The 57,671-nt window shown below is 36.5% G+C and carries 62 protein-coding genes, 1 rRNA gene, 3 pseudogenes and 1 riboswitch (1 of these 67 running past the window's edge); of the genes and pseudogenes, 27 read left to right on the top strand and 39 right to left on the bottom strand.

The annotated features are described in order from the left end of the window. The 3 genes from BAZO_RS09800 to BAZO_RS09790 form a co-directional block, all read right to left on the bottom strand. Positions 1 to 134: the 5' end (the start) of an ABC transporter permease gene (locus tag BAZO_RS09800; protein ID WP_003331297.1), read on the bottom strand. Its footprint begins 769 nt before the window's first position; the window shows 134 of its 903 coding nt (coding positions 1–134); the start codon lies at positions 132 to 134; its stop codon lies beyond the left edge, outside the window. Positions 135 to 197: 63 nt separating this feature from the next. Then, positions 198 to 1,277, bottom strand: a complete 1,080-nt coding sequence (locus BAZO_RS09795) for an ABC transporter substrate-binding protein (RefSeq protein WP_003331296.1) — start codon at positions 1,275 to 1,277, stop codon at positions 198 to 200. 73 nt (positions 1,278 to 1,350) lie between these two features. Continuing rightward, the gene (locus tag BAZO_RS09790; RefSeq protein ID WP_003331295.1) at positions 1,351 to 2,445 is read right to left on the bottom strand and encodes an ABC transporter ATP-binding protein; all 1,095 of its coding nucleotides are present in this window, start codon (positions 2,443 to 2,445) and stop codon (positions 1,351 to 1,353) included. Between the two features lie 440 nt (positions 2,446 to 2,885). Here BAZO_RS09790 and deoD point away from each other — a divergent pair, with 440 nt between their 5' ends. Next, complete coding sequence (gene deoD, locus BAZO_RS09785) at positions 2,886 to 3,593, top strand: purine-nucleoside phosphorylase (protein ID WP_003331294.1); 708 nt, start codon at positions 2,886 to 2,888, stop codon at positions 3,591 to 3,593. Positions 3,594 to 3,790: 197 nt separating this feature from the next. Continuing rightward, positions 3,791 to 4,366, top strand: a complete 576-nt coding sequence (locus BAZO_RS09780) for a hypothetical protein (protein ID WP_157382110.1) — start codon at positions 3,791 to 3,793, stop codon at positions 4,364 to 4,366. 58 nt (positions 4,367 to 4,424) lie between these two features. On the opposite strand, the gene BAZO_RS09775 is transcribed toward BAZO_RS09780, so the two are convergent. Together BAZO_RS09775 and BAZO_RS09770 are read right to left on the bottom strand one after the other, a co-directional pair. Beyond that, entirely contained in the window at positions 4,425 to 4,607 is a 183-nt protein-coding gene (locus tag BAZO_RS09775) for a hypothetical protein (protein WP_003331292.1), read from the bottom strand. A gap of 262 nt (positions 4,608 to 4,869) precedes the next feature. Then, positions 4,870 to 5,199 (bottom strand): hypothetical protein, encoded by a 330-nt coding sequence (locus BAZO_RS09770; RefSeq protein ID WP_035195525.1) that lies wholly within the window; start codon positions 5,197 to 5,199, stop codon positions 4,870 to 4,872. Positions 5,200 to 5,442: 243 nt separating this feature from the next. On the opposite strand from BAZO_RS09770, the gene BAZO_RS09765 reads away from it, so the two are divergent. Further along, complete coding sequence (locus BAZO_RS09765; RefSeq protein ID WP_003331290.1) at positions 5,443 to 6,063, top strand: VanZ family protein; 621 nt, start codon at positions 5,443 to 5,445, stop codon at positions 6,061 to 6,063. 194 nt (positions 6,064 to 6,257) lie between these two features. Here the strand turns inward: BAZO_RS09765 and BAZO_RS09760 are convergent, their stop codons facing one another. Beyond that, the gene (locus tag BAZO_RS09760) at positions 6,258 to 6,881 is read right to left on the bottom strand and encodes an HAD-IA family hydrolase (protein ID WP_003331289.1); all 624 of its coding nucleotides are present in this window, start codon (positions 6,879 to 6,881) and stop codon (positions 6,258 to 6,260) included. Between the two features lie 828 nt (positions 6,882 to 7,709). Here BAZO_RS09760 and BAZO_RS09750 point away from each other — a divergent pair. Then, positions 7,710 to 8,648, top strand: a complete 939-nt coding sequence (locus BAZO_RS09750; protein WP_003331286.1) for a magnesium transporter CorA family protein — start codon at positions 7,710 to 7,712, stop codon at positions 8,646 to 8,648. A 113-nt stretch (positions 8,649 to 8,761) separates the two neighbouring features. Then, entirely contained in the window at positions 8,762 to 9,700 is a 939-nt protein-coding gene (locus BAZO_RS21180) for a hypothetical protein (protein WP_003331285.1), read from the top strand. Between the two features lie 45 nt (positions 9,701 to 9,745). On the opposite strand, the gene BAZO_RS09740 is transcribed toward BAZO_RS21180, so the two are convergent. Together BAZO_RS09740 and BAZO_RS09735 are read right to left on the bottom strand one after the other, a co-directional pair. Next, a complete protein-coding gene (locus tag BAZO_RS09740) occupies positions 9,746 to 10,186 on the bottom strand; it encodes a cell wall hydrolase (protein ID WP_003331284.1) in 441 nt (146 codons plus the stop codon). Between the two features lie 122 nt (positions 10,187 to 10,308). Then, on the bottom strand, positions 10,309 to 10,500 hold the full coding sequence (locus BAZO_RS09735; protein ID WP_003331283.1) for a hypothetical protein: 192 nt from the start codon (positions 10,498 to 10,500) through the stop codon (positions 10,309 to 10,311). Positions 10,501 to 10,628: 128 nt separating this feature from the next. Here BAZO_RS09735 and BAZO_RS23200 point away from each other — a divergent pair, with 128 nt between their 5' ends. From BAZO_RS23200 to BAZO_RS09720, 4 genes are all read left to right on the top strand, one after another. Beyond that, positions 10,629 to 10,751, top strand: coding sequence for a hypothetical protein (locus tag BAZO_RS23200; RefSeq protein ID WP_267880041.1), 123 nt, complete (start codon positions 10,629 to 10,631; stop codon positions 10,749 to 10,751). A 58-nt stretch (positions 10,752 to 10,809) separates the two neighbouring features. Continuing rightward, a complete protein-coding gene (locus BAZO_RS09730; protein ID WP_003331282.1) occupies positions 10,810 to 12,495 on the top strand; it encodes a methyl-accepting chemotaxis protein in 1,686 nt (561 codons plus the stop codon). 254 nt (positions 12,496 to 12,749) lie between these two features. Continuing rightward, positions 12,750 to 13,631, top strand: coding sequence for a LysR family transcriptional regulator (locus BAZO_RS09725; RefSeq protein WP_003331281.1), 882 nt, complete (start codon positions 12,750 to 12,752; stop codon positions 13,629 to 13,631). 17 nt (positions 13,632 to 13,648) lie between these two features. Next, on the top strand, positions 13,649 to 14,860 hold the full coding sequence (locus BAZO_RS09720; RefSeq protein ID WP_003331280.1) for an MFS transporter: 1,212 nt from the start codon (positions 13,649 to 13,651) through the stop codon (positions 14,858 to 14,860). Positions 14,861 to 14,926: 66 nt separating this feature from the next. Here the strand turns inward: BAZO_RS09720 and eutH are convergent, their stop codons facing one another. Then, positions 14,927 to 16,012, bottom strand: coding sequence for an ethanolamine utilization protein EutH (gene eutH / locus BAZO_RS09715; protein WP_003331279.1), 1,086 nt, complete (start codon positions 16,010 to 16,012; stop codon positions 14,927 to 14,929). A gap of 72 nt (positions 16,013 to 16,084) precedes the next feature. After that, positions 16,085 to 17,872: an oligoendopeptidase F gene (gene pepF, locus BAZO_RS09710; RefSeq protein WP_003331278.1), complete on the bottom strand. Its 1,788-nt coding sequence runs from the start codon at positions 17,870 to 17,872 to the stop codon at positions 16,085 to 16,087. Positions 17,873 to 17,992: 120 nt separating this feature from the next. On the opposite strand from pepF, the gene BAZO_RS09705 reads away from it, so the two are divergent. Both BAZO_RS09705 and BAZO_RS09700 read left to right on the top strand, forming a co-directional pair. Further along, positions 17,993 to 18,253 (top strand): hypothetical protein, encoded by a 261-nt coding sequence (locus BAZO_RS09705; protein WP_003331277.1) that lies wholly within the window; start codon positions 17,993 to 17,995, stop codon positions 18,251 to 18,253. A gap of 155 nt (positions 18,254 to 18,408) precedes the next feature. Continuing rightward, positions 18,409 to 20,172, top strand: coding sequence for a putative bifunctional diguanylate cyclase/phosphodiesterase (locus tag BAZO_RS09700; protein WP_003331276.1), 1,764 nt, complete (start codon positions 18,409 to 18,411; stop codon positions 20,170 to 20,172). Positions 20,173 to 20,202: 30 nt separating this feature from the next. Here BAZO_RS09700 and BAZO_RS09695 read toward each other — a convergent pair whose 3' ends face one another. Further along, complete coding sequence (locus BAZO_RS09695; RefSeq protein ID WP_003331275.1) at positions 20,203 to 21,018, bottom strand: metallophosphoesterase; 816 nt, start codon at positions 21,016 to 21,018, stop codon at positions 20,203 to 20,205. 120 nt (positions 21,019 to 21,138) lie between these two features. Further along, positions 21,139 to 22,590 (bottom strand): amino acid permease, encoded by a 1,452-nt coding sequence (locus tag BAZO_RS09690; RefSeq protein WP_003331274.1) that lies wholly within the window; start codon positions 22,588 to 22,590, stop codon positions 21,139 to 21,141. Positions 22,591 to 22,879: 289 nt separating this feature from the next. Here BAZO_RS09690 and BAZO_RS09685 point away from each other — a divergent pair, with 289 nt between their 5' ends. Further along, positions 22,880 to 24,214 (top strand): arsenic transporter, encoded by a 1,335-nt coding sequence (locus tag BAZO_RS09685; RefSeq protein ID WP_003331273.1) that lies wholly within the window; start codon positions 22,880 to 22,882, stop codon positions 24,212 to 24,214. Between the two features lie 140 nt (positions 24,215 to 24,354). On the opposite strand, the gene ystJ is transcribed toward BAZO_RS09685, so the two are convergent. Together ystJ and BAZO_RS09675 are read right to left on the bottom strand one after the other, a co-directional pair. Continuing rightward, a complete protein-coding gene (gene ystJ / locus BAZO_RS09680; protein ID WP_003331272.1) occupies positions 24,355 to 25,608 on the bottom strand; it encodes an NADP-dependent malic enzyme in 1,254 nt (417 codons plus the stop codon). Positions 25,609 to 25,860: 252 nt separating this feature from the next. Next, positions 25,861 to 26,199: a zinc ribbon domain-containing protein YjdM gene (locus BAZO_RS09675; protein ID WP_003331271.1), complete on the bottom strand. Its 339-nt coding sequence runs from the start codon at positions 26,197 to 26,199 to the stop codon at positions 25,861 to 25,863. A gap of 178 nt (positions 26,200 to 26,377) precedes the next feature. Between BAZO_RS09675 and BAZO_RS09670 the strand changes: the two genes are divergently transcribed. Continuing rightward, positions 26,378 to 26,791 carry a CHRD domain-containing protein gene (locus BAZO_RS09670; protein ID WP_003331270.1) on the top strand — a complete coding sequence of 138 codons (414 nt, stop codon included), beginning with the start codon at positions 26,378 to 26,380 and terminating at the stop codon, positions 26,789 to 26,791. A 155-nt stretch (positions 26,792 to 26,946) separates the two neighbouring features. Here BAZO_RS09670 and BAZO_RS09665 read toward each other — a convergent pair whose 3' ends face one another. The 4 genes from BAZO_RS09665 to BAZO_RS22675 form a co-directional block, all read right to left on the bottom strand. Continuing rightward, complete coding sequence (locus BAZO_RS09665; protein ID WP_003331268.1) at positions 26,947 to 28,605, bottom strand: b(o/a)3-type cytochrome-c oxidase subunit 1; 1,659 nt, start codon at positions 28,603 to 28,605, stop codon at positions 26,947 to 26,949. Further along, positions 28,605 to 29,084 (bottom strand): cytochrome c oxidase subunit II, encoded by a 480-nt coding sequence (locus BAZO_RS09660; protein ID WP_003331267.1) that lies wholly within the window; start codon positions 29,082 to 29,084, stop codon positions 28,605 to 28,607. The genes BAZO_RS09665 and BAZO_RS09660 overlap by 1 nt, the downstream gene beginning before the upstream one ends. Positions 29,085 to 29,112: 28 nt before the next feature. Next, entirely contained in the window at positions 29,113 to 29,253 is a 141-nt protein-coding gene (locus tag BAZO_RS22045; RefSeq protein ID WP_087946157.1) for a cytochrome c oxidase subunit 2A, read from the bottom strand. Between the two features lie 215 nt (positions 29,254 to 29,468). Continuing rightward, positions 29,469 to 29,642 carry a hypothetical protein gene (locus BAZO_RS22675; protein ID WP_169315875.1) on the bottom strand — a complete coding sequence of 58 codons (174 nt, stop codon included), beginning with the start codon at positions 29,640 to 29,642 and terminating at the stop codon, positions 29,469 to 29,471. 145 nt (positions 29,643 to 29,787) lie between these two features. On the opposite strand from BAZO_RS22675, the gene BAZO_RS09655 reads away from it, so the two are divergent. Next, the gene (locus BAZO_RS09655) at positions 29,788 to 30,711 is read left to right on the top strand and encodes an SDR family oxidoreductase (RefSeq protein WP_003331266.1); all 924 of its coding nucleotides are present in this window, start codon (positions 29,788 to 29,790) and stop codon (positions 30,709 to 30,711) included. A gap of 46 nt (positions 30,712 to 30,757) precedes the next feature. Here BAZO_RS09655 and BAZO_RS09650 read toward each other — a convergent pair whose 3' ends face one another. Together BAZO_RS09650 and BAZO_RS09645 are read right to left on the bottom strand one after the other, a co-directional pair. After that, complete coding sequence (locus BAZO_RS09650; protein WP_003331265.1) at positions 30,758 to 32,587, bottom strand: TolB family protein; 1,830 nt, start codon at positions 32,585 to 32,587, stop codon at positions 30,758 to 30,760. 1 nt (position 32,588) lies between these two features. Continuing rightward, positions 32,589 to 33,086: an RNA polymerase sigma factor gene (locus tag BAZO_RS09645; protein WP_003331264.1), complete on the bottom strand. Its 498-nt coding sequence runs from the start codon at positions 33,084 to 33,086 to the stop codon at positions 32,589 to 32,591. Positions 33,087 to 33,221: 135 nt separating this feature from the next. Here BAZO_RS09645 and BAZO_RS09640 point away from each other — a divergent pair, with 135 nt between their 5' ends. Next, positions 33,222 to 33,632 (top strand): thiol-disulfide oxidoreductase DCC family protein, encoded by a 411-nt coding sequence (locus BAZO_RS09640; RefSeq protein ID WP_003331263.1) that lies wholly within the window; start codon positions 33,222 to 33,224, stop codon positions 33,630 to 33,632. A 20-nt stretch (positions 33,633 to 33,652) separates the two neighbouring features. Next, entirely contained in the window at positions 33,653 to 34,459 is an 807-nt protein-coding gene (locus tag BAZO_RS09635; RefSeq protein ID WP_003331262.1) for a VOC family protein, read from the top strand. Between the two features lie 33 nt (positions 34,460 to 34,492). Here the strand turns inward: BAZO_RS09635 and BAZO_RS09630 are convergent, their stop codons facing one another. Then, the gene (locus BAZO_RS09630) at positions 34,493 to 34,969 is read right to left on the bottom strand and encodes a MarR family winged helix-turn-helix transcriptional regulator (protein ID WP_003331261.1); all 477 of its coding nucleotides are present in this window, start codon (positions 34,967 to 34,969) and stop codon (positions 34,493 to 34,495) included. Between the two features lie 146 nt (positions 34,970 to 35,115). Between BAZO_RS09630 and BAZO_RS09625 the strand changes: the two genes are divergently transcribed. Together BAZO_RS09625 and BAZO_RS09620 are read left to right on the top strand one after the other, a co-directional pair. Beyond that, complete coding sequence (locus BAZO_RS09625; protein WP_003331259.1) at positions 35,116 to 35,613, top strand: CarD family transcriptional regulator; 498 nt, start codon at positions 35,116 to 35,118, stop codon at positions 35,611 to 35,613. Between the two features lie 42 nt (positions 35,614 to 35,655). Beyond that, positions 35,656 to 36,054, top strand: a complete 399-nt coding sequence (locus BAZO_RS09620; RefSeq protein ID WP_003331258.1) for a hypothetical protein — start codon at positions 35,656 to 35,658, stop codon at positions 36,052 to 36,054. Positions 36,055 to 36,173: 119 nt separating this feature from the next. On the opposite strand, the gene BAZO_RS09615 is transcribed toward BAZO_RS09620, so the two are convergent. From BAZO_RS09615 to BAZO_RS09585, 7 genes and pseudogenes are all read right to left on the bottom strand, one after another. After that, the gene (locus BAZO_RS09615; protein WP_003331257.1) at positions 36,174 to 36,671 is read right to left on the bottom strand and encodes a hypothetical protein; all 498 of its coding nucleotides are present in this window, start codon (positions 36,669 to 36,671) and stop codon (positions 36,174 to 36,176) included. A 31-nt stretch (positions 36,672 to 36,702) separates the two neighbouring features. Beyond that, positions 36,703 to 37,047 (bottom strand): hypothetical protein, encoded by a 345-nt coding sequence (locus BAZO_RS09610; RefSeq protein ID WP_003331256.1) that lies wholly within the window; start codon positions 37,045 to 37,047, stop codon positions 36,703 to 36,705. 14 nt (positions 37,048 to 37,061) lie between these two features. Further along, positions 37,062 to 37,514, bottom strand: coding sequence for a helix-turn-helix transcriptional regulator (locus tag BAZO_RS09605; protein ID WP_003331255.1), 453 nt, complete (start codon positions 37,512 to 37,514; stop codon positions 37,062 to 37,064). 144 nt (positions 37,515 to 37,658) lie between these two features. Next, positions 37,659 to 37,829: pseudogene (locus BAZO_RS21705) on the bottom strand (DUF1259 domain-containing protein); the annotation flags it as partial. Further along, positions 37,802 to 38,329: a DinB family protein gene (locus BAZO_RS09600; protein WP_003331254.1), complete on the bottom strand. Its 528-nt coding sequence runs from the start codon at positions 38,327 to 38,329 to the stop codon at positions 37,802 to 37,804. The gene BAZO_RS09600 and the pseudogene BAZO_RS21705, both read right to left, overlap by 28 nt. A 427-nt stretch (positions 38,330 to 38,756) precedes the next feature. Beyond that, positions 38,757 to 39,314 (bottom strand): glycoside hydrolase family 18 protein, encoded by a 558-nt coding sequence (locus BAZO_RS09590; protein ID WP_211208555.1) that lies wholly within the window; start codon positions 39,312 to 39,314, stop codon positions 38,757 to 38,759. A gap of 206 nt (positions 39,315 to 39,520) precedes the next feature. Then, the gene (locus BAZO_RS09585) at positions 39,521 to 40,414 is read right to left on the bottom strand and encodes a DMT family transporter (RefSeq protein ID WP_003331251.1); all 894 of its coding nucleotides are present in this window, start codon (positions 40,412 to 40,414) and stop codon (positions 39,521 to 39,523) included. Positions 40,415 to 40,809: 395 nt separating this feature from the next. Between BAZO_RS09585 and BAZO_RS09580 the strand changes: the two genes are divergently transcribed. The 3 genes and pseudogenes from BAZO_RS09580 to BAZO_RS09570 all read left to right on the top strand — a co-directional run. Beyond that, the gene (locus BAZO_RS09580) at positions 40,810 to 41,676 is read left to right on the top strand and encodes an SPFH domain-containing protein (protein ID WP_003331250.1); all 867 of its coding nucleotides are present in this window, start codon (positions 40,810 to 40,812) and stop codon (positions 41,674 to 41,676) included. Between the two features lie 14 nt (positions 41,677 to 41,690). Continuing rightward, entirely contained in the window at positions 41,691 to 41,843 is a 153-nt protein-coding gene (locus tag BAZO_RS21700) for a type II toxin-antitoxin system antitoxin (RefSeq protein ID WP_003331249.1), read from the top strand. Positions 41,844 to 42,016: 173 nt separating this feature from the next. Further along, positions 42,017 to 42,516, top strand: a pseudogene (locus tag BAZO_RS09570) (DUF2087 domain-containing protein); the annotation flags it as partial. A gap of 53 nt (positions 42,517 to 42,569) precedes the next feature. On the opposite strand, the gene BAZO_RS09565 reads toward BAZO_RS09570, so the two are convergent. Further along, entirely contained in the window at positions 42,570 to 43,007 is a 438-nt protein-coding gene (locus BAZO_RS09565) for an SRPBCC family protein (protein WP_003331247.1), read from the bottom strand. Between the two features lie 51 nt (positions 43,008 to 43,058). Beyond that, positions 43,059 to 43,838: a Cof-type HAD-IIB family hydrolase gene (locus BAZO_RS09560; protein ID WP_003331246.1), complete on the bottom strand. Its 780-nt coding sequence runs from the start codon at positions 43,836 to 43,838 to the stop codon at positions 43,059 to 43,061. 162 nt (positions 43,839 to 44,000) lie between these two features. Here BAZO_RS09560 and BAZO_RS09555 point away from each other — a divergent pair, with 162 nt between their 5' ends. From BAZO_RS09555 to BAZO_RS21685, 5 genes are all read left to right on the top strand, one after another. After that, positions 44,001 to 44,948 carry a hypothetical protein gene (locus BAZO_RS09555; RefSeq protein WP_003331244.1) on the top strand — a complete coding sequence of 316 codons (948 nt, stop codon included), beginning with the start codon at positions 44,001 to 44,003 and terminating at the stop codon, positions 44,946 to 44,948. Continuing rightward, on the top strand, positions 44,941 to 45,504 hold the full coding sequence (locus BAZO_RS09550; protein WP_003331243.1) for a hypothetical protein: 564 nt from the start codon (positions 44,941 to 44,943) through the stop codon (positions 45,502 to 45,504). The genes BAZO_RS09555 and BAZO_RS09550 overlap by 8 nt, the downstream gene beginning before the upstream one ends. Positions 45,505 to 45,979: 475 nt before the next feature. Next, positions 45,980 to 46,063: a YjcZ family sporulation protein gene (locus BAZO_RS21695; RefSeq protein ID WP_233276060.1), complete on the top strand. Its 84-nt coding sequence runs from the start codon at positions 45,980 to 45,982 to the stop codon at positions 46,061 to 46,063. A gap of 545 nt (positions 46,064 to 46,608) precedes the next feature. After that, entirely contained in the window at positions 46,609 to 47,400 is a 792-nt protein-coding gene (locus tag BAZO_RS09545) for a protein-glutamine gamma-glutamyltransferase (protein WP_003331242.1), read from the top strand. Between the two features lie 163 nt (positions 47,401 to 47,563). Then, positions 47,564 to 47,785, top strand: coding sequence for a YjcZ family sporulation protein (locus tag BAZO_RS21685; RefSeq protein ID WP_081585675.1), 222 nt, complete (start codon positions 47,564 to 47,566; stop codon positions 47,783 to 47,785). 202 nt (positions 47,786 to 47,987) lie between these two features. Here BAZO_RS21685 and BAZO_RS23005 read toward each other — a convergent pair. Both BAZO_RS23005 and BAZO_RS09540 read right to left on the bottom strand, forming a co-directional pair. Further along, positions 47,988 to 48,146 (bottom strand): annotated as a pseudogene (locus tag BAZO_RS23005) (transposase); the annotation flags it as partial. A gap of 116 nt (positions 48,147 to 48,262) precedes the next feature. Beyond that, positions 48,263 to 48,769 carry a DUF4367 domain-containing protein gene (locus BAZO_RS09540; protein ID WP_039957306.1) on the bottom strand — a complete coding sequence of 169 codons (507 nt, stop codon included), beginning with the start codon at positions 48,767 to 48,769 and terminating at the stop codon, positions 48,263 to 48,265. 453 nt (positions 48,770 to 49,222) lie between these two features. On the opposite strand from BAZO_RS09540, the gene BAZO_RS09535 reads away from it, so the two are divergent. Further along, positions 49,223 to 50,266 (top strand): FUSC family protein, encoded by a 1,044-nt coding sequence (locus BAZO_RS09535; protein WP_003331240.1) that lies wholly within the window; start codon positions 49,223 to 49,225, stop codon positions 50,264 to 50,266. Positions 50,267 to 50,302: 36 nt separating this feature from the next. Here the strand turns inward: BAZO_RS09535 and BAZO_RS09530 are convergent, their stop codons facing one another. The 7 genes from BAZO_RS09530 to rrf form a co-directional block, all read right to left on the bottom strand. Further along, positions 50,303 to 51,469: a TraB/GumN family protein gene (locus BAZO_RS09530; RefSeq protein ID WP_003331239.1), complete on the bottom strand. Its 1,167-nt coding sequence runs from the start codon at positions 51,467 to 51,469 to the stop codon at positions 50,303 to 50,305. 130 nt (positions 51,470 to 51,599) lie between these two features. After that, a complete protein-coding gene (locus BAZO_RS09525) occupies positions 51,600 to 52,262 on the bottom strand; it encodes a GNAT family N-acetyltransferase (RefSeq protein WP_039957302.1) in 663 nt (220 codons plus the stop codon). A gap of 7 nt (positions 52,263 to 52,269) precedes the next feature. Further along, complete coding sequence (locus BAZO_RS09520) at positions 52,270 to 53,142, bottom strand: carbon-nitrogen hydrolase family protein (protein WP_003331237.1); 873 nt, start codon at positions 53,140 to 53,142, stop codon at positions 52,270 to 52,272. A 99-nt stretch (positions 53,143 to 53,241) separates the two neighbouring features. Further along, a complete protein-coding gene (gene thiC, locus BAZO_RS09515; RefSeq protein ID WP_003331236.1) occupies positions 53,242 to 55,026 on the bottom strand; it encodes a phosphomethylpyrimidine synthase ThiC in 1,785 nt (594 codons plus the stop codon). Between the two features lie 337 nt (positions 55,027 to 55,363). Continuing rightward, positions 55,364 to 55,480: riboswitch (TPP riboswitch) on the bottom strand. A gap of 63 nt (positions 55,481 to 55,543) precedes the next feature. Further along, positions 55,544 to 56,797 (bottom strand): copper amine oxidase N-terminal domain-containing protein, encoded by a 1,254-nt coding sequence (locus tag BAZO_RS09510; RefSeq protein ID WP_003331234.1) that lies wholly within the window; start codon positions 56,795 to 56,797, stop codon positions 55,544 to 55,546. Positions 56,798 to 56,939: 142 nt separating this feature from the next. Further along, positions 56,940 to 57,455 (bottom strand): hypothetical protein, encoded by a 516-nt coding sequence (locus BAZO_RS09505; protein ID WP_003331233.1) that lies wholly within the window; start codon positions 57,453 to 57,455, stop codon positions 56,940 to 56,942. A gap of 122 nt (positions 57,456 to 57,577) precedes the next feature. Continuing rightward, a 5S ribosomal RNA gene (gene rrf, locus BAZO_RS21175) occupies positions 57,578 to 57,671 on the bottom strand; the annotation flags it as partial.

Here is a 57,671-nt window from a genome sequence, read left to right as displayed (position 1 = left end):
ATATATAGTAGAAACACTACGTAAAGGAGTGGAATAGCTAACAATAACCACTTTAAACCTGGTAATTTTATTAAAGAAGGCTGAACAGGATTCACTCTAGCGATTACATGTGTATCGATATTGACCTTCCCCATTATCTTCCCCCTTCCCTATCTTGAACTTCATCGGTTTGATGTATCAAATACACCTTGGCATATTTATTTTAATAGCCATTCATTGAATTTTTTATTAATTTCTTCAAAATTATCAGCCCAGTACTTTACATCAATCACAACTTGATTGCTCAATTTCTCTTCCGTTTGCCCTAGACGTTCCTTCACTTCTTCCGACAGTAAATCAAGCGCTTTCATATTTGTCGGAGCATAATCAATTAGATTGGAGTAAGCGGCTTGTTGCTCGGGCTCCATTGCAAATGCGATAAACTCCTGTGCTAAATCTTTATTTGGTGCATCCTTCGGAATAATCCATGAAGTAGACATCATTAATGCTTCACCAAATTCATTTTCTACTTTTGAACCTTCTGCCTTCGCAGTTGAGACCCGTCCATTCCATGCTGCTGCAACTGCTGCTTCTTTAGTCGCTAGTAATTGTGGAGGTTGTGCTCCTGCATCCCACCATGTTTTAATATTACCTTTTATTTTATCTAGGCTGTTTAAAGCACGATCAACATCTAACGGATATAGTTCCTCTTTTTTCACACCATCGGCTAGTAAAGCAGATTCTAATGTTCCCATTGGGTTTTTGTATAGCGAACGTGAACCAGGATATTTTTCCGTATCCCAAAATTCAGCCCATGTTTTCGGATGATCACCCGGAAATAACTCCGTATTATAGGCGATATTTGTAAAATACAATTGAAGGCCAATCGTATAATCTGTCACTAAATGCGGATAGACATCATCCTTCTTAATAATTGAATAATCCAAAGGCTCTAATAGTCCTTGCGACTCTAAACGTAAAGCAACATCCGTATCATGATTAACAACGTCCCACTCAACATTTCCACTTTCAACCATTGCTAATAATTTCCCTGTATCTGTCGGGGATACTACGACCACATTAACGCCATATTTTTTTTCGAACGGTTCATATACTGCTTTTTGAGCGGCCTTAGAAGACGTTCCCCCCCAATCAACGACGACTAATTGCTTGGATTCTTTTTTTGCTGTTCCATCTTCCTTACTGCCCTCACTTGTAGTTGGGCTCCCGCCACTACAAGCAACAAGTGAAAAAAGAAATCCTGCCATTGTCAAAAGCAGAGACAATCGTTTTATCATTACATTTCCCCCTCGATAATTTAATTAAATGAACAATCATGCTAGTATTCTATGAAAAAAAATCTACCAATTTTCAGATGGCTTCATCGAATGGTATAAGAGTAGAGTTAATGCCATTCCAACCTAAAATAATTTCTTTTCCTTCACCCATTTCAGCACCATAATAGGCAGGGACCTTTACAGTCAAAGACTGTTCAGAGCCCGTTTTTACTTTTAATTTAACAGCATCACCTATATAGATTTTTTCGTATACCGCTACTTTTAAATAGTTTTCGAATTGGTTTACATCACTTGCGATGTGCATATTCTCAGGTCGAACCGCGATAAATACATCTTTAGATTCTATTGCTGGGGTTCCCTCTACTTTTAGACTGATAGAATCATCATTAAGTAATTTGATAACAGAAGCCTCTTTATCTTTGGCCACGACTTTTCCACCTAATAGATTAATTTCTCCAATAAACTCTGCCACAAATCGATTGACAGGCTTTTCATATAATTCCCTAGGGGAAGCTATCTGTTCGATTCTTCCTTTATTCATTACACAAATTCTATCAGACATCGTTAATGCTTCTTCTTGATCATGTGTTACACTAACCGTTGTAATACCAACTCTTTCTTGAATATGTTTAATTTCTAATTGCATTGCTTCTCTTAGATTTTTATCCAATGCACCAAGTGGTTCATCCAATAGTAACAATGGAGGGTTGAAGACAATCGCCCTTGCTAAAGCGACCCGTTGTTGCTGCCCACCACTAAGTTGATGCGGATATCTTTTCGCATAATCACTCAAATGTACGAGATCTAAAATATTTTTTACTAATTCTTTTATTTGACTTTTACTAAACTTTCGAAGCTTTAAGGGATAAGCAATATTCTCTCCTACAGTCATATGAGGAAAAAGAGCATAATTTTGAAATAGCATTCCAATATTTCTCTCATAAGGCTTCTTGGTTGTAATATCTTCATGATTTAAATAAACATGTCCACTCGATAACGGCTCAAATCCTGCAATTAACTTAAGCAGTGATGTTTTCCCCGAACCTGATGGCCCTAAGATTGTTACAAATTCACCATTTCTAATGTCTAGATTAATGTCGTCTACTGCTTTGAATTTTTTATAATACTTTGTAGCATTTTTTAATGAAAGGTGAGTATTTATGGACATTCAGACTATCCCCTCCTTGTTTTTTTTATAAAATAAAAAGCCAGTCATACCAACAAATAGCGTTGATATAACTGGCTTAAATCTACGGATTATTCTGGTTTTCACCAAGATTAGGTAGATTTCTCAGTTTCATTCATTTAACAAGTTTCTAATTTATCGGTTCGCTGACCACGAAAGAGGCATTCTTTCTAGAAGCGAAATTAAATTATAACTTTTTTATAATTTCATGCTCTATTGAACTAATTATATAGAGTGACTGTCCCCTTTGTCAACAAATAATTTAAATTTTCATAATATTCTTTTACCATAGCGGGCCACAGGGACGGGAACTGTGGATCACTCCAATAATTAACCTAAGAATAAACTTAAAACAACTTGCAAAAGCTTTATTAATGATATAGCTTTGGAAATAACGACAAAATGTAAGGAGATGGATATATATGAATAAAGAAACGCCTCATATTAAACCAAATGGTGTAGAAATTGCGGAAACGATCCTTTTACCAGGGGACCCTTTACGGGCAAAATTTATCGCTGAAACCTATCTAGATGATGTAGTGCAGTTTAATTCTGTACGTAATATGCTGGGCTTTACCGGTACATACAATGGCAATAAAGTATCCGTTATGGGAACAGGCATGGGTATACCTAGTATAGGGATCTATTCATGGGAGCTCATACATGTATTTGGTGTAAAAAATTTAATAAGAGTTGGTACTTGTGGTGCTATTCAGGACAATATGAAACTATACGATGTCGTTTTGGCCATGGGTGCATCCACGAATTCAAACTATGTCGATCAGTTTAACCTTCCTGGGCAATTTTCTTGTATAGCTTCCTATTCATTACTGGAAAAGGCAAAGAAAGCCGCAGACCAAAAAGGTCTACCGGTACATGTTGGAAATGTGCTTTCAAGCGATATTTTTTATAATGATGATGCTACTGCTATGGATAGGTGGAAGAAAATGGGGATACTTGCTGTAGAAATGGAGACTTCCGGCCTTTACTTGAACGCTGCACGTGCGGGTGTGAATGCACTTACCATTATGACCGTTAGTGACCATATCTATACAAAAGAGGAAACCACTCCGGAAGAAAGACAAACCGCCTTTACTAATATGATGGAAATTGCCTTGCAGCTTGCTTGAGCTGCGGGGTTTGGGTTCTCCGACCCCTTTTTTGTGAGCCACGGGGTCGGGAACTCCGGCCCTTTCAAGTATAAAAAATCAAATCCCCTCCAATACTTATAAAATACATAAATAAAAAACAATGTTAAAATCAGTTATTATTTATCTTAAAAGAAATATATTTAATAGTAATAGAATTAACATGGACGGAGGAAAGAATGATGTATAGTCAGTTGGATTTGATTTCTCGTGAACTAGAAAAGAATGAAAGTCTTAGAGAATTCAATAGAAGTAAAAAATTTTTCTATAATGCTGCCTATTCCCTTTTGAATCGTCGCCATATTTTTACTTTTTATGTACCTCAAAAGCTTTATTCCAGAGCGGAGTTAATATGCCGTAAAATTGAGGATGAAATTAATAAACCTTTTACCCTTGAGAAATTATCTGAAATTCTCTATACTGATTTTCTCAAATACGCAGATAGTAATGATATGCATACTATTTATCATTTATTAAATTCAAGAGATTTGGCCCCCAAAAATGTTTACCAATCTGAAGAAGTCTATGACGGTGTGATAGCAGAAGAAATCCGTGGCTACGAGGCCGTTCATGTATCGATCAAACATAATGATGCATTGGAAGGTGAATATCTACTGGAAGATTTGGCAGAAACGTATGAACATAACTTGAAGCTGGAAAATATACTAGAAGTAGTTTTTTGTAAGTTTGTCGATGACTACCGAAAAAAGTTAATAAAAAATCCATTAGAAAAAGTGTTGCACTATCTGGAGTAATTTTGTGGGGCACAGGGTCGGGAACGGTGGATCACAAAAAAATGAAGCTCCTCCATTTTTAAATGGCCCGCTTCATTTTCCCCCCATCGATCACCTGGAATTTCTGTTTTTTTCTTTCTTTTCTCTTCTTCTTAACTCCTTTAACAATCGTATATGGCAACCATACCGCAGCCGCTAAAAAGATGGCTCCATGGAATAAAAGGGTACCATAATCAATTATCTCTAACCATTGCCCAATCATTAAACATTGCCCCCTTTTTTAGTGCTGAATTGCGGATTCTATGATTTACTGATTATTTATATATGTCTAAATTCGTTAATTTAAGGATTAAATCCCATTTTAATAAATTGAATTATTTAAATTATATAAATATTCCCACCAAAAAGCTATACTAAAATAAACAAAAATTCTAAATATTTTCACTGTAAAAAGAATATTTTTAGTTTAAAAAAGACAAAACCCGATATCTGGATTTTGCCCACTTTTAATTCTCTGATTTAATTTACATGACCTTCCTTACCTCTGAAGATACATTGAAACTCAGCATTCCATTCGCTATTTTATCTAAATGCCACCACCACTGTTCATATGGAATGTTACTTGAGTAATCAAAATTATATATTTGGCTGATATGTTTAACCATTTTTTCAGCATTCTCAATAAGTTTTAAATCGTAAGTGCCAAGTAAGACCTTTTCATCAAAATCCAATTCATCTTGGATTTTATATAGATCAGTTCTGTCAAATAACATCCGCAAACTTTCAAAAGGACTAGATTCCAAATCACAAACATCGTCTCCATAATTTAAAATATATTGTTTGTATTGGCTCATTTTAACACATCCTTTACCTTTCTCTTTATCATTCATTATATTCACGATAAAATAATTATAGTCCCTTAAAACGCAATTGTATGGTACCTCTCCCCCTGCTTTCGTTTCTCCAAATGCGATTGACCATAATATTTGTAAATTTCTGGGTTACACCTGTTTGATTTTTTAAACAAGGTATAATGCAATTACATGTAGTTTTAGCTTAACAAAATTTATATCCGAACTGTTTACCTGGAGGCACTCATGAAAAAAAGCATCAAACTCAATCTTTTCATTTCCCAAGTCCTATTCCTAGCTCTATTACCGATTTGGATGAAACTAACTCAATATTTGCACCCACTCGTTATCGGGGTTGTATGGTTTTGCTTGACTTCTTCAATATTATTGGTAGGTCTTTGGGCGACGAAAGAAAAAATAGCAATTTCCAAGAGAATTCTTGATTTTGTGATATTCTGCTATTCTATTGGACTGCTAATCTTATTATTTTTCAGACCGGAAAATCAGTATTATGGGTCGATTAATCTCATGCCATTCAAAACGGTAATGTTTTATTTGGAAGGTCGTGTGGATTTGCTAATCGCCATTTATAACCTGGGGGCAAACATTGGATTATTTATACCATTCGGGGTTTACTATTGTTATATAAAAGTCAGCCCTAGGGTCGGGCAGTTACTAACAATTAGTTTTTTCACCATTGCGATGATTGAAGGAATCCAATTTATCACGAAAAGAGGAAGCTTGGATATTGATGATTTAATTTTGAACATATTAGGGGTGTTCATTGGCTATTTAGTCTATCCAGTTTTGAAGAAAGTATTAGTTTTGAAGAGAAAAAATTTTGGTTTTAATTTAAAAAATAAATAGGGACAACTGTCCCTATTTTATCAGGTGCTTCCCTACCACTTAGCATTTAATAATTCAGCCTTCTTTTTTCATATTCCTCTTCGGTAATAATGTGATCCTTCTCATACCTACACTATTTTAATAAACTCTATATATTTAATTACACATTTGTTTTGTTAAAAGTTTCAAAAAGTTTGGATTTTGTCCAAAATACCTCATTTAATTACCTTTAAAATCTCAGCCGGTGTATACACTTTATAATCCGGCTTCAAAGGGTCTACCACCTCTTCCGCATCATAACCCCATCCAACCCAGATCATCTGCACTCCGGTTTTTTTGCAGGCAACTACATCCCGGTGCTCATCCCCTACGTATACAACTTCAGATGACTTCAATTGTTTTTCCCTTAAAAATCTAATAATGAGCCTATCTTTGCCATGAATTTTACTGGAGCAAAGTACTTCTTTTATGTTTTTAATTTGATAATGTTTCAAGAAATACGAAATGTTCTCCCGTGAATTTGAGGAAATAATAGCAATCTTGCAACCTTTCTTCTCCACATCATTCAACATTTCTTTGATTCCATCATAAGGTTTAATATTCTTAATTCCTTGCCTATACAGCTGAAAAAACTGGGGTAATATGATGGGCACCTTATATAACGGTATCCGCAACAACCTACTACGTTCTTTGATAGATAGCTTTTTCAAAGCATCTAACTCTTCTAATTTCAATTTTTTAAAATTATGTTTTTTAGCTAACGAATTCCATGCTGCAACTAGTACAACTCTTGAATCAGCAAGTGTCCCGTCAAAATCAAATATCACATATTTCAACATAAACTTTTCTCCTTAGTCATAATAACTAGCTGTTCTTCGTTCTTCCTTTCTATGATACAACTTTTGATTAAGTATAGACGGATTCATTAATTTTTCTAAAACAGGCTATCGTCCACTCTTATCCTCTATTTAACCATATGATGCAAGTAGACTTATTTCCCTATTTTTATGAAAAGGAGGAGAAAAAATGTATTCAAATTATTATGGAAACATGGTGCCGAACTATAGGCAGGGCTACGAAGATCAAAGATGGTTCCTTGCCGCCCCGATCGCTACAGGTCTTCTAGGATTGGGGGTCGGTTATCTTGGTGGGTTAGCTACGCCTCGTCCCTGCTGTTACCCAGGATTTGGTCCAGGATTTGGAGGGTACGGGGGGTTCGGAGGATATGGAGGCTTCGGGGGATTTGGTAATCCTTTCTTCGGTGGCCCCGGCTTTTTCTAAAACGGGACTGTAGCATCTGGGTCGGAGGGGCGGGAACTGTGTCCCACAAACCGTCCCACAGGGTCGGGATCTCTGGCCCGAATCATGCCGCAGTGCCAAGCCCTCTTTCTCACTATTCTGACAAAATTCACAATACCCTTTTGGTAGTTTACAAGGGAATTTTGAGAAGGTATGATGATGAAGGTGGATAAATATATTTAAAGTTATTGATAAGGAGTTGATATTTTTTGGGTAACATACCATGTAATGAACCCGAACCCAGTTCGATCAATGAGGAAATCATTCATTACCAGACATCAAGAAGCTTGATACCTTATAAAAATATCAACTTCCATTAATTAGATAGGTTTTAATGGCTTCCTCTTTAAGACGAGGAGGAATTTTCAATGTTAAAAACTTTTGCTACGAATGAATTTGGAGACATTCAAGAAACAACGGAAATCGTCAAAGGTTGCTGGGTCAATTTAATATCTCCAACAGAGGAAGAAATTAATTATACTGCCAATCAACTACAGATTCCTTTGGATTTTTTAAAAGACCCCTTAGACGAAGAAGAACGCTCCAGGATTGAAAAAGAAGACGATAATATTTTAATTATCATTAATGTACCTTTAGTTACACGGGATGAATTTGACAGACCGATTTATGATACGATCCCGTTAGGAATGATCATTACGAAAGACTGTTTTGTTACTGTTTGTTTGAAGGATAATCCGATCTTTCACCTTTTTTCCCAAAACAAAGTAAAGCAATTTTTCACTTACAAAAAAACAAGATTTGCCTTACAAATATTATATTTAACCGCAACTTCGTATCTTAGATACCTTAAACAAATCAATAAAAAAACAGATGAAATCGAAAGTGAACTACACCAATCGATGAAAAATAAAGAGCTTTTCTCGCTGTTAAATTTAGAAAAAAGCTTAGTGTACTTCATGACTTCATTGAAATCTAATAATATTGTCATGCAAAAAATGTTAAGAAGCAGCTACTTGAAGATGTATGAGGATGATAAAGAGTTATTAGAGGATGTAATCATTGAAAATCAACAGGCCATTGAAATGGCGGAAACTCATTCCTCGATTCTGAGCGGAATGATGGACGCTTTTGCATCAGTCATATCAAACAACTTAAACATAGTTATGAAGTTTTTAACATCCTTTACAATTATTTTGGCCCTGCCAACAATGGTAGCGAGCTTTTATGGGATGAACGTTTCGATCCCATTTCAGGATTATCCGCATGCGTTTTTCATTGCAATGTTCATATCTATAATATTTGCGAGCATTACCGCCTTTATTTTTTGGAAAAAGAGATTTTTCTAACGATAAGGAAATACGGATTAGAACCAGCATTCCTTCCTGAATGTTGGTTTTTTTATTATTTTTGTAACTTTTTTAGCGAAGGTACGTCTTAACAATGGGAAGGAGATGATTGTATGGTAAATAAAAAAATATGGACTGTTTCAACGCTGGCTTCAATGTTACTATTTTCCGCAGGTTGTTCTTTTGGAAATCAATCTACAGATAAAAATAATAGCAATGAACCAGTGGAGGTTGTTCAACCAGAAGAGAATCCACACGCAAGTGAAGAACAAGTGATGAGTAACTTTAACAATTTAATAGCAAACAATCCAGAGATCAGTGAAGTGATCCAATTCATGGAGGAAAACGTATCTGATGTGTCACCACAAAACGTTTCTGGTATGATTTTGGCATTAGAAGATTTACAAGTAAATCATTTACCAACATTCGAAGAGAATTTTACAAGCAGTGAAGATCTGCAAGTAAAATTCAGGGATTTATTTAAAGGGGATACAAGTAAAATAGAAAACATGGCCGATGCTGAGATTAAAACTTTGCTTGAAGAAACAAAAAACAGCGGTTATAAAATCGAAACTGCAGAGGGATATTATTTTCCAATCATAGATTATCAGTTCTATAAAACATTCAGTGCTAACGCAACTAAGGAAATACAGGATTATATTGAAATCATGGCTGTTGAATCTAATCAGGTGCCCGCTAAAGATGCCGCCCTAATGATTAGCTGGGATGAAATTGTCGAGAGAGCTCTTGAACAAGAGGCTTTTTTGAAGCAATATCCAAGTTCTGAAAGACTGGATGAAGTGACTGAGTTATATAAGAGGTATGAGATGTTTACTTTCTTCGGGCTTAATAATACGCCGCTGTTTAGTTATGATACAAAAAAAATTGACCCTGAAGCAAAGGCTGTATATCTAGATGCTGTTAGTAGAGAAATCAAAAGTGACTACACAGGAATGCTGAACAGCTTTCTTGAAGTTTTGGCAAAGAATAATGATACATTAACCGACGAAGTAGATGAGTATAGAAAAGAGCTAACGGATTTCCCAAGTTAAAATTCCTAAATGATTAAAAATAAGCTTACTCTTTGAGTAAGCTTATCATCCCCGATAAACACTATCACATGTTCCAGCCTTTGGTTCATAATAACAATGATTTTTAAATTGACCAGAAAAGGGTTGATCGTACCATGTTGACGGGCATGGTGCATATGGATTAAAATACCAAAGAGCGAATTTCGCTGGGTGTTGTCTCCAATAATCCAAATTCAGTTTTGCTAATCTTTTCTCACCTGTTCTCGCTCTTTGATAAAACATATTGCCCTTTTGAACAGCTTCAAACGAATAATTACCTCCTTGAACTTGAAATATGGCTTGATGAACTGATCTAACATCCTTAAAGTCTGAACAATCTGCTATAACACGATTAACAATTACATTTCCAACATATAACATTCCTTGGTTTCCTTCACCTTCAGCTTCTGCTCTCATCATCCTTGCCATTAAGGCAATGTCCGAACTTCGGTAATTTATTCTTGGCATTATTTCACCCCCAAAATATAGTATGAATAAGGGCTTATATTAATATCTTGTACATAAAATTAGAAGCACCAAAAAGGCTGCCGAAAAAGTTGGTTTTTTTCGACAGCCTTTTTGTTTTATAGCTATACATTTAGTAATTTTCTTTCTTTTTCGATCTCATCAATCGCAACTTCCCACCACTCATAGCCTACAGGACGTCGATCTTCCCTTACCTCTAACCTATCCTTCTTTACTCTGTCAATTCTTTCTTTTTCATCTAATGCCATAAACTCACAACAAATTTCAAAAACGTCTTCAAATTGTGCGAGTGACATGTGAGGCACCTTCTTTCGTTATTTAGAAGGGCTTTTTGTTTCCTCCCTTCTTTACTACATCATATTCAGCCAGATTAGTTATAGGATAGAAAATTCTGTCAAAATTTTGAATTTCGAAGGATTTGTAAATGAGTAGAGCAATTGGTGGAAGCTGTGGAACAGATCGGGAAACTAGAATGATTTCAATAATCGTTGATAAAACATACTTTGTAGACTTTTTACTTGAAAAATATAGTAAAATATTCCCTTGATTGGTATAATTTTAGTTGTGACTTTTGAACTAAACTATATACTGAGTCGGAGGTTTTTATGAGCATTAGATCAAGAAACTTTTTGTCGTTCGGAATTATTTTCCTTTTATTTCTTATTTTTGGAACAATTCAAATTGTGAATTTGACTTCACAAGTAAAACAGCTTGAAGAAATTAAAGAAAAAACATTACAGTCCGCTTTGTTAGCTGATCAATTAAAATTATCGGTTGTCCAAGTTCAACAATATTTATCAGATATTAGTGCTACAAGAGCGCAAGATGGTTTTGATGATGGTTTCAAACTAGCAGAAGCCCATAGCAAATTATTTTATAGGGATCTTGAAAAGCTAAAAGAACTTCATCCGACCGAAGCTAAGGAATTAGATGCTATAAAATTATCATTTGATTCCTACTATGAAATGGGTCAAAAGATGGCTAATCAATATATTCAAGCCGGCACAGAAAAAGGCAATGAAATAATGCCGCTGTTTGACAAAAATTCATTAGATATTAATAGAAAAGTTGACGATTACCAAAAAAAATATTTATCTAGCATTAATCAATCATTACAGGATATTCATGATTTAATGAACAAAAATAAAATGGTAATTGGCATTCTTGGCGGAATTATTTTTGTACTTGCCATCATGATATCCGTTTTCTTAAGCCGCTCAATTATAGTTCCATTGAGAAAACTAATGGATGCTACAGAGACTATCGCACAAGGTGACCTTCGTCAACCGATAACCATTCGGTCAAAAGATGAAATCGGTACATTGGCTGGATCATTTGAGGAAATGAGAACAAAGTTAGTTGACCTTATACATCAAATAAAGCTAACATCTGAACACTTAACTGCTTCTTCGGAGGAACTTACCGCAGGTGCGGAATCAACCGCTCAGACAACAGACCAAATTGCAAATTCCATACAAGAAGTGGCTCAGGGAACGGATCAGCAATTATTGGCTAGTCAAACCTCCTCCCAAACCGTAGCTGAAATTTCGTCAGGTATTAACCAAGTGGCTGCTTCAGTTCAGTTTGTTGCTGAATTAGGATCCAATGCCCAAAGCCACGCAAGTATTGGAAATGAAATTGTTCATAAAACATTAGAACATATGAATTTAATCAGTAATAAGGTAAACAATGTCTCAGATGTAATTGGTAAACTTGGAGAAAAATCAAAAGAAATAGAGCAAATTATTTCTTTAATCACGCAAATTTCAGATCAAACTAATTTATTAGCATTAAACGCTGCTATAGAAGCGGCAAGAGCAGGTGAGCATGGGAAAGGTTTTTCAGTAGTTGCTGAAGAAGTAAGAAAATTAGCTGAACAATCAAGTAATGCTGCCGGTCAAGTACAACAACTTATAGAACAAGTTCAAAAAGAAACAGACAATGCAATAAAATCGGTGAGCGAAGGTACCACTGCTGTAAATGGTGGAATTAGTTTAGGGAAGCAAACAGGAGATGCTTTTGAAGGGATCACAAAAATTATCCAAGATTTATCTGCGCATTCAAAAGAAACAATAATTGCGGTTGAACGTGTAAATAAAAGCGGTGTTGAAATAGTTGAGATGATGAATTCCATAGTAAATACCACCTCAGTATCAGCACTGAATGCACAAAACGTTTCAGCAGCTGCTGAAGAGCAAACCGCAGCAATGCAGGAAATAACCGCTACCGCTCGATCATTAAGCTTTACTGCTATAAAACTACAAGAAATGGTTAGCCAATTTAAATTCTAAAATAACAAATTGAGGGCTTGGAAAATCTTCCAGGCTCTTTTGTTTTGATAGATATAGATCCCTGGGACAGAGGGTCGGGAACTCTGGCTCATTGGGACTCAGAACCCAGGGCCAGAGTTCCCGACCCTCTGTCCCCATTCAAATATTCATAACTAAAAGTAATGAATTATATGCAAACTATCAATTAGAAGTTATGCAATAGTAGGAGTATGATAAACTATAAGTAAATTCTAACTATATATGAGGTCAAAAACATGGAATGGCATCAGATCACTTATTTTCAGACCGTAGCCAAGATGCAGCATATTACACAGGCTGCTGAACAATTAGCTATTTCACAGCCCGCTTTAAGCCGTTCGATTGCCAAGCTTGAAGACGAATTAGGCGTTAAGCTTTTTAATCGTAAAGGCAGAAATATTTATTTAAATCGTTATGGTGAAATGTTTTTAAAACGCGTTGAACAAGCGATCAAGCAAATCGAAATAGGAACACAAGAAATTCTTCAAGATATTCATCCCGAATCTGGTACGATTAATTTGGCCTTTTTACCTTCACTCGGTATGAGTTTTGTTCCAGATATATTAAGTACTTATCGATCCGAATTTCCAAATGTTAAATTTCTTCTGCATCAAACTTCTAACCAAGAAATTTTTAGCCAGGTAAAATCGGGAAAAGTCGATCTGGCGCTTTTTTCTCTTTTAGAGGATGACGAAGACTTGATATGGGAGCCGCTAATGACCGAGGAATTATTTTTGATAGTCTCTAAAAACCACTGGCTAGCGGAATATGATGAAGTTGATTTGAAAATGATTGAAAATGAGCCTTTTATCTCCTTTAGAGAGGGCTATGGATTACGTACGATTCTTCATAATTTTTGTTTAGAAGCGGGCCTCGCACCTGATATTGTTTTTGAGGGGGAAGATATCGGGACGGTTTCTGGTTTAGTTAGCGCAAATTTAGGTGTTTCCATCGTACCAAATATAGAAGTGCTAAAGAAAACGAAGGTGAAGATGATCCATGTAAAAAAACCAATTTGCAATCGAAAAATTGGAATTGCTCATTTAAAAGACGGTTACCTATCACCTGTCACAAAAAATTTTATCCAATATGTTCAAGGTTTCGTTCATAACAAATAAAGGGGAATGTTTTAAAAATGGGGTATATACAGCGTGGGACACACAAATTTAGAATGGTAAACATTGCTTTATTCGCAGGAGGATTTAATACATTTGCAATACTGTGGGGGACGCAGCCCTTACTTCCTGAAATCAGTAAGGAATTTCATATTTCACCAGCAGCGTCAAGTTTGAGTCTATCTTCTACTACGATAGCTCTGGCCATAAGCATGTTGATTGCCGGTTCTTTATCAGAGGTATTCGGCCGTAAACCAATGATGACATTTGCATTGGTGGCTTCTTCCATACTTTCGATTTTAACGGCATTTAGTCCAAGTTTTCATCTACTACTTGTATGCAGAATACTACAAGGAATTACACTGGCTGGATTGCCTGCTGTCGCAATGGCTTATTTAGGTGAAGAAATTGATCCGAAAAGTTTAGGTATGGCGATGGGCTTATACATTAGTGGAAATTCCGTAGGCGGTATGGCTGGAAGAATCATTAGCGGTATATTAACAGATCATTTCGGGTGGCGGTTTGCTCTGGAAGGTATTGGCGTTATTAGCTTAATTGCAAGTATTATTTTCTGGCTTATTTTACCAAAATCAACTCATTTCCAAGCTCAAACATTTGCCGTCAAATCGTTGGTGACTGGCCTATTCTCACAGTTTAAACAACCAGGTCTTATTTATATCTTTATAACTGGATTTTTATTAATGGGTGGCTTTATATCATTATATAACTACATTGGTTTTGAGTTGATTGCACCTCCCTACTCTTTAAGCCAAACCTTAGTTGGATTTATTTTTATCGTTTATACGGTTGGAACGTTCAGTTCGACTTGGATGGGAATGTTGGCCGATCAATATGGTAAAAAGAAATTAATTCAGGTTTCATTAGTAATTTTATTATTGGGAGCATGTATTACGCTAGATACATCCTTATGGGTAAAAATTATCGGAATTGCTGTTTTCACGTTCGGTTTTTTTGCCGGACATTCGATTGCCAGTAGTTGGGTCGGTCAATTAGCTAAACAAAATAAAGCACAAGCATCAGGCTTATATTTATTTTTCTATTATTTCGGCTCAAGTGTTGGTGGTACGGTAAGTGGAATTTTCTACAGTAGCTTCGGGTGGTTTGGTGTTATTTCGATGATTGTTGTTCTTACGATAATTTCTATCATTCTCTCAACTAGATTAGGAGTCACTAGAGTAAGAAGAGTACAGTATTCACCAAAGGAAGTATAGAAGCAGGGCAGAACAATCCACTTCAATCAGGACCGAGGACAAATAAGCTCCCGGTCCTTTTAATTTTCAACCTTTCCCCCTACTTTTCCTAGTTGCAACAACCGCTAAAATAACCGCGCTTAGCCCGCCAACTAGTTTTCCCACAATCATTGCAAACACCACTTCTTTATTAATACCGGCCACAAATCCTAAATGGCCTCCAAATACAAAAGCACCGCTAACCGCAAAAGCTACATTGATTACCTTTCCTCTTGAATCCATATCCTTCAAAATGGACAGCATCGGAATAGCATGGGCTAAGGATGCCACCAACCCCGTAGTTGACGTTTCACTTATTCCCAACAATGCGCCAATTTTCCCAAGCGGTTTATGAAGCGTTTTAGAAATAACAGCAACCAATGGAAAAGCACCCGCAAGGAAAAGAACAATCATCGCAACCGTTTTAATACCATCCATAAGCGGCGCCATATTAGGAATAATCATAAAACCAGTAAGCGTTTGAACACTTATCGCAGTTAGTCCGACAATCGCTAACACTTCAATACACTTTGCAAAAATGGAAAATCCAGCAATCATCCTATTTGTATACTTCCATAACCCAATTGAAATTAAAACAGAAAAGATGATCGTTGGGATAAGGTTTTTAATGATCGTTAGGATATTGATATCAGCCACAACGCCCCCAACTAAACAGCCTATGGGAACAGTGATTAACCCTAAAAGAATCCCTTTGGCAAAATAAGGTTGATCTTCTTTTTGAATGATGCCTAAGGCAACCGGAATTGTAAAAACTAGAGTGGGACCCATCATCGTTCCAAGAAAAACCCATGAAAACAGCTCTGCATCTGCCCTTTGAGACATTTCCGTTGCTAATGCATAGCCACCCATATCAATTGCTAAAAGCGTATTTGCAAAAGCAGCAGGATCTGCGCCAACTAGTCCATAAACAGGGGCAATAATGGGTGTTAAGATCGAAGCCAACACTGGAGCTAATGAGATGATACCAACCATCGCCAGTGTGAGCGAACCCATAGCCATAAACCCATCAGTAAAGCGTTGACCTAGGCCCCATCTATTTCCGATACATTTATCAATTGCTCCTAAACAAAAACAACCGATTACTATATAAACGATAATGTTGTTAATTCCCATGGTCTTCCCCGATTCTTTCTAGGATGGGACAAAGGGGCGGGATCTGTGTCCCATCAGGCCCACCCACCTTTCTTATATTTCCGAGAACTCCTTAATAAGTTCGCTAAACCGTTTCAATGCATTTTCGATTGGCGTTGGTGTCGTTAAATCGACGCCGGTTTTCTTCAACAGTTCAAGTGGATAGTCTGAACTGCCGCTCTTTAAGAATTCTACATAGGAGCCCAGCGTTTCTTGATCCCCTTCTAATATTTTCGTCGCAATATGGATTGCTGAAGCAAACCCTGTTGCGTACTTGTAAACATAAAACGGGCGATAAAAATGCGGTATTCTTGACCAGCCATATTTTACCTCTTCATCAAAAACAATATCAGGGCCGTAATATTCTCTAAATAAAGCTTCATACGTCTGATTGAATACTTCCACATTTAAAGGTATACCCTTCTCTGCCATTTCATGCGTTTTCATCTCAAACTCAGCAAACATAACTTGGGTAAAAAATGTACCCTTGAATTGATTGATAAAATGATTCAATAAATAGTTCCGGACTTTTTGATCTTTTTCATTATTTAATAAGTAGTTTATTAATAAAACCTCGTTCACAGTTGAAGCCACTTCTGCAACAAAAATGCTATACCCCGCTGTAATTTGCGGCTGGTACTGGGAACTCAGTTTACTGTGAACTCCGTGACCGCACTCATGGGCAAGTGTAAATAAACTGTCCAAATTATCCTGATGATTTAAAAGAATGTATGGGTGCACACCGTAAATCCCAAGATTGTAGGCGCCGGAACGCTTTCCTGGTGTTTCCCGAACATCAATATACCTTGACGACTTGAACTCTTTTAAAATTTTAAGATAATCCTCCCCTAGTGATGCCAACCCTTTTAACATAGTTTCAAAAGCTTCTTCATATGGAATCACCTGCTTTACACCTTGAACAAGCGGCACACTCAAATCATATTGACGAAGTTCATCAACACCCAATTTTTCTTTTCTGATCTTAGAGTACTCGTGCATCGTTGCGATATTTTCTTTGGTCGAGGTAATCAGATTTTCATATACCTCTTTCGGAACGTTATCGCCAAAAAGCGCTTTTTCTAACGCAGAAGGGTAATTGCGAATTCGCGCCAATGTAACATTATTTTTGATAGCTCCTGAAAGCGTCGAAGCGATTGTATTTTTATTCGCCACATATGGTTGATAATATGCCTTATAAGCTTCACGACGTTTCTCACGATCTTCATCTTCAATCAACTTAGAATACATGCCTCTAGTTAGTTGAACCTTTTCCCCATCCTCACCGGTGACTTCACCAAACTTTATATCAGCATTATTAATCATCCCAAATGTATTGCTTGGGACAGACAGGGCTTCACCTAGCTGGGATAAGATTTCTTCTTGTTCCTTACTCAATACATGCGGCTTATAACGAAAAGCATCAAATAAATCTTCCTCAAAATATTTAAGCCCTTCTTCCTCAGCAATATAGGCTTTTAATGTTTCTTCCTGCAAACTTAATAAATAAGGCATAAAAAACGAGGTAGCTGCACTGATCTTTACACCCAGCACTTTTGCCCGGTCGAGCATTGCTTGTGAACTCGTGTCCCTAGTATCCTCATCCACTTTCAACATGCAGTAAGAATAAACATGTTTGAACTTATAGGACAGCTCTTCTCGTCGTTTTAGATAGGCACATAAATCCTTGCCATTTTGAATAGAACCATTATATTTCTTAAGTTCCTCCACCATTTGTTCAATTTGGTCAAAGTCCTCTTCCCACCTACTATCATCAATATATATATCATCTAAGTTCCATTTTTCATGTACTGGTATTTCTGATCTCGAAGTATATGTTTTCATTGAATTCTCCTTTCAAACTCTTTTTGATAAATTTTAACATATTTAATGGTTGTACTAAAAGAAACACCTATACGGGTTTTGGATAAGCTTAATAAGCTATATTAAAGGAAGGTGATTTTTATGATTACTATAAAATTTCTTAATATCCACATTAATACTGCATCGGATAGATCGGGGGTTCTTATTGGGAATAACTTTGCCGCAAACTGGGACATGTTCACCAAAAGTAATACAAATAGTTCGGGAGATCATGCTACGAATTGTGTAAATATTATCGTCGATAATGATGGTTATGATTTTATAGCCGATGATCACGATAGTGCTCAACAAGTATTTGGTAATGAGGAGAATAAGTCTAAACAAAAAAAAGATGAAGAATAAATTGTATCCGAGGTACAATAATGAAGCGAAATAAAGGAAGCACAAAGCTGATTCTTTTAAAAGGAATAGCAGTTGTGCTATTATTTAGAAAAATACAATTTAAATTAAAGTGTATAATTAACATAAATACGGTACACTTAGGAGTAAAGCTGACAATGGAAAACTTAATCTATGAAAAGAGCAGGACAAGCGATTTAGTTCATGATGACATTTACTATACGACCCGTATTCAGGAGCTTGAATATACGTTAAAAAATCTACGTGAATTAAAATATACGTTGGACCAGGCTGCTATTGTATCAATAACTGATGCTAAAGGAGCAATTATTTATGTGAATGATTTATTTTGTGAGATCAGTCAATATAAGCGGGAGGAACTACTCGGTAGAAATCATAGACTCCTCAATTCCGGGTATCATCCTAAAGAGTATTTTAAAGAAATGTGGAAGCAAATCGTCTCAGGTCATACCTGGGAGGGTGAGGTCCGTAATCGAAAAAAGGATGGTTCCATTTATTGGGTTCAGGCAACGATCGTTCCGTTTATGGATGAAAAAGGGAAGCCATATAAATATATTTCAATCCGAAAAGAAATAACAAAACAAAAGCAATTAGAAGAAGAAATCTTTCATTTAGCTTACCATGATTCGTTAACCAATTTACCAAATCGGCGCATGTTTATGAATCAACTTCGCAGTGAAATTATTGAAAGAAATAATTTGAAATCTAAATTGTCTATTCTTTTTATTGATTTAGATAATTTTAAATTTATTAATGATAAATGGGGCCATGATACCGGAGATATTGTGATTAAAGAAGCAGCCCATAGGATTAAAGAAGCCATTCGCCCAACGGATATGATTGCACGTCTCGGTGGTGATGAATTTATTGTTATGTTAAAAGATGTCCAAGATGAAGCGGACATCATAATCGATGTAAAACAAATTTTAAAAATGTTTCAAAAACCAATATCCACCTATGGGCAGGAGTATTCCCTGACATGCAGTATAGGAATCGCAACTTATCCTGAAAATGGCGACTCTGCAGAACAATTAATAGTTAATGCGGATAATGCCCTTTATCATGTAAAGGGAAGCGGCAAAAATGATTTTACCTTTTATAATAATAAAATGAAGATACAATCATTGGAGAGCAGTTTACTGGAAAATGCATTAAGAAGTGCGATAAAAAACGAGCAATTTTATTTGGAGTATCAGCCGAAACAAAATATTGCAACGAAAGAGCTATTTGGGATGGAAGCTCTTGTAAGATGGAACCATCCGGAACTCGGGATCATCCCTCCTGGAAAATTTATTTCTTTGGCTGAAGAAACTGGTTTAATCATACCTATGGGAGAATGGATTTTACGTGAAAGCTGTAGGCAAACAAAATTATGGCAAAAACAAGGTTTTCCGAATTTAATCATTTCAGTTAATGTTTCGGTCCGTCAATTAGAGGATTCAAACTTCATTGATTCAGTCATAAATATTTTAAAAGAAACAAAATTAGACCCAACATGTCTTGAACTCGAAGTGACGGAGAGTATATTCGCTGACGTTAAAAATGCCGCTTCGATCTTACAGAAGTTGCGCAGTATGGGCATTAAAATCTCTGTCGATGATTTTGGGACAGGCTACAGTTCTCTTAGCTATATTAAGCATCTGCCGATTGATATCTTAAAGGTTGATCGTTCATTTATTCAGGATATACATTTAAATGAGGAAAGTAAAGCCATCGTTAGAGCGATCATAACAATAGCAAATGCGATTGGTTTGAAAGTTATTGCTGAAGGCATTGAGTTGGAGGAGCATATTGAGGAGCTTAAAAACGGCGGCTGCCTCTTAGGCCAAGGCTTTTACCTTAGCAAACCAATGACAAGTGATGCGTTTGAATATTATTTAAAGAAAACGATGATTGCATAAATCCCAAAAAGTCTGATGAAATAGAAAACATCAGACTTTTTTATTATTGGTGATTTTTATCAAACTAAACTGGCTTTGGTTAAGAAAACGGATTGGCAGCCTACTTGTTCCAAGCCCACTATCTATATAGAGATGACGATTACCACCTAAATTAAATACTCCTTTAGCATATTTTGGGAATAAACCCTGATCTGGCACGATCAGGGCTCCAATTAAAGGAATTCTCACCTGCCCACCATGTGTGTGCCCGCTTAAAATTAAATCAACAGAGTGGCTTCCATTTTTTTTAATAACACATGGATTATGAGATAAAAGCAATGTAAAGTGGTCTTTATTAAGACCTTGCAGTGCTTTTTTCAAGTTGTCTTGTTTCGTTGTCACGTCTGCTACACCAGCTAAATTAATAACTGCCCTTCCCTCAACAATCTTCGTATTTTTGTTGTCAAGGATGATAACATTTCTTTTCTCAAGGCCATCTAGTAACTGCTTACAATGCTGATTCCCCCACTCGTGATTCCCAGATACATAAAAGACATTTTTATGGGCTGTCATAATTTTTTGAACAAAATAAAGAACGTCCTTCAAATTCTTTGTCCGCCTATCGATTAAATCACCAGTAATTACAACGATATTTGCGTTTGTTTTATTAATAGTTCGAATTAACTCTTCATTATTGTTATGAAAAATTTTATTATGAAGGTCACTAATTTGTAAAATTGTAAATTCGGTTCCATCCGGTATTTTATTACTTTGAAACTCAATCTTGTTCATCCTAAAAAAGTTTGTGTCGTAATAAATTTTAGCCGCAATCCCCAAAGTCACTCCAGCCGTCATAAAGAGAAACACTCTATAGCCACCACCTTAGAATAACACTTCATACTATTTTAGCATTTTCCAATAACAGTATGACGAAAAAAGAACACCAAAAATCTTTACGATTTTATAGTGCTCTCTTTGGTGTTTAATCTATTCCTCTTCGAGCGGCTGCTTCCAAGCAAGACCTTTTTTCAATGCAGCTTCAGGCTTTACCGCTTTTACTACATTCCAGTAAAAGAATACGCCACTAAATAAGAGTCCCATTCCCAACATAAAGGTTTTTATATCGGCCGTTCCAGCAATGATTACCCATACAGAATACATCGTTGACAATGCAGCAATGATCCCGTCGCCCCATCTTGCTTTCGTTTCCAGGTTGTATGTTTCTCCGGTCACAACCAGTTTTAATTGAAAGATAGAAGAGATGAAATAAGGAATTAAATAGGACAAGGTAGCAATATAAATAATAAAATCAAAAGCAGCTGAAATGGAATTAAATATGGTTGAAAAGATAAATAGCTGTGCTAATGAATTTGTTACAACTAGCGCAAAGGTAGGTATACCTTCTTTATTCACTTTTAGAAACGATGGTAAAAACAACCCTTGTTTGGCTGCCTGATAAGGGACCTCGGCACAAAGCATTACCCAGCCGATTGTCGAACCAAGCAAACTAACCAATCCCAGACCGGCAAGCAGCTTTGCACCAAGTGGACCTAAGATTACCCCCATCGCATCAATTAAAGGCTTCTCAGAATTTATTAGTGCCTGTTGATCCAAGATCCCCATGACCAGCAAACTTATGCCAATATAGATGGTGAGTGCGAGTAATAGTCCAAGTATCGTTGCTCGTTTTACATCCATTGTTTTTTTAGCCCTCGAAGCAAAAACCATCGCAGATTCAACTCCGATAAAAGCCCATAATGTACTTACTGACGCCCTGTTGACTTGACTTAATAGCCCCACTGATTGCCCGGCTTCATCCAATCTCGGTGTAGCAAAAGGGAGAATATTACTTTTTTGAAAGGCAAACAAACCAACTACAATAAATAGCGCAAAGCCAAGAACCTTTGTTGCAGTGGCTGCAAAATTGATTTTTCCGGCACCACTAATCCCTCGAAGAACGAGAAAATGAGTGCCCCATAAAAGCAATGTACAGACAAGAAAAGTAAGGGCATTGCCAACTTTTAAGGTAAACTCTCCGATTGTAATTAGCTCATGTTGATTGGTTAAAACAGGGAAAAATGTAGATAAATATCCGGCAAATGTTGTTACAATGGCAACGTTGCCAGCAAGATTTCCAATCCAATACCCCCAGGTGGAGATGAATCCAGAAAATATAGAGGCATGTGTTCCAGGTTTAAATATTTCTTTCGCATAAATTTGTGGTCCCCCCGAAAGTGCGGGCTTTCGCACAACTAAATTTCCAAAAACTAAAGCCGTTGTTAAAACTCCAGTACCTGTTAGGACCCAGGCAAGCAATACTCCCGCGGGGCTCGCCACCTCGGATAATGTTCGAGGTAACATGAATATTCCTGAGCCTACCATATTTCCTACCACCAAAGCGGTTAATATCCAAAGCCCTAATCCTTTTGAACGATCCATGATGACTTCCCTTCTATTTCAAAAAAATTATACTAATATACCTTAAAATTTAATCACCGTACTCAATGGTAATTTATTTTCGACAAATTTTCAATCTTTTATTTACTAGGTATTTGTGGATAGATTATTGCGGAATTTTTAAAAACGGGTACAGACCTAAGGCAGACGGAATTCAGGGTACATATACTTACAATACAACATCACTAGCGTGATAAATGGAAGGGAGGGACAAACGCAGAAACTAGAGATTTATATTTGCAACGAAAGAAAGGAGTGAAATATAAAACTAATGGTTTGGATAACGATTTTAACATTCTTTGCAACTCTTATATTCATCCTTTGGAGACCAAGGGGCCTTAATGAAGCAGTACCAGCTACTATTGGTGCGCTCATCGTCATTCTATGTGGAAGCGTACCACTAAGAGATCTTGAGATTATTACTGAAACAATCAGCGGAGCAGCCATTACCATTATGGCAACGATTGTAATGGCAATCGTTCTAGAAAGTTTTGGATTTTTTAATTGGGTGGCTGAGAAACTGGCGGAAAAAGCAAAAGGATCAGGTATTCGGTTATTCTGGTATGTAAACCTATTATGTTTTCTGATGACTCTTTTTTTCAACAACGATGGCAGTATTTTAATTACAACCCCAATCTTGATTATGTTATTAAATAATATGGGATTAAAAAACCATGAAAAAATCCCTTATTTACTTTCCGGTGCAGTTATCGCAACTGCTTCAAGTGCGCCGATTGGCGTCAGTAATATTGTCAACCTCATCGCCCTTAAAATCGTCGACATGAGTTTATATATGCACACAGCAATGATGTTTGTACCGGCAACGCTAGGATTACTTTTATTGGTTGGTCTATTGTTTCTTCGCTTTAAAAAAGCTTTACCAAAAACTATTCCTGCAAATATAACTGGACTATCTCTTCCTTCCTACCATCCATTAAAACATAATCCAACCACCTTTTCAGATAAAGACCGTACCAGATTTATGATAAACATCCTGCTTTTTGTTTTTGCTGTCCGTGTCAGTCTATTTGTAGCTTCATTTTTATCTATCCCGGTCTCCCTCATGGCTGTTATTGGATCACTTGTTCTATTAGGTTGGAGATGGGCTTATTTAAAAATACCACCAGGTGATATGCTAAAGAAAACACCATGGTATATCATCGTATTCGCTTTTAGCATGTACGTCATCATATACGGCTTAAATAATATCGGCTTGACTGACTGGTTAATAGGGTTCATGCGCCCTCTTGTCTCGGGAAGTCTACTCCATGCAAGCGTATTGATGGGGGTACTGCTTTCGGTACTTTCCAATCTATTTAACAATCACCCCGCGTTAATGATTGGCACAATCACATTAACAAATCTCAATCTTGATTTACTTTCTTTGAAAATTTCTTACCTTGCAAGTGTCATAGGCAGTGATGTTGGATCTTTAATTCTCCCAATGGGGACATTAGCTACATTAATGTGGATGCATATAGTCAGACGTGGAAAGGTAGTTATTACATGGTGGGAATATATTAAGATCACGATAGTGGTTATACCACCAGTTGTGATTTTTACGTTAGTAATTTTATATTACTGGGTCTCATGGCTTTTTGTGTAGGTTCTGCCCCACAGGGTCGGGTTCTCTGGCCCAAGAGCCGTGGGGTCGGGAACTCTGGCCCAAATCTAGCCCAACAAATTACTCAAAAAAAGGGACAGTGGTAACAACCAAGGTTGGTAACCACTGTCCCTTCCTACTTTTTATGCTAGAACTAGCTCAGGCTTTTTTGCTTCCGCTTCAGCTAATAAACGATTTTTAATATCTTCTACATTCATAGGGTTTTGAGCAACTCCAGTTTCGATAGCAGCATTCGCAACAGCTGCCGCAACATGAGCTGGAACTCTACGATCGAATGCATCCGGAATTACATAATCCGCATGAATCTCTTCGTCTGAAACTAATCCCGCGATTGCATTTACAGCCGCAAGTTTCATTTCCTCATTAATTTCCGTTGCACGAACATCTAAAGCTCCACGGAAAATTCCTGGGAAGGCAAGAACATTGTTCACTTGATTTGGAAAATCTGAACGGCCTGTACCTATTACCAACGCGCCTGCTTTTTTCGCTACTTCAGGCATAATTTCTGGTATTGGATTAGCCATCGCAAAAATAATTGGATCACGATTCATAGATCGAACCATTTCCTCTGTAACAGCCCCTGCAGCTGATACCCCAACAAACACGTCAGCACCAACTAGTGCATCAGTTAACGTACCTTGTTTTTGCTCTTTGTTCGTGATTTTAGCCATTTCGTCCTTAAATTTATTCATACCAACAGGTCTGTTTTCATAGATAATTCCTTTTGTATCACATAAAATAACATCTTTAACGCCCATTTGTAGCAATAGTTTAATAATCGCCACACCAGCAGCCCCTGCACCATTTGCAACAACACGAATATCTTCGATTTTCTTGCTTGCAAGTTTGAGAGCATTCAATAAACCAGCAGCAGTAACAATTGCTGTTCCGTGTTGATCGTCATGGAAAACAGGAATGCTACAATCTTTACGTAGACGTTCTTCTATTTCAAAGCAGCGTGGTGCTGCGATATCTTCAAGGTTTACTCCACCAAAAGTTGGTTCTAACAGCTTGACTGTTTCAACAATTTTGTCAGCATCAGTCGTATTTAAACAAATCGGAAATGCATCTACATCGGCAAAAGACTTAAATAACAATGCTTTTCCCTCCATTACAGGCATTGCTGCTTTCGGACCGATGTTCCCTAAACCAAGTACAGCCGTTCCGTCAGAAACAACTGCAACAAGATTTCCCTTCATTGTATAGTCATAAACTTTATTTTCATCCTTATGAATGTCGATGCAAGGCTCAGCGACACCTGGAGAATACGCTAAACTTAAATCTTTTGCATTGCGAACCGGCACCTTTGAATAGACACCAAGCTTTCCGCGATTTTCTATATGCATTTTTAAAGCTTCACCCCGTAAGGTTGACATACAAATCTCTCCCCTTGTAAACGAGTAAATATTTCCATTTCACAGGTTATATTTAGTTCATAAATATTATCGTTAGTACCTCTTTATAGTAGTAGGTTTTAAAGGTGATTTATAGCTTTTGTAACTTATTTCAGTATTTTTGTAATTAAAAAAAGTAGACAAAGGAGTTTAAAATTGTAAATAGAGGGTAATTTAGGTTTTTTAAAAAAATATACCAAACCCTCAGCGGATTTGGTATACCATTTTACATCATTACATCTTTTTAACAAACTCCGATTTTAGTTTCATGGCTCCTATCCCATCGATTTTGCAATCAATATCATGATCTCCATCCACTAAACGAATATTTTTCACCTTTGTACCGATTTTTACTACCAATGACGAACCTTTAACTTTTAGGTCTTTAATAACGGTTACTGTGTCGCCGTCCTGTAGTACATTCCCATTTGCATCTTTAATGACCTTTTCGTCTTCGCTTTGATCAGCCTCCGCATCTAAAGACCACTCATGAGCACACTCTGGGCAAATTAATAGACTTCCATCCTCGTATGTATATTCTGAATTACATTTCGGGCAATTAGGCAATGCCATTTTATCAAATCCTCCATTTCTTCTGTTCCTCTATATACTGTCACATATCCCCATTTTTGGCAACCGCTCCTTTCGCCTACACTTTGTAACCCCACCTATTAGACTATTAAGCAAACAGTAATAGCAATTTACCCACATCAAAATATAATAATGTAATGATGTATAAAGGAGCATGGATATGAATAGAAATGAACTTTTTTTTGCTAATTTAAGTGGTCCCGAGGAGGTTCCCCCGGTCGAAACGAATGCTACGGGGCTTATTAAATTTAAAGTAAGTAGTGATCGCCAAAGAATTGGATACAAACTAACGGTTAATAAGCTTGCAAACTTTACTGAGGCCCATATTCACCTTGGTCACAGAAGGATAAATGGTCCTGTTGTGGTCTTCCTATTTGGTCCGATTGACCCTAATATAAGTGTTAATAAGGGGGTTATTGAGGGCGTGATTACCGCTGATGATCTTGTTGGGCCACTTCAGGGTGCTTCCATTCCTGAATTACTTCGCCTAATAAGAGCTGGAAGGGCTTATGTAAATGTTAATACTGCCCAACATCCTAACGGAGAAATCCGCGGACAAATTAGGCGTTGCTAATTAGAAAAGCGCAGGCACCCGTTTAGCGAAATTTACGAGTTGCTGGGCGCTGGAGCTGGACAAAAAGGGCAAACTTTTCTTTCACATATAAAAAGGCCTGTCCAAATGCCACTGATTAGGGCAAATGGATCAGGCCTTTTATTTGGAGAATTCTTCTATTGACGTCCGATAACATTCGTATATCCAGGTGATCCTGGAGGTGCGTTTTGGATCATATCAATAAATGGAATGGTGTATGCGAATAATACTAAGGCAAATGTAATGGCGACCCATAATTTGAAGTTCTCGAAAACAGCCGGTACTTTTTCAGCCTGATCGTGCACTTCGCCAACAGGGAATTCTGTTTCGCCTTTAGGTGCATAAAATGCAAGATAAACAAAGATATACACCATTAATAATGCTCCAAGGAATAGGAATGTTCCACCAACCGCTTGGGCAATTTGGTAAGGAATCCAAGCAAGTGTATCTTCATTTCCGGCATAGGTTGAAAAAGCTGAACGGCGCGGGGCGCCGTATAGGCCAGCTGTATGCATCGCACCTGACATAAATAACATGCCGATCGTCCATAACCAAGTTTGGATAAGACCTAGTTTATTCACCTTTGGTGTTAATGTTCGACCGGTAATCGAAGGAACAATCCAGAATGCAACACCGAAGAAGGTCATTGCAACAGCTGAACCAACAGTTAAATGGAAGTGACCTGTAACCCAAATTGTATTATGAACGACTTGGTTTAGTTGGTGGGAAGCGTTAACTAATCCACCGGCACCACCGGCTGCGAAGAATAACATACCCATGAATGGAGCAAAGAACCGAGCATCCTTCCAAGGCATCTTTTTCCACCAGCCTAACAACCCTGTTGCTCCTAATTCACGGCCCCGCATTTCAAATGTTGCAAATAAAGCGAAGGCAGTCATTAATGATGGAATAACAACCAGGAATGTTAATACTACCTGTAAGTATTTCCAGAATGGATCAATACCTGGCTCGAGTAATTGATGGTGGAATCCTACTGGAATTGAGAACAAAATAAATAGTACAAATGATAATCGAGCTAAGGCATCACTAAAGATCTTACCGCCGATTACTTTCGGTACAACTACATACCATGCCATGTAAGCAGGTAATAACCAGAAGTATACTAGTGGATGACCGAAGTACCAGAATAATGTACGGCTAATTAATACATCAATCGTTGGAACAAGCCCTAAAGACCATGGAATGATTTGAACCAATACAGTAGTAGCTAAACCTAAGCATGCTACTAGCCACATGATCATTGTCATAACACCCATATAACTTAAAAGTGGTGTTACTTGTCCTCGGTTTTCTTTTCTCCAACGTGCATGACGGTGGAATACTACGAAACCGCAAACCCAGCTGCCAACTACAACTAGCGTAAGACCGATATAATGCATCGGATGTGCCATCATTGGTGCATACATTGTATATAGAACTGAAGCCTCACCAAGTAAAATAAATGTTGCAGCAATCGCTACACCAACTGTCATCATCCAATACCCAATCCAACCCCAGCGGCGCTCACCATCAGTATACGAACCGCAAGTCTTACTTTGTGTCGCGAAAATAAAACCAATAATAAAGAAAGTAGTAAAAACAAGAGCCAATAAAACACCGTGAACGGTTAAAACTTGATAATATTGAATCCCAGCCGGTAGCGTTACCTTTCCTGAACGCACTAAAACTTGAAGCAAACCAGCCGTAGCCCCTAAGAATAGGGAGATAAATGCAACATAAAAATGAGCCATTGTAAGCTTCGCATCTTTTGGATTAATACTAGCGATCGGGTTCATTATTCAACCACCTCCAAAGTTGCAAACATTAAGTGGTGACCAAGACCACAATATTCATTACAAACAATCGTATATTTACCCGGCTTATTAAATGTAGCTTCAACAGTATTGATATAACCAGGCTCCAACATCATGTTTGCATTTGAACCGGCAACCTCAAAACCATGAATAACATCCTTCGTTGTTCCAATAAAGTTTATCGTAGAACCAACTGGAACTTGAATAACCTTTTCAGGACCAACATCATAGTTAAATGCAGACGCAACTACTATTAGTTCATACTGATTGTCTCCGACTTGCTTCAGACCAGGCTGGTCAAATGGAGCAGTTGTATCAACATTGGCCGGGTCAACAGTTACCAGACAGCTTGGCGGCTGATTTCCCATGTAAAATGCACTTACTCCAATCGTAATCGTGAATACAAGCAAAGTCGTGATACCAAATAACAGCCAAAGTTTTTCATACTTATGCATGTGCATGGTAACCAATGCTCCTTCCTACATTGAATTAACGACCTAAATATAAATTCCATACGCCAAACCATGTTCCAAGCAAAATCAATCCAAGGATTGATGTCATTAGGAGTGTCCCCCGTAATGAACTACGATCCTCGATTTGAGTCTTTTGATGCAACTCTGGCTTTGCCATATAAATCACACCCCTTCATTTTTATAAAATAATAATAAAAGCGTCTTACAAAGCCATTATGACAAATATCACAGTTTGTCCATATCGAATCCGCCACATTTTGGTAAGTTTCATAAAAATTTCATAATTTGTTCATAAAAAGTTAAAATTAGCCAACTCTTTAGATGAAGGAACATCTTGAGAATTGGCTTAACTTTTGTATTATTCAATGTCAACTAGATTTTTGGATAGTACTGTACATATTGCGGATTCGTATAGAATGGTGGGCGCGGTCCAATCAACGGCATTTTGAAAGGAATTTGATTAGAATCATATAAAACTTTAACCTTTTCATTTGAATGATTCACTAACAATAATTTTACTTCAGGATGATAATAGTTGTTTGGCAATTTAGATACCTCCCCAAGAGTATTAAACCTTTTATACTGTATTCGCGATTTCTATCCCCTGTTACCTTCAAAATATACTAGTCACCTTTTCCACTCTCGAGACATAAAGTAACCCAAATTGTTATTGTAAAAAGGAGGAATTTTCGTGCCTGAAAATAATCCAAAGTCCAATCAAGAATACCCGCTATATCCAAATTACGGAAAAATCACACAATACAAAAATGTAGCTTTAACCGTTCCGGAACAGCGTCAATACCGTCAACCCGGTGTAGAAAGCCTAATGGTTCCAAGACCCATTATTGAAAATCCAAATTACAAAGGCAGCGGAAAACTCTTAGGAAAAACGGTTCTGATTACGGGTGGTGACAGTGGCATGGGAGCCGCCGCAGCCATCGCTTTTGCAAAAGAAGGGGCAGATATTGCCATTAGCTATTTGGATGAACACGAGGATGCTAATCGAACAAAAAGCAGAATTGAAGAGTTGGGACAACGATGTTTGCTGTTGCCAGGAGATTTAAGGGAAAAACAGCAATGCATTCATATAGTTGAAGAAACGATCAAAACATTTGGTAAACTCGATGTTTTATGTAACCACGTAGGCATCCAGTTTCAGCAATTGAGCCTGCTTGATATTTCCGATGAACAGTTCGATGACACATTTAAAGTAAATATCTATTCACATTTTTATGTAACTAGGGCCGCGCTTCCACACCTAAAGGCTGGAAGTTCGATTATTAATACTGCTTCTGTCGTTGCTTATTATGGAAACGACCAGTTAATTGATTATACTGCAACAAAAGCTGCTAATGTCGGATTTACCCGTGCCTTGGCCAATAATTTAGTTCGTCAAGGAATCCGAGTAAACGCCATTGCTCCCGGCAGGATTTGGACTCCTTTGATCCCTGCCAGTTTTTCTGCGGATCAGGTTTCACTTGTTAGTAATCCTATGGAACGTCAAGGCCAGCCCTTTGAAGTTGCCCCCGCCTTTGTTTTCCTTGCCTCCGATGATTCGCGATTTGTGACAGGGCAAACGATACATGTCAACGGCGGACAAGTGATGTCTTCATGAAAAATAGCCAATTCACAGCGCTAGTGAATTGGCTACTTTTTGAAATTTAAAATTTATATTTCTCATTTGTTTTTGGATCAAATTCGTATAACATCGATTTATTTTCATCCATGACCTGCATTATTAATTTTTGATTTTGCCAAAATAATGAATGTGATCCGGTAAATTGGTCAACTTTCTCCCCTTTTACTACATCAAAAAGATAAGTTGTTGGAACAAAGCCAGGTTCAGAAAATACATCGGCAACTACATATTGGCCTGTGGAGTTAAGAGACATTTGCTCAATCACAAGGCTCTCGCTGTTATTTTTCGGCTCTAATCTAGAAATTTCAGTAAATGTTTTTTGATCACGATCGTATTTAAGAATAGTAACCCCAGCAGGCTCTCCCACTTTTTCAGCCATTTCCTGCAGACTGAAAATGACGTCCTTTTCATTAGGACTAATAACTAATGAACTGATTCTTACGGAATCTGTTAGTAAAAATTCTTTTGGAATATCTGTTAATGAAAACAGGCGCTCCCTATCTCCCCCATCTTTTACTAAGAAAAGTTCATTTGAAAAATCAGCACTTGTGACTTCAACACTTTCTGTTTCTGCTATATTTTGAATAATATACTGACTCTTTTCCTGCTTCAATTCAAATTGATACGTTCCCACCTTATAATAAGGATTTGCCGTATACGTCCAGTACACATTGGCTGTAACAGTCGTGATGCCATTTTTCTCTTTCGAACTGATGACGTCATAACCAATTTGATGCGGGTTTGAAACTGTTAAAAACTCCGGCGGCTGCTCCATCATGCTTTTCGCATAATCATCATCCCTAACAATTAAAGCCTGCAAATATCTTTCCACTGTTTGTTCAGCTGAAATCGCCTTCTCGTTTAGAGAGATTTTCATAATTTGAATAGATGCATTTGGATCAAACTGACTTAATTTCAAAACATATAATGAACGCTCATTTGAACTCCAGATTGGTAAAGTATATTGATATAAACCTTGGTTTTTATTTTCGAATCGAGGTGGAACGTTTGTTGTTACTTTTTTCTTTGTTTCAAGGTCGAGGTCTTTAATCCAGACATCATCAAATCCATTGTTATTCTTAACATAGGATATATACGCTCCATCCGCAGATACCGCTGGGTCAATGCCTTTATCCACAAAAGACTCTTCGCCGTTTTTAATATCTTTCATGAAAATTTGACTATCCCGCTCAAAAATCAACTTTTTTTCTTTTTCAACAAAAATAAGACTTGAACCCTTTGTCACAGATGTTTCTTTCATTGTTTTGAGATTGATTTCAACAATCTCGGATTTGCTTCCTTCGTTCTTTGTAACATAAATCGTGTTTTTATCCTTCCATGTCGGCTGACTATAGCTGATATCAGACGTACCTTTCATTATTTCTTTACTTTCTTTAGTTTGTAATGCCAAAATATAAATTGTTCCATTTTGTGAGAAAAGAAGCTGATCTTCTATTATTGATTGGCTCATGCTATCAGCAACTTCTTTCGTTAAATTCGTTAATCCTTCATTCGTGTACTTAAAGATCCCCTGGTCCCGTAACGAAACATATAATGATCCCTTTTGATGTGAATAGGCAACGACTTCCCCACTGCCGATATCCATAAATGAGATTGAGTTTGTAATATTTAATGAACTTGCCTTCACAAAATGATCAGGTTGCGAATTTGAAAAATAAAACGCCATAAATACTGCAGCTGCCAGTAATCCACTGATCCATGGATTCCGCCACAAGCTTTTTCTGCGTTTTGATTTTGGAACGAATGTTTTACGCAGATCCTGTTTTAGTTCATTATTTACATAAATTTGTTCCTTCAACTCATGTAAGTTTTTTTCAATTTTGTCGTCCATATTATTCTTCCCCCAGACATTTTTTCACCAAGAGACCTAGTTTTTTAGTAATTCGACTCGATTTCACACGTAGGGATTGTTCGGTTTTGTCCAAGATTTCCGCTATTTCTTTAAACCTTAAATCTGCAAAATAGCGGAGATTCGTAATCTCTAGATCTTCCTTCGATAAATAATTCAGGCTCTTTTTTAAACATTCCATCTCATCAGACTGATTAAATGGGTCCTCAAAAGGAAGCGGATTAAGGTAGAATTCCAGATCATCACCGATTAAAAGGCTTTTCTTTTTGCGGTAAAAGTCAATGACGGAATTTCTTGCAATCATGAACAACCATGCTTTCGGGTTTTCTATTTTCTTTAAGGTTGATTGTTTTTCACATGCTTTTCTAAATATGTCACTAACGATATCATCCGCATCCCATTTGTTTCCTATTTTAAAACAGACGTAACGATATACATCATCGAAGCATTCATCATAAATTCGGATAAATGTATCACCCAACTTCTCTCCCTCCATATCTTAAACCGGCTCTATCTTTAAAAACGAATGAATTTCAAAAATGTAACATCAGTTTGGAAAAAATATTTTTGTTAATGGTATACTGAATTTACCATAAATGTAAGCGTGGGGTTAACTATGAAGAAAACTAAGGGAAAAGCGATCATTTTATTTGATGGTGTATGTAATTTTTGCGATCAAACTGTTAATTTCTTAATAAATCATGATACCGATGAAAATTTTTTATTTGCTTCCTTGCAATCGAATGCGGGTCAGGACCTTTTGAAAAAGTTCAATTTGCCAACAGAGCATTTTGACAGTTTCATCTATGTTAAGGGTGAGAAATATTTTACAAAATCAACGGCTGCACTCCATATTGCCAAAGACTTAAGAAAATGGTGGCAGCTTCTTTATATACTCATTTTAATCCCGGGACCAATCCGGGACCGTTGTTACGATTGGATAGCGAAAAATCGATATAAATGGTTTGGGAAAAAACAGGAATGCGCTATTCCAACGCCTGAAATAAGGAAAAGATTTTTAAATTAAATACAAAGGAGATGTGTGAGGTGAATGTAAAATTTGACCATTTAGTCCACTTTACAAGTAATCCTAAAGAGACACAGGCGGCATTTCAAAAGCTTGGATTTAATACAATAAAAGGCGGAAATCACACGAATTGGGGAACACGTAATTGTCTCTGTTATTTTCACAATTTAGGCTATATTGAGTGGATTGGTTTTACTGACTTTGAAATAGCAAAAACATCTGACAATATCTTAATCCAACAAATTGTTAATGATTCCGCTTTTGGTGAAGGCTTTTCAACCATGGCTTTTAGAACAAACGACATTTCAGCATTACAAAAAGAACTTAGACAAAAAGACTACGAAACTATAGGGCCATTTGATGGTAATCGGATAAGAGAAGATGGCTCAATATTAAGCTGGTCTATGCTGTTTTTGAAAGAAAAATCGGATGATCAAGTGCGTTACCCTTTCTTTATCCAATGGGGACATGCCGATGATATACGAAAAACTGAAATGAAAGCATTGTGGCAACACAAAAATGGCGAACCATCTATTTCGTACATTAGTTTTGCAGTTCAAAATGTGCAAAAAACAATCCTGCAATATTGTCGACTATTTGATATTGATCAGAACGCATCTAGAAATGGACATGATGAATTTGGAGATTTTACCGAAATTCCTATAAGCAATATATCAATACGCCTCTATCGAAAGGCGCTTGAATCATCAGCCCTAATTGGAAGCAATCGTCCTTTATGCTGTGGGATTGCGGGAGTTACTGACGAAAAAGAATCAACTATCAATGTTCAAGGGGCCATTTACAAAATCCAAAAACGTCATCCCTAGAAATGACGTTTTTTTTCGTGTTATTCTGCTGAACTACGAATCTGAGCCAAGCAAGGCGCGGTTGGTTTCAGTGATTAGGCGCATCAATCCCCAATCAGATTCCATGATTTCTTTCAATAATCTAAATTGTTCGTCCCCGATTTTCCCAATAATTTTTTTCTCAAGGTTTTCTTTTAACTCGATATATTCCTGGTAGCATTTTTCACCTAGTTCCGTTAATTGCACGCATTTATCTTTTTTATTGTTTTCGAGATTCTTTATTTTAAGAAGTCCCTTTGCCTCAAGATTTTTGATAAATTTATGGGTTGCTTGACGAGATATATTGACTTGCTTTGACACATACGAAATCGTTGGCTGCTTTTGATAAAGTTTAGATAGAATAAACCATTCCGAATTCGAAATATAAATATCACTATTATCATTCCAACTTTTTTCAATGATACTGCGAATTTGATGATGGCGTTCACTTAATAAGTCAAAAAAATCTAAGTTTTCCAGAACAGAACTCAAACATTTCACTCCAATCAATCCTTTATTTCGGAAAATAATATATTAAATTCCCAACCAATTGTCAACTAAATTGACAAAATTTCATTCTTGGATTAAAATAGAAATAGTCAAACAAGTTGACAATTTTAAGAATGGGAGCAATGATCATGTTCAAAGAAGGAGATTTGGTTACCTATTCAACACATGGTATATGCAAAATAGTCGACATATGTACGAAAACGTATTCTGGAATTACAAGAAATTATTATGTCTTGCATCCTATCGGGGACAGCAACCTAACGATCCAATGCCCAACAGATAATAAACAGAACGTCATGCAGGAAATGATGGATGAAGGTGAAGCGGAAGAAATTCTAGAATCCTTTAAAGAGCCCGGTATGAACTGGATTGAAAAGCCAAATGACCGCAAAAGATACTATTCTGACATGCTTAAAACAGGTAATCGCGAAACGATCGCAAAAATAGTTAACACCCTAATGAGGAAGAAAAGGAAAGTAGAAAACGACGGTAAGAAGTTGGCTGAAGCAGATCGAAAAATGTTATGTTCCATTCAAAACATATTATTTAAAGAATTAGCCTTTTCACTGAATACAAGCTTCGAAACCATTGATAAACAGGTAAACAAATTAATAAAACTAAATTGATATTCCTATCTATGCCTATAAATTAGAAATGGAGAATGCTTCATGTTTGAAAAACTATATTTAATCTATAACCCGTTAACTGGCACTAAAGATTGGGTTTCAGAAAGAGAATTTAAAATTGGGTCTTTAAGATTAAAGAAGGTGTTTGGAGTTTTATATTTATACGATCTTAAATTTATGCTACAGTTTAACCCCCAGTTCAAAAATTCGATTGTAAAGGAAAATAGCCTACTCAATGAAGAACAGATCTGTCTTAAACATGTATGCAGATTAATTACGAAAGATGAACTAGCGGAACTTTTAAATAATGAAGCTACAGACAGTATCCAAAGCGAACAATCCTATTATGAAACACATCCATCTAGAATTGAAATCAAAGATGGTTTTTTTATGTGGAACGAAGAAAAAGGATGCTATGAAGAGGCTGTTGTGAATGCCTAATGAAGGTTAAGATTTAGCAATACCGCACTGAAACCAAATTTCAATGCGGTTTTTTTATATTACAGGCCACTATCACGATTGCCATTGGCACGGTCGTGTCCCCGCCACCAATCCAAGTCCTAGTAAAACCACTTTGTCGGCAATAGGAACGTCCATGGTGTCGTGATAATCGCAATCGTAAGCGCTACTTTGAACCGTAACCGGGCTTCTGCAATAACAGGTACCAGCGTAATTTTATAGTTAAAAAGAAAAATGAAGTAAGATGCTACAAGCATTGAGATTAAAATGATAACTACAGCCAGAGGATGACTAAATGGGTCATAGCTTATTGCTGAAGTTATTTCATAGGACAAACCTATTTTTTCCTCCAACATAATACATAGGAATAAAATTAAGGCACCAAGAATATCTGCTAAAAACCCATACAACCAAACTTTTAAAATACTTTTCTTGTAAAATGTTTTTAGATTTATTTTCGAATTCGAAATTTTAAAAAGATAAAAGCAAACAATCAAGACAATTGAATCAATTACATAATTTCCAAAAAGCGTAATGAAAATGACCGGTGGAAAAAATAATAAAAACCAAATTGGAAAAATAACATTATAAGTTTTCATACTCCCTGCTCCTCCTTCAAAAGAAAAATTTTTACCGCTTTGTAATATATTTGAACCACCAAAATACTAAATAGGCATAGCTCACAACGATAAAAATCGCCCACAGCTTGAAATGGCTAAGTTCTACCAACAACCATTGAAATTCATCATATTCATAAGGCCTTCCTATTCCAGTAGCCAAAGACACAACAAACATAATGAAAGGAAGTAATATTGACACTATATTTAGTGGAGCCGTAACTTTTTTTTGAAAAATAGCAGCAATAGCCATAGATATTGTTAGAATAAAAAATAAGTAATACAAAACAACGGCCCAACCCGGTAATGAAGCTGAAAGAATGACTTGTGATTGTGTAAGGAAATATAATAATTTCATGCTACTCCCCACTCTTACTCTTCTTTTAGTTCTTTTAAACGATTTATAGCCTCATCCAGATTAAATGTACTGAAACGACGATAATTTTCTTCATCCAATATGCGATAATGTTGGCTAATAATATTTTGCTGTAAGCGAAAGTCTCCTTCTTTTGAAACCTCCTTCCACCAAACCTTTCCACCCATTGTTTTCTCTTTTTTACTCTCAGTGTTTTTTAATCCAATTAATTTAATAAATTCGACTGGATCATCACCTAACACAGAGTTGAGGATTTCACTTTGATTGAATAATGCACAGACAGCTACAATGGTTGTCCAATTTGCGGTAATTCTCCCTTTTTCTATTTGGACCAATGTTTTTTTGGATAGCCCAAGTATCTCAGCCATTTTGTCCTGGGTGTAGCCCTGCTCAGTGCGAATTAGTTTTATTTTTTCAGATATTATAATGATTGCAGTTTCACGTTCCATAACACACCTCTTTTACACCTTTAGTGTAATTATACACTTTTGGTATGATTTTACAACTATAAAACCAAATTAAGGGACAAAAAAAGGCAGAGGATAACCTCTGCGAATTTTGTTTGGTATCGTAGATACAAAATTAAGGTAAATTTAGGAAACTGGATAACTGCTCAGGAATGAAAAGGAGTGTGCCATTTTTTTCGCAAAATTTAACGGAGGCTCAACAGATTGTATGTGAATATACAAGATCGAAGGTTCAGTATATAACCAATGATTATGCAAGGCACTAACAATCAGCCCCTGTTGGAGAACCGAATACATATTTCTTTTAATTCTTTAATTTGCTCAATATGACGTTTTTCATGGAGAGCCATAAATTCAAGTATTTGTTTTATATTCATAGGTCCAAAGAGTGGATGTACCATGGATTTATCCTCAAATACAGTTTCTTCCGTAAGTTGGCCTAAATATTCAATGAGCGGCGTTCTTACATGATTCAACTTTTTTAAGAGTTCATCTTTGCTCATAAATACAGTTGACGGATCAGGGAAGGGTGATCTTAGCTTGTTTTTACGGTCTAAAATAAAAGCAATGTTCTTATCCACTACCCTCATGCTCTTCTCTTGCTGCACAGCTTTTTTTAATGCAGGTAAAACAATTTCATCTATAAAAATAAGATGACGTATAACTTGAGAAACACTCCACTTATCTTCACTAAGCTTTTGGTTTAATTGTTTATCTGATAAAGCATCTACCTCATCCAATAATTGTTTACGCACCGATTTCAACAACTCTGACAAATAATCGAATTTCCCCTGCATTTAATTCCTCCTTTTGATATTAGGATTATTCAAATAAATTATAGAAAATTCCTAATTCAAGTAACCCTTTACTTCAACTAGAATAGGCATTTCTCCTTCTTGAAGAAATGCCTCCTTTTGTTTAAGTACAATTAATCACAATATTGCTTTCACGATAAAAGTGCCCTTAATAGCTCTTTGCCCCTGTTTCAAAAATAAATAAATTAATTAATTAATGAAATTCATTCAAATATCAATGTTTAATTATTTTTTTGTATTTTAATACCGAAATAGATCCAACAAACCAAATACATAATCGGTATAACGAACATAAATATTTCACAAAAAAATTGTTCTAAATCAGTATCTGCAAACACAGTTCCGATCCCTAAAAAAAACACAATAAAATAAATGGGGATTATACCCGCAATAAAGAAAAAATGAAAAATTACCTTCCTCCACATGAAAACAACCCCATTTTTAGTGAGATATACATTTTTTCAATTAACCCTTTCGCTACTTTTGGCAATAATTCCACTAAAATTAAATAAAAGGAATCTCGGTCTGTTAAATACAAATTTTCCATGTCAATATTAATACCGTCATATTTAAACTGATTCATTTCATTGCGTAAGTTCTGAATGAAAACATCGCGGTTTTTATCGTTATCGAGCACATTACTCGCTACCTGCTTCCCCTTCTCCACAGTTTCATAAAAGAGATTATGTACAACCATATATACCTTTAGGTCTTTTTCATGAGCACTTTGAATAACCTTTCTTTTATGATCTGCTGTAACGGATTCTATAAGACTGCCTGGACGTTTATCATCAAGCTTATACCAAAAAGGTGCAATGATGCTTAAACTAGAGAATTGGGAGTCAACTGTAGGTTGAGACCCTGGATACGTTCCTTCCTGTTCTGTGTAGAAACCTAAAACCTCACGAGGAGTTTTATTCGTACTGTGATTTTCGTCTTTACTTTGTAACTTACCGTAGGAAGACATTAGTATAAAGACCATGCTTAAAGAAATGATGGTGAATGACCGATAACAATTTTTTGCCAGGAAAAAGATCACCACAAATTTAAGTAGCTTAGTTTTAAAGTACAAAAACGCATTTGGAGGGAAAATCCAAACAGAATCAGCAACCAAATTAACATTGTAAATAACATTAAAATTGGCATAAAAAACGCTCAAGATGAGCGTTTTTTTTACATAGTTTTTTTCTTTTGTAAGCTTACAACCACAACACCTGCCATAATTAAGAAACCACCAATAAAAAAGTTCACGTCTAACTTTTCATTTAACAAAAGCCAGCCTAAAAAAGAACCGACAAGTGGCTGGAAAAAGAAAAACAATGAGCCTATTCCCGCATCCATTAGTTCCATACCTTTATTCCAAAGAAAAAATGCTCCAGCAGTTGAAACTACCCCAAGATAAATAACTCCTAAAACGATTAAAGTGTTTTGATAATATACATCGTTAGATTGAAGTTCCCAAACAAAAGCAGGCGTAGTAAAAACAAGTGCAAAAAATACAGCATAAGTCGTTATTGTTAATGATGAAAGACGTTTAGAAGCAACCTTGACATAGACTGATAATAACGCCCAAGTAATGGCGGCTCCCACCAAAATGATAGTTCCTAAGAAGTAAGTTCCAACCTTTGTATCCCAACCAATTACAATAAGAACTCCCAATGTTGCTAATAAAACTGAAGTAATCTTTCTAACGGTCAATTTTTCCTTTAGTATAAACCTTGCAAACACCACAATAAAAGCTGGTGTAGCTGATGTAATCAAAGCTCCCGTGTGAGCATCCGACAATTTTGTACCAATGAATTGGAAAGCAATGGATACGAAGTAACCTATGAAACCAATCCAAGCTATTAGTAACCAATCACTTTTCTTAATCTCTATACGATTGTCATTTTTTAAATGAATTATTTTTAACACAACAAACAAAACAACAAACGCTATAACATACCGCAACCATACTAACGTTAAGGGTGGAATATAATCTAACACATATTTACTTACTACATACATACCGCCCCACATACTTGCGGCTAATGATAAACATATTGCTCCAATTAAATTTTGCTTCATCAATAATACCTCCGTCTTTTTATAAGGGAATTGTGATAATACTTCCCCTAAGACGAGGCATGACTTTTATATTACCTATTCATCCCTCGACTTAGGAATGAATAGCTGGTTGGTCATTTTCAAAAATATCAAAATATAATCTCATTACTTAATCCCTCCATTTTACATTTTCTTAATTTTAACATAATTCCATTTATTAGGACTAACGTTTTGTCAAAAAAAGAACCACATAATGATGATCCAAAAAGCAAAGAGTCCATCAGCAATGACATTTAGTAAAACAAATAATCATACTGGGAAATAATACATCCAATTTTCTGTATTACTTTTCTTATAATCATGATATAATAGTGATATCACTTTAGTATCATTTCAATTTCAAAGGAGGCATTTTTATGGTTGAGAAAAGAGCAACTGGCACAAACGGTTTTATTGGTTTATTAGTGATTTTAGCAGCATTAGTCCTAGGAGTTTTCCTTATCATCCGTGAAATACAAAACGAAACTTTTAGCATCGGCATGTTTGTATTGGCTGGTTTATTAGTACTCGTTGCTGTTATCATGAGCACAGGTATTGTCCTAGTAAAGCCAAACGATGCAAAGGTTATCTTATTTTTCGGTAAGTATTTAGGAACTTTAAGAGAAAGCGGCTTATGGTGGACTACCCCATTGATCACGACCCAAGTGATTAGTGTGAAGGTATTTAATTTTAATAGCCCGAAAATTAAGGTTAACGATGTAGACGGAAATCCAATTGAAATTGCTGCTGTTATTGTTTACAGAATATTAGATACAGCAAAAGCAGCGTTTGAAGTAAATAGCTATAAAGAATTTGTGGAAACACAAAGTGAGTCAGCGCTTCGGCATATTGCAAGCCGTTATCCATATGATACTGCCCGCGACGATGTAGATTCTTTGCGAGGCAATTCAGAAAAAGTAGCGAAAGAACTTTTAGAAGAACTTCAGGATCGTTTAAAGGCTGCTGGAGTGGAAGTCATTGAGGCGCGATTTACCCATCTTGCCTATGCACCTGAAATTGCTTCAGCAATGCTGCAACGCCAGCAAGCCGCTGCTATTATTGATGCTCGCGAAAAGATAGTCGAAGGTGCCATTGGTATGGTTCAGTCCGCCATTGAGAAATTAGAAAAAGACATTGAGTTAGACGAGGAACGCAAGGCCGTCATGGCTAACAATTTAATGGTCGCAATCGTCTCCGACCGAGGTGCCCAACCGATTATTAACACCGGATCACTATATAATTAAGCGGACTGATCATTATGTCTAAAAAGAAACAATTCCCACTTCGCATCGACCCCAAATTATATGAGGTTCTTGAAAAGTGGGCACAAGATGAGCTCCGAAGTGTCAATACGCATATCGAATACCTTTTAAGAGAATCAGCGAAAAAAGCAAAAAGGCTAAAAGACTAGTACAAATAAATTTGATTCAGCTTACGAGACCTGCAGGAATGTTGAAAAACACCCTGCAGGTTTTTTATTGACACAAAACAAACAGTCTATTATTACGTTTATTATAAAGTAAATAATTATATATTTTGTTCATATAATGACAAACTTTTATAGGGTGTGTTTATAAAATGGAAATAGCAGACTATGAAAATAGGTTTTACGAAGCGGAAAGATTTATGCGAATTCATATAGAGAGCGCACATGGATCAGTCTTACCGACCATCAGAAAAGCCTGCTCCGTCTTTTTTATCAAGGAAAAAATGATTCGGATATCCAGCAGGAACTTGGTATTGGCAGTGCCTCTACGATTCGTCACCATCGATTCGCGTTGAAGGAAAAAGAACGACAAGCAAAAACCTTTTTAGCCATGATGGAATTATTAAAAGAAAAAGATGAGTACGCCCCGGCATTCCTTCCTGTTCACAAGACAGCGAGAATGGTTGATGATAGATACAATATTACAAAAGAAGAACAAGAAAAAATAATCAAAAAGTACTTTCCAGAAGGAACCAACCACTCTTTAGTTAAATTTCCGCCAAGGGAAAAACAACGGCTTGTTGTACTTCGTGAGATTGTAAAACGATTAGAGGTTGAATGTATTTATACGGAGAAAGAATTAAATGAAATTTTAAAGAGCGCAGCTGCTTGTGTTGATTTTAAACAAGCAGCTTTTGTTTTACCTATTCTTTACTCCTTCACTAACCCACCTCGAAGTTTATTAATGCCAAATTCCAAGTAAGCCTTCAAGGAGGTCAGCATAAAGACCCAGCCTTCTTTATTATCAATTAACTGATTTACATGATCTTCATCATTTTCATTAAATCCTTCTTCCAGTACTTCAATAATTGTACTGTTAGGATCTATCTCTTTCAGTGTAATAGTGATGGTATGCCCTTCCCCATTTGCTCCCCACTGGAACACGATTTTTTTATTTTTCTCGATTTCTTTAATATCAATTTCTAATTCTGCGTTATATTCCTCATATTTCAGTATAATGGTCTTCCTCTCTTCCCATCTTTCAGAACTGGAAGAAAACCAAAAATTACCGATTTTTGCGGGGTCAACGAATGCTTCAAACACTTCTGGTGCCGATTTTAAAATTTTAAATTTAGTTAGATTGTTCATTGCTATTCATTCCTCTTCTTTTAGATATAAATTATCTTAACCTTATGTGGTCTACAACAAACCAACCATTTGAAGACCATGAACGATCCCGTCATCTTCTACTGATTTTGTAATGAATTTTGCAACTTCTTTTACACTATCTTCTGCATTCCCCATGGCAACGCTGTTTTTTACGGTTGACAGCATTTCCAAATCATTCAACCCATCTCCAAAGGCATAATGTCGTTCAGCGGGGATTCCAAGTTTTTCGGCAAGTTTTTCAATTCCTTTCGCCTTCGAACCTCCTTTAGGAAGGAGATCAAGGGAAACTGGATGCCATCTCACGAAATCAAAGTCTTGAAACTCCCTTTCATATTGCTTCTCCTCTCCTTCTGAACAAAAAAGAAGAGACTGGTACAGCTCGCGTCCTTTGTAATAATGGGGATCATACGTTGGAAATCGATCAAGTTTTAATGTATCAATACTTTCCTTTATATAGGCATGTTCTGAAACATTCATTTTCATATCCTCATGGTCCATAAAAACAACAGGATGATGATTACGAAGAGCCGCTTCCGTTAACTTTTCTAAGGATTGAATTTTTAATGGATTTGTATAGATCACTTCCCCATTTAAAACTACGAATGAACCATTATAGCTGATATATGTATTAATATCTAATTCTTTACGAAGTTTTTCAAACATAAACGGGGCTCGTCCTGTTGCAATTGCAACCACATGTCCACGTTCTTTCAGCTGGAAAATGGCTTGTTTTGCAGAAGACGGCAATTGTTTTTCATGATTTAGCAACGTCCCATCAATATCGAAAAATATAATGCTTTCTTTTGTCATTATCGGTCCTACTTTCAAATATTAATTCCTTATTAATCTTACCTCATTTACAAATGAATGAAAAATAAGATGGTTAGACAACCCAATCTTAGATAAAGGAACAATTTTCCATGAACCTTATGTTAATATGGAATTAGATCAAAAAAGAAACGGGGGAGTTTCTTGAAGGAGAAAATATTTTGGGTTGGTATAGTAATTATTGTTATTAGTTGGGTTGGTAATTATTTGTATTTCCAATCAAAACAGCTTGAACAGCCGATTTTTTTAGATCATTACTATGAAACTTATTTACAAGACGATAACTATTTAACTTTTTATTATTTGACCAATAAACAAGACCCCTCTCAGGTTAGCTACGCTTTGATTGATGGATTGGAAGCCTATCCACTTTCTAATGAAGGGGTGTGGCATTGGCAACCAAATACACCTACGTTTGAGCAGGAATTTTCCCATCAATATTTAAAATCAGTGAGATTGCAGCTACCTAAATATGATTTACCGATTGAAGAAGGCTCTGACGATGTTTGGACGTTTGAAGAAGTCACTTTTACTTTTTCAAATGGTGAGATGGTAACTACAGACATTGGTAATGTGAATGTATACGGTAGATTACCAAATTCAGATGTTTTTGAAAATCGGGTGAGCTCAAGCAGTAACCAACACCGTAGCGATGATTCAATGGTTACAGTAAAGCCCGTTATAGTCGAAGCTATTACAATCCCTTTTTCAGAAGAAATATCACAGGATGTACTTGTAAAGGTAAATACTGATCAAGAAAAATTAAAGGAATTAGAAGCCATAAATCAAGGTGGAAACCCTCCAGATTGGTTTGAAGAGGAGCGGGATTTAGATTGGGAGAAAGTGAGTGGTGTATCCATTGATGAGGACATTTTCCCTTTTGAATTGAAGAAAGATGATTGGTTGACACTTTCAATGAAATTTAACCCGAACAGAAAAAGCTATTTTGAATTTGGAGTTGAAATTAACGGGAAAACAGCTGAAGGTGAACCGTTCATGCAGAAGGCCTTCATCATTGATCATCCCTACTTCACCCAACAGGCTGTGAATGAAATCATCGCTGAAAAAGCTGGAGGTGCTGGCAATGAGTGAGGCTTTTAACAAAATCTTTTGGGGTTATTTATTGATTCTGATTGAAATTCATTTCTTGGTCATTGATATTTTTCCTGATCCACTTGGATACTATCTCATTTTCTCTGGAATTAGCATGTTATTAAACGATTTTCCTATTGGCAATAAGGCCAAAAATATAGCCTTGACTCTTATTTTTATCTCTATTCCAACTGTTTTTATCGAGCAAAATACAGGTGCAGATCAATTGGGGCAATTACCGTTTTTATCAGGTTGGTCAATATATATGACTGTATTAGGGGTATTAAAATTAATACTTGTCTTTCATATTTTCCAACTTATTATGGCAATTGTTAATAAACATGGCGATTTTTCCCTCATTAATCGCACAACGAAGACATTTTACACCTATATTCTCATAATGGTCCTAACCATGATTGCACACTCCTTTTCGATCAATTTTTCAACGGATCAGTTCATTGTTGTTTCGATCATTTCCTTAGTTCTAGGGTTTATAATGGAGATTGTGCTTCTTGTACTTCTGAGGAAGATGAGGAAAATAGATTGTGAAGGGTAAAAAATTATTGATAAATGAGTAGAAAAATCGGTTCCATCACAACGATGGAAACCGATTTTTTATTGCTCTATTATTAAATTAAGATTAGGATAATTTTGCTAGAATTTCACGAGTAAATGCGGGTTCATCAGCTGGTGTACGTGATGTAACTAGGTTTTCGCTAATAAAAGAGTAATACATAGTATCAGAATAACTGATAATAATATTCATCCTCCTTTTCTACCCAAAATACTTCATTATATATGTTACATTAAAATCGACGCAATTCTTCAATAAACTTGCTTCGTTACTTCAATAAGCAGGGGATTAATCTGCTGGACATCAGGTTCGAAATGCGTAACAGCAAAAATGAATCTTTAGTCTAAAATATTTTCCATATTTGTCCGAATCTGATAGGACGTGAATTTCATAACATGTACTATCTTATAAAAAGGTGGTGATACTGATGCAGTGTGGAACTTATGGCGGCGGTGGAATGGGTAACAGCTTTGTTTTAATTGTTGTGCTTTTCATTTTATTGATTATTGTTGGAACAGCCTTTGTTGGCGGAGGTTATTAGTACTTTTAAAGTACTAATCCAACCTCTATAACCATAATAGGAAGCACTTTTCTAAACGTGCTTCCTATTATTAAAGTTCAATACTGGAGGTGAAAAGTTATGTATACTCGACCAGTTTATTGCCCCCCAAGATACTTAGTTCGAGATTGTTTTGTTCCATGTGTTCACCCTATTATCCATCCAGTAGTTCATGTAAATCGTTTAAATGTAGTAAATGTACCTAGACACATTTATAAACCTATTAGAAAAAATGTTATTGTTGAGCACAGACGTCCCTTTTATTGCTAAATTTCCTGAATGCCATGCTTAAAAAGTAGTATGGCATCTTTGATTATTTCAAGATATATGCTAAGGAATAATATTTATCATTTGTGATATAAAGAGATCTTCACAATCCGTTTAGTAATTCAAGCAACACCCTTGAAAATACAAGTGCGGCCTATTTACGCTACCCTTGACCCACATAATAATTAACATGATTAATAATAATGAGAATACGATAGATATGAATGCAGATGAAAAACGATATAGGAATGGGGGATTGTATGATCCTAATATCAGGGGTCCCGTTTCAACAGAATGAAAAGTGGCATCTTGGGAGTATTGAGAAAACAATTATTAAACAGATGCAGAATGCCGCCGCTATTTATTCTTATTATTTCGTGGAGGAATTAGTGTTTGAACTTAAAGTGCGAAAGAACATTATCCAAAGTGCGAACGAAATGAACAAAAGTCAAGCAGTGTTTACAACCTTTGTATATGCCCGCTGCAATCCTAGGTACTGGCAATTAACAAGGGCAGGTGGGTTCCTTTTAAGACCCGATGTGCTGCCGGCCGATGCGATTCTGGATATTTATCGGAACAGTTCACTCTATGCATTTGATTGTGCAACAGCTATTCCAATTATCTATTACCATGCAATATTGAATAGTGTTGGTAGCTATTTATTTAATTCACTATTTCGAAATCTGTATATTTACAGCTGGCATACAGATACTGACTTAGGTATCATCACCTTCTATTCCAATCATTTTTTACCTGGAGATGTATTGTACTTTAATAATCCTGACTTTGATCGAAAAACACCACAGTTCAGAGGTGTTAATGCTGTTCTCCTTGTTGATGGAAGATTGTTTGGACATGGATTTAACATAAGAACACCAGCAGAAATGATTCAAATTCTTAATAAAAAAAGAAAACCGATCAGTTCCCAATCAGCTTATTTAACAAAATTGGTGACAAGACCTTCTTTTAAGTATTTATTCAGAGTGACAAGTTGGTATAGAAATGGTAAAGAATACAAAATACAGCGTCCGATCATGGGTTATGCACCATAACAAAAGTTCAATTTCATATGTTCAGTATCTTTATTCATCGATGTAATTTCTTGGCATTTCACAACCCTGACATTTACCTATTTAATTTCTGACAGGCTCTAAACCCACCTTCGAGAGTATTATATAGTGAAACTCATTACTCGAAGGGAAGTGTGATAAGATAATGTATTCAAACCTTAATGCACCGCCGACTCTTGGTGCTAATATTGCTCCAAATGTTGCTCCAATGCCTACCTATACTGCTCCTGCTTATGGTTATGGATGTCCCGCTCCTGTTTATAGTTATGGCTGCCCTATTTATCGGAACGATTTTATCTTAGTTGTAGTATTGTTTATCCTACTCATCATTGTAGGTGCAAGTTGCTACAGCTATATAAAGTGCTAACTTCATTGCTTTTTTATTATTCCGCAAGTGTCAAAATAACCCCCACCTAATTATATGAATATATCAATCAACATGAGATAATCTCTTCAAATCTGTTTTGAGGAGATTTTTCATGTCCAAACAGTCAAATCTAGAATTACGTAAAGAATGGAACGACGGATTTACATTTATAACAATTAGTACAAATCCAATAAAACTAATAGCGACCATTATCTTTGCAATATTTATCTTTAAGTTCGTTATAAACAAAAGAGAAGTCAATCAAATCGTTGATTTTACGCAGTAGATTATCCTTGGGAACAACTAAATCATAAATATCAATATATGGACTGAAAACCATGGATTGTTGATTTTGCAGCATAGCACCCACCCGTTTAAAATTGATACTAAAATTGTATAGCAAAAAAGGTATAATTTAGAAGGACTTTTTCAGTACCCTCTTTCTTCATTTCAATACTCTGTTTGATAGTTTAGACTCTATCTCATCGACCTAGCAATCTCCAGCATTTCTTCCTTTTTTAAAATGGAACTATCCATTTTAATTAAAGTTCCCTCTTGCCTCCAAGAAAGGATGCCACCAGTAATTATTTTTCCCTTCCCCACTTTTTCACCGCTATTGACCCATGGTTGAAAATAACCCACGTTACCGTTTATATCTAGCTTCTCAGCACTTGGTTTTAACTTTTCCATCTTTATTGTAGCTGCTCTTCTTTCTTCAATTCCGATAATCATATAGGTATCATTGGAGTCCATATAATGCAGCCTAATCTTTGATATAAAGTCTTCTTCACCGAACGGATAGGTTTTAATTTCAAGTGTCCAATCCTCCGGGACGTTCCGGGGCGTGAACACCTTGAAATGAACTCTGTCTTTAATTTCTGAAATAGTAAGACTGTCGAGGTTATACATAATTTCAGCTTGAGTTGGCAAAGGAAGCGATAAAATGAATAAAGTCAATAAGATGTACCAAATGTATTTTATCAAGCATATATCTCCAGTCTGTGAGTTTTTATTTAGTATGCCCATTAAGAATTACCTCATGTTCTGTTTTGGTCCTTCTTAATTTGTTGAACACTTAGCACCTTACAAAAAGCTACATCGTTTTCCATCGTTTTCCATCATTTTATGTTAAACTAGCCTCAATCAATCTATTTAAAAACGAGGGGTAGTTGTGGACTTACTTTCTATCCTATCCTTATCAAGAAAAATCAACATTATTCAAGGCTCCCTGTTTACACTAATCAGCTTGAAAATTGCTTTTACTGAAAAATAACCTTGAACTATATTTTACCAAATTTTAGTGCAATATTCTGATTTTTTGAATTTTAACAAAGCCGTTGAAAAAGTTTCTGTTTCAACGTATATTTGATAAAGTATTTCTTTCAACGAACAAAGAAATAAAATTTAAATGGCCTTGAAATGGAGGATTCGATCATCGTGACGCTAGGGCCACGAGTCATTAAAACTGGAATTGCTGTTACACTTGCTTTGTTTATTTGTTCTTATTTTAATCTGCAATCTGCTGTGTTCGCCGGTGTGGCTGCTATTTTTACCATTCAACCGTCGATTTACCGAACGTGGAAACAAGTATGGGATCAAGTTCAAACGAATACACTTGGAGCAATTATCGCTCTCTTAGCCCTATATTTTCTTGGCAACGATCCAATTGCCATAGGGCTTGTTATGATCATCGTCATTTTAATTAGCCTCAAATTAAAAATGGAGGAAACTATATCCCTTACATTAGTAACCGTCCTTGCTATTATGAGTGCCCCAGGGATTGAGGAAAACTGGGTATTCGCTTTGCACCGTTTTGGAATTATTTTAATCGGAATGATTTCAGCTTTATTAGTAAATATTTTCATCTATCCACCAAAGTACAAGAAAAATTATCTAAACAAAGTCCATAATATTTTCCAAAATATGGCCCTTCTAATGAGAACTGCGATTTCTAACGAAATGATTGAAAAATCATATCAGGAACAAATGAAAGATTTGGAGAATGATATTCTAAAATTAGAGGAGCAATATAGGCTTTTTGATGAAGAACGCGAAAAAATGGCGAAAATAAATAATATTAATTTACGTGAAATTGTCGTGTTTAAGCAAATGCTTAAATCACTTCAACAGGGATTTCTTGTATTGGAAAATATCGATGAGTTTTACTTCCAAAGCAAACCGAATCCTGATGAGAATATGCTTTTTGATCACCAAATCGAGCATTTAGTTAAGTACCATGAACTTTATTTATTAAAGTATGAAGGAAAAATAAAAACAGATGAACCGGAGCTTGAGGAGGACCTAGTTTCACAATCTAAAGTCTTCTTAGAAAAGGTATTTGATTCCTATAATCTAAATCATGAACAAAAAATTCATCTTGCTGTTATCGGTTCTTCCGTCTATAAATATGCCTTTCAAATTGAGCGTTTAAATCGTGTGATTGAGCAATATCTTAGAAAAACACAAAAGGATGAAGCCTAAGCGTTTCATCCTTTTGATTTTAATTTTTATTATAGGTTAAAAGTTCTGCAAAAACGTCTTAATGACGTCCATTCCACCTATAAAGGTTCCCAGTGAACCCCCTATATTTACAATCATAACAATGAGCAATATTCTAGTTACCTTGTTCCGCCAAAATCCTTTGACGCTAAAAACATCCTCTGACAGCCTTTCAAAGTCTTTTACGCTTGGTCTCCTTATGTAAGCCTGGGTTAAGCCTGCAAACCATCCTGCTGCAAGGAGCGGATGTAGAGTTGTAATAGGTGCTACTACAAACGCTGTTAAGATTGTCAACGGATGCCCTAACGCGACAATGGCTCCAAGTGCAGCGAACGAACCTGTCCATAAAATCCAGCTGATCGTTTGACCAAGTCCTGCTGATGGATTAGTAAAAAATGTATAAGCAATAATGGCTAAAATCAGAATCGGAAGGCTCCAGCCAATAATTTTAGGCCACTTGGATTTAGGAGGAAGTACAGTCAATTGCTTCAAATCATGTTCTTTATGGATTTCCTTTGTAATGCCCGGTACATGGGCAGCTCCTAAAACAGCAACGATTTTTTCACCGGGTGCATCTTTGATTTTCTGGGCAAGATACTGATCTCTTTCATCAACTAATGGTTTTTTTAACTGTGGGAAGGTTTCGGTAAATTCATTCAGGATTGCATTAATCGTATCCTGATTTTTCATCTTTTCCAGTTCTTCCTCGGAAATTGTTTCTGTGCTAAAAATGCTGGCTATAATCTGGCTAAGAAGAATGGACTTCCCTTTTAGACCAAGATTTCCCCAAATCCTTGAGAATGTAACTTGGATATTTCGGTCCGCTAGCACAAGCTCAGCACCCATTTCTTTCGCTGATTCGATCCCTTGAATCATTTCTTGTCCAGCTTTTATGCCAAATTGTTTAGCCATACGGTTTTGAAAGGAAGAAACGGCTAGATTTATTAAAAGCAAAGTTGCCTTCTTTTCTTTAATAACCTGAATGATATCCATTTCTTTCCACTTGGTACCTTCGATAATGGATTGATATCTTTGCTGATCCAATTCTACACAAACAGAATCCGGTTTTTCTACTTCAATCACTTCTTTTACCTGCTCGGCACTATTTTTCGAAATATGTGCTGTACCAATAAGTATGTATTCTTTTCCATCTAAATTGATTCTCGTAATATTTTCCTCGTGCATTGTGACCTACCTTGTTATTTTCTATTTTTTTCATTATAACACGAAACACACTCACAATGCTTTTTAGAACCCATCAATTGAAAAATGGGACCACAAAGTTTTATTTGTGAATCCCACTTTTAACTTGAAATTATTTAAAAGGATTTTTCCATTCCATTAATGCACCATAGTTTAGCGATTCCGCGTCTTCTAAGTAGTTTTCAACTACAGCTAGCGGTGTTCTGCCACATCGCAAAAGGAAAGAAATGACTGGATCCTTCGTATTTCCTTCGGTAACCTTGCGAATATACTCTTCTGGTGTCCACTGATTAGCCATTTTATGATACCCGGGCATCCTTCCGCCACCAAGAAGACGATCCAATCCCAGCTTGATTACAGTATGATACATCGCCTGCATCATCAGTTTTCCTAGGCCAAATTTTCGGAAACTAGGCCTTACAGCGATGTCGACAATGTAAAGTGTATTTCCATTTGGATCATGGTTGCGGATATAACCATTATCAGTGATTTCTTCCCATGTGTGGTTTGGATGCTTCGGATCAAAATCAACGATTAATCCCGTCATCGAACCTGCTAGTTCACCACCAACCTCGATACACATTGCGCCTTCAGGAAATAATGTCACATGATTGGTCAACTGTTCCTCCTCCCACCATAAATCGGAAGGAAACGGGGGAGGGAAACATTCTGACTGTATCTGGATGAGTTCACGAAAATCTGCCTGTATATAGTTCCGAACAACAATAGGATAAGACTTCCCATCATGAAAAATAAAAAACTCGCTCCGGTACACTCACCTCTCACCCTTCTACATGTTTTTCCCAATCGACATATAAATCAACGCGGCGGTCTCTCCACGTCGTAACAGAGCCCTTTTCGCGCACCTCGTAAAGAAGATTTAAATCAAGATCTGCAGTTACAATCATATCTTGGTTGATTTCCCCTTCTACCAATAAACCTTTTGGAGGAAACGGTATATCGTTTGGTGTAATAACAACTGCCTGCCCGAAGTTTGCTCGCATAAAATCAACGGTTGGAAGTGACCCTACGGTTCCCGTTAGAACAACATACACTTGGTTTTCGATCGCCCGTGCATGACTTGTGTAGCGTACACGATGAAAACCGTGGCGATCATCGGTACAAGACGGACAGAAAATCACATCTGCCCCTTTTGCTTTGGCCATTCTGACAATCTCTGGAAACTCAATATCGTAACATGTTAGGAGCGCAATTTTTCCTTTATCCGTTTCGAAAATCTTAAAAGAGTCACCAGCTGACATATTCCATTCATCTACCTCCGTAGGAGTAATATGAAGCTTAGCTTGTTCTTCTACTCTTCCATCCGGATAAAAAAGATGGGCAACATTATAAAGACGGTTGTTTCTAGTTAAAACATGCGTCCCACCGATAATATGCATCCCAGTTTCTTCAGCCAACTTTTTAAATAAATTAAGATATTGCTCTGTAAAACTTGGCAAGTTATTAATCGTTAAAGAACTGCCCTGTCCGTTTCCGATAGATAATAACTGTGTTGTAAAAAATTCAGGGAACAGTACAAACTCTGATCCATACTCTTGTGCTGTTTTTATATAATGTTCACATTGATTGGAGAACTCCTCAAATGATTTTATTGTGTGTAAATGATATTGAACTGCAGATACTCTTATTTTCAATAGAAACTCCTCCTATCCTTTTCGAGTCCAATCTACTCTATTCATTTCGATAGGACAAATATATACTAAAATAGACCGGTTTCCAAGAATTACGATTTGTTATTGATAGATGCCTCCTCCAGCTTGCTTGAACTCGGTAGCTTTTTCCTTCATTCCTTTTTCAATCGCTTCGGTCGTCTCAAGATTATGGTCCTTAGCATAATTTCGGATATCTTGAGAAATTCTCATACTGCAAAACTTTGGACCACACATGGAACAGAAATGGGCTGTTTTGGCACCCTCTGCTGGTAAAGTTTCATCATGATATTCTACAGCCCTTTCTGGATCTAGTGATAAATTAAATTGATCTTGCCATCGGAACTCAAAACGGGCCTTTGATAAGGCGTTATCACGAATTTGTGCACCAGGATGTCCTTTTGCTAAATCAGCAGCATGGGCGGCAATTTTATATGTAATAACTCCTGTTCGTACATCTTCTTTATTTGGCAGGCCTAAATGTTCCTTCGGAGTAACATAACAAAGCATAGCAGTCCCATACCATCCGATCATCGCAGCACCAATGGCTGATGTAATATGGTCATAACCAGGTGCAATATCTGTTGTTAGTGGACCAAGTGTATAGAATGGGGCCTCTTGGCACACTTCTAATTGCTTATCCATATTTTCTTTAATCAAATGCATTGGCACATGACCTGGACCTTCAACCATCACTTGAACATCATGCTTCCATGCTATTTTTGTGAGTTCCCCTAATGTCTCTAACTCAGCAAATTGGGCCTCATCATTTGCATCGGCAATTGATCCAGGACGTAGACCATCACCTAATGAAAAGGCAACATCATATGTTTTCATAATTTCACAGATTTCTTCAAAATGGGTATATAAGAAGTTTTCTTGGTGATGGTATAAGCACCACTGGGCCATAATGGAACCACCGCGGGAAACAATACCTGTTACACGGTTCGCAGTTAGCGGGATGTAACGTAAAAGCACGCCTGCATGAATAGTAAAATAATCGACACCCTGTTCTGCTTGCTCAATTAATGTATCGCGATAAATTTCCCAAGTAAGATCTTCTGCAATTCCATTCACTTTTTCTAAAGCCTGATAAATCGGTACAGTACCAACAGGTACAGCAGAATTGCGAATAATCCATTCTCTTGTCGTATGAATATTTTTACCTGTTGAAAGGTCCATAATAGTGTCTGCTCCCCATCGTGTTGCCCATGTCATTTTTTCAACCTCTTCTTCAATGGAGGACGTTACAGCTGAGTTTCCCATATTCGCATTAATTTTCACATGAAAATTTCGCCCGATGATCATCGGCTCTATTTCCGGATGGTTTATATTAGACGGTATAATGGCCCGACCTTTTGCCACCTCATCACGAATAAATTCTGGTTTCATATTTTCTCTGATTGCGATAAATTCCATTTCTGGTGTGATTATTCCTTTTCTGGCATAATGAAGCTGTGTAACACTTTTTCCTTTTTTCGCACGCAGCGGTTTACGTTTTAATCCTGGGAATACGGCCTGATTAGCCCTCGGATCATTTTTAACTTGAAAACCGTTATCTTCAGGCTTTATTTTTCGTCCTTCGTATTCCTCCACATCGCCCCGTTCTTGAATCCATGGACTCCTTAGCACTGGAAGGCCTTTAGATAAATCAACAGTATAATCAGGGTCAGTATAAGGACCACTTGTATCATACACTCTTACCGGTGAATTTTCTTGTTTACCAAATGTGCCGGTTGTCGAGCTTAATTCGATTTCACGCATAGGCACTTTAAGATCCGGCCTTGATCCAGTCACATAAACCTTTTTACTTCCTGAAAAACTTGACATAATGGAAATACTTTTTTCATTTAATGAGGATGTTGACATAGTTTAAATCTCTCCCTTTTTATCAAATGCGCCTTGGCGTATTTGTGCCCGGATTTTTTCGAGCTTGCTCGAAAAACTACCTCTGAAAATCCGTGGCATCTGCCGGAGGCTTTAACTTTATTCAGATAGAATTTGAACCCCCACTGAATTTAGTACTAGTTTGCATTCATCTCAGCATCTGTGTTAGTGAGGGATTCTACTGAATAAAGTTAATAAATGGCGGACGAGATCTAGAGCAAAACAGGTAGATGGTTAACACCAAAGGAGAAAACACAGAAAAAGCCGGATCCAATCAATGAAAGGATGGACCCGGCTTTATATGTATTAAAGGCATATAAAAAGAAGAAGTTAACTTCCCTACGCTGGTATGATCCAGATCAGGTCCAAAGGGTCAAGAAACTTCAACGCGGTTTCTTTCTCAGCCCAAGCTCATTGGACTCCCCTAGTTATTGCTATTAAATTTGAATTTAGTATACATGAATTTTCAAAAAAGTGAAAGGGATTTTTCAGAATTTTTTTATTTTGAAAAAATGAACACTGTTTTATTCTGTCCATCCCACTCAACTTCAGCTCCAAGTGATTCACTTACAAAACGAAGCGGTACCATTGTGTTGCCGTGAATTAACCTAGGTGCTACTGGAAGTGTTATAGATTTTCCGTTAATCGTTGCTTTATTGTTGTTTAAAACAAGCGACATAGACGTGCTTCCTTTACTAGCAGTTATGGTTTGATTTTCCGGATGCCACTTAACCTCAGCACCAAGCTTTTCAAAAATTACTCTCATCGGAACGAGTGTTGCCCCGTTCATAACAGTTGGTGGTTGTTTAAAAGCTTGCCATTCCCCATCAATCAGGACATTTATTTTTCCTAAATCAGGGATTAATGAATCGAACTCGATTTCTTCCCCAAAATATTCTTTGCGCAATTTCGCTATTGTTTCTAATGATTGCTCGCGCTGCTTTAAAATCCCGTTCACTGTTTCATATTTTTGATTGAGGATGGCATCTTTTGAATCCCCTGCGATTTGTTGAATACTTTGTGTAGATTGACTTTTAACAGTTTGAATGGTTTGTCCTTCTTTTTGAAGCAATTCTTTCCATTGTTTGCCGGCTACATCCTGGCTAATTTTTCCTCTATTATATTGATTCATAATACTTAGTGAATAGTTTACATTACTGCCATTCTTAAGTTTCGACATTGGGCTATTAAGATAATTTTCATTTACCGCATTTTTATAATGCATCATTGGGCTATTTAAATAATTTTCATTAACTGCGTTTTTATATTTCATCATCGGGCTGTTTAAATAGTTCTCATTTGTTGCATTTTTAAATTTCATCATTAAACTATTTAAATAGTTGGGATTGATACTGTTTGCATATTTCTGCATTGGACTATTCAGGTAATTGGGGGTTATTTTATTCTGATAATCTCTTAGCTTACTTGAATAGGAGGAATTCCCATCATATTGTGCTTGAATGCTTTCAAAATCCTTTTTTAATAATCCATCAAGATATTGAAGATCGGAATCGGTTTGGTTTGAAAACTTATCAAAAGAATTAAATTCATCCTTTTGATAATCCTCATATTCTTTTAAGCTTGATTGTTGGAAAACCCTATATTCATTAGATATTTTCCCTTCATAAGAACTATACTCGTCGCTGATCTGTTTAATAAAATTTTGGTTTGCAGCAAACACTCCGCTTGTTGTACATAATAAAATGACAGATGCGATAAGCCCACAAGTAAAAATCTTTGAAACTCTTATCATATCTACATCTCCTTATATTTTTTTATCCAGTCCATTTCCATTTTATCCTTTTTGCCAATATTTTGTAATAAGTAAAAAGAAATATTAAAAAAGCCCTAAAAAGTTGAAATCTCCACTTTTTAAGAGGCTAAACAAAAAGAATTTATTCAAATTTGAAACTTTCAATAATTTTAGGGATATCTTTCACCATTTCTTCATATCGTTTCAATTCATTATCTTCAAGTACTTGATCGAGTGGGGTATAGTATAGGTAAACGTCCCCGTTCTTTCGAGTAATTTCCTTCGCAGATCCTGTTGGACCCTCTGCTTGTGCCTTCTCCCACTCCTCTTCAGAAATAGTATTAATCCAGAAAAGAGATTGCTTGTAATCAGGATTTTGAGATGGAAAAATAAATTCTGTCATTCTTCCCGACTCAACGATATGAACATCGTTCCATGTAGATGGTAATTCTAACATCCAAGCATCTGTTTGATTAACATAGGTTCTAATTTCTTGGCTTGTTCCATTTTGTTCTTTATTCTCATCAGCGGATATTTGTTCGTTTTGATTTATTTCAGGAGCTTTTGCCTCAGTAGTAGCATTCTCTTGTGCTGTACTACACCCAAATAAACCAAGACTCACAATCCCAAATATTGCAATACTTTTCCAATTGAACATAATTAATTTCTCCTTCATCATGAAATATTTTCCATTAATAAGACGAAGGAAAATCAGTTACGTTACAATATAAAACAAAAAAATTATAAAAAAAGAACAGCATTTCTGCTGTTCTTTCGTTTGCTTGGCAACGTCCTACTCTCACAGGGGGACAGCCCCCAACTACCATCGGCGCTGAAGAGCTTAACTTCCGTGTTCGGAATGGGAACGGGTGTG

The sequence above is a fragment of the Schinkia azotoformans LMG 9581 genome (genome assembly GCF_000307855.1).
Lineage (GTDB): Bacteria > Bacillota > Bacilli > Bacillales > Bacillaceae_J > Schinkia > Schinkia azotoformans.
The sequence above is the reverse complement of the archived record's forward strand: the minus strand, read 5'-3'. Positions and strand labels throughout refer to the sequence as shown.

Coding starts and splice junctions, on each gene's coding strand:
- BAZO_RS09795 (WP_003331296.1), bottom strand. CDS start 1,277: ATGATAAAACGATTGTCTCTGCTTTTGACAATGGCAGGATTTCTTTTT.
- BAZO_RS09790 (WP_003331295.1), bottom strand. CDS start 2,445: ATGTCCATAAATACTCACCTTTCATTAAAAAATGCTACAAAGTATTAT.
- deoD (WP_003331294.1), top strand. CDS start 2,886: ATGAATAAAGAAACGCCTCATATTAAACCAAATGGTGTAGAAATTGCG.
- BAZO_RS09780 (WP_157382110.1), top strand. CDS start 3,791: ATGATGTATAGTCAGTTGGATTTGATTTCTCGTGAACTAGAAAAGAAT.
- BAZO_RS09775 (WP_003331292.1), bottom strand. CDS start 4,607: ATGATTGGGCAATGGTTAGAGATAATTGATTATGGTACCCTTTTATTC.
- BAZO_RS09770 (WP_035195525.1), bottom strand. CDS start 5,199: ATGAGCCAATACAAACAATATATTTTAAATTATGGAGACGATGTTTGT.
- BAZO_RS09765 (WP_003331290.1), top strand. CDS start 5,443: ATGAAAAAAAGCATCAAACTCAATCTTTTCATTTCCCAAGTCCTATTC.
- BAZO_RS09760 (WP_003331289.1), bottom strand. CDS start 6,881: ATGTTGAAATATGTGATATTTGATTTTGACGGGACACTTGCTGATTCA.
- BAZO_RS09750 (WP_003331286.1), top strand. CDS start 7,710: ATGTTAAAAACTTTTGCTACGAATGAATTTGGAGACATTCAAGAAACA.
- BAZO_RS21180 (WP_003331285.1), top strand. CDS start 8,762: ATGGTAAATAAAAAAATATGGACTGTTTCAACGCTGGCTTCAATGTTA.
- BAZO_RS09740 (WP_003331284.1), bottom strand. CDS start 10,186: ATGCCAAGAATAAATTACCGAAGTTCGGACATTGCCTTAATGGCAAGG.
- BAZO_RS09735 (WP_003331283.1), bottom strand. CDS start 10,500: ATGTCACTCGCACAATTTGAAGACGTTTTTGAAATTTGTTGTGAGTTT.
- BAZO_RS23200 (WP_267880041.1), top strand. CDS start 10,629: ATGAGTAGAGCAATTGGTGGAAGCTGTGGAACAGATCGGGAAACTAGA.
- BAZO_RS09730 (WP_003331282.1), top strand. CDS start 10,810: ATGAGCATTAGATCAAGAAACTTTTTGTCGTTCGGAATTATTTTCCTT.
- BAZO_RS09725 (WP_003331281.1), top strand. CDS start 12,750: ATGGAATGGCATCAGATCACTTATTTTCAGACCGTAGCCAAGATGCAG.
- BAZO_RS09720 (WP_003331280.1), top strand. CDS start 13,649: ATGGGGTATATACAGCGTGGGACACACAAATTTAGAATGGTAAACATT.
- eutH (WP_003331279.1), bottom strand. CDS start 16,012: ATGGGAATTAACAACATTATCGTTTATATAGTAATCGGTTGTTTTTGT.
- pepF (WP_003331278.1), bottom strand. CDS start 17,872: ATGAAAACATATACTTCGAGATCAGAAATACCAGTACATGAAAAATGG.
- BAZO_RS09705 (WP_003331277.1), top strand. CDS start 17,993: ATGATTACTATAAAATTTCTTAATATCCACATTAATACTGCATCGGAT.
- BAZO_RS09700 (WP_003331276.1), top strand. CDS start 18,409: ATGGAAAACTTAATCTATGAAAAGAGCAGGACAAGCGATTTAGTTCAT.
- BAZO_RS09690 (WP_003331274.1), bottom strand. CDS start 22,590: ATGGATCGTTCAAAAGGATTAGGGCTTTGGATATTAACCGCTTTGGTG.
- BAZO_RS09685 (WP_003331273.1), top strand. CDS start 22,880: ATGGTTTGGATAACGATTTTAACATTCTTTGCAACTCTTATATTCATC.
- ystJ (WP_003331272.1), bottom strand. CDS start 25,608: ATGTCAACCTTACGGGGTGAAGCTTTAAAAATGCATATAGAAAATCGC.
- BAZO_RS09675 (WP_003331271.1), bottom strand. CDS start 26,199: ATGGCATTGCCTAATTGCCCGAAATGTAATTCAGAATATACATACGAG.
- BAZO_RS09670 (WP_003331270.1), top strand. CDS start 26,378: ATGAATAGAAATGAACTTTTTTTTGCTAATTTAAGTGGTCCCGAGGAG.
- BAZO_RS09665 (WP_003331268.1), bottom strand. CDS start 28,605: ATGAACCCGATCGCTAGTATTAATCCAAAAGATGCGAAGCTTACAATG.
- BAZO_RS09660 (WP_003331267.1), bottom strand. CDS start 29,084: ATGCACATGCATAAGTATGAAAAACTTTGGCTGTTATTTGGTATCACG.
- BAZO_RS22045 (WP_087946157.1), bottom strand. CDS start 29,253: ATGGCAAAGCCAGAGTTGCATCAAAAGACTCAAATCGAGGATCGTAGT.
- BAZO_RS09650 (WP_003331265.1), bottom strand. CDS start 32,587: ATGGACGACAAAATTGAAAAAAACTTACATGAGTTGAAGGAACAAATT.
- BAZO_RS09640 (WP_003331263.1), top strand. CDS start 33,222: ATGAAGAAAACTAAGGGAAAAGCGATCATTTTATTTGATGGTGTATGT.
- BAZO_RS09625 (WP_003331259.1), top strand. CDS start 35,116: ATGTTCAAAGAAGGAGATTTGGTTACCTATTCAACACATGGTATATGC.
- BAZO_RS09620 (WP_003331258.1), top strand. CDS start 35,656: ATGTTTGAAAAACTATATTTAATCTATAACCCGTTAACTGGCACTAAA.
- BAZO_RS09615 (WP_003331257.1), bottom strand. CDS start 36,671: ATGAAAACTTATAATGTTATTTTTCCAATTTGGTTTTTATTATTTTTT.
- BAZO_RS09610 (WP_003331256.1), bottom strand. CDS start 37,047: ATGAAATTATTATATTTCCTTACACAATCACAAGTCATTCTTTCAGCT.
- BAZO_RS09605 (WP_003331255.1), bottom strand. CDS start 37,514: ATGGAACGTGAAACTGCAATCATTATAATATCTGAAAAAATAAAACTA.
- BAZO_RS09600 (WP_003331254.1), bottom strand. CDS start 38,329: ATGCAGGGGAAATTCGATTATTTGTCAGAGTTGTTGAAATCGGTGCGT.
- BAZO_RS09590 (WP_211208555.1), bottom strand. CDS start 39,314: ATGTCTTCCTACGGTAAGTTACAAAGTAAAGACGAAAATCACAGTACG.
- BAZO_RS09585 (WP_003331251.1), bottom strand. CDS start 40,414: ATGAAGCAAAATTTAATTGGAGCAATATGTTTATCATTAGCCGCAAGT.
- BAZO_RS09580 (WP_003331250.1), top strand. CDS start 40,810: ATGGTTGAGAAAAGAGCAACTGGCACAAACGGTTTTATTGGTTTATTA.
- BAZO_RS21700 (WP_003331249.1), top strand. CDS start 41,691: ATGTCTAAAAAGAAACAATTCCCACTTCGCATCGACCCCAAATTATAT.
- BAZO_RS09565 (WP_003331247.1), bottom strand. CDS start 43,007: ATGAACAATCTAACTAAATTTAAAATTTTAAAATCGGCACCAGAAGTG.
- BAZO_RS09560 (WP_003331246.1), bottom strand. CDS start 43,838: ATGACAAAAGAAAGCATTATATTTTTCGATATTGATGGGACGTTGCTA.
- BAZO_RS09550 (WP_003331243.1), top strand. CDS start 44,941: ATGAGTGAGGCTTTTAACAAAATCTTTTGGGGTTATTTATTGATTCTG.
- BAZO_RS21695 (WP_233276060.1), top strand. CDS start 45,980: ATGGGTAACAGCTTTGTTTTAATTGTTGTGCTTTTCATTTTATTGATT.
- BAZO_RS09545 (WP_003331242.1), top strand. CDS start 46,609: ATGATCCTAATATCAGGGGTCCCGTTTCAACAGAATGAAAAGTGGCAT.
- BAZO_RS21685 (WP_081585675.1), top strand. CDS start 47,564: ATGTATTCAAACCTTAATGCACCGCCGACTCTTGGTGCTAATATTGCT.
- BAZO_RS09530 (WP_003331239.1), bottom strand. CDS start 51,469: ATGCACGAGGAAAATATTACGAGAATCAATTTAGATGGAAAAGAATAC.
- thiC (WP_003331236.1), bottom strand. CDS start 55,026: ATGTCAACATCCTCATTAAATGAAAAAAGTATTTCCATTATGTCAAGT.
- BAZO_RS09510 (WP_003331234.1), bottom strand. CDS start 56,797: ATGATAAGAGTTTCAAAGATTTTTACTTGTGGGCTTATCGCATCTGTC.
- BAZO_RS09505 (WP_003331233.1), bottom strand. CDS start 57,455: ATGTTCAATTGGAAAAGTATTGCAATATTTGGGATTGTGAGTCTTGGT.